This is a genomic window from Flavobacterium sp. FG68, assembly GCF_057808895.1.
The window spans coordinates 115343-161712 of sequence record NZ_JBMDIY010000009.1 but is presented as its reverse complement, the minus strand read 5'-3'; the positions used below and the strand labels follow the sequence as shown (position 1 = coordinate 161712).

Here is a 46370-nt window from a genome sequence, read left to right as displayed (position 1 = left end):
AACTAATTATAAAAATGTAGCTTAACTTTTTCTCCAGTTTTTGTTTGCATATCCAAGCTCATTAATGATAAATGTAAAGAAGGAAAAACTACAATCATACATTGCTCGATCTAAGTATTACCATTGGTTAATTACTTCTTCAATACGAACCACTTTTTCCCCTTTGCAATAAGGATACTTACAAAGTGGACTATAATTGCAATTACCATTAAACTTATAATCAATTCCCCCAGACACCAAAATGCCAATTACTTTATTAGTAAAAAAATTAAACACAGGTGACCCTGAATTTCCTTGAAAACTGTCTAAACTTGTATAAAAATAAAAGGGAAGATTATTTTCAAATATTGAAGCATTTAAAGCTAATTTTAAAGGCAAACCACTAGGATAACCCAACATATAAATTTCGCTCTCCTCTTTTTTTATTTTTTTTGAATGTTCCCATTCCAATACAGGTCTATTAAAGTTTCGATCAACAGTAAATTCTACAACATCTAATTCAGTATTTTTTTTTAAAATTCTCTGGGGATAATAAATATCATCCTGATCAATAAAAACATGTACAATTCCATTGGGATTTATAATCTTATAGCCAAATACAACAGCGTATTTTTGTAGTGGCCTTTCTAAAACATGTAAGGCTGTTAACATACTTTTTTTATCATATATAAATGCAGTCCCAACCCCCAGAGTTGGCTGATTAAAAAATGCTTCATCTGGGCATAACTTGTAAACTTCTCCTAATTTTTGACTAATATCCAGTTGATAACTGGTTTTAGAAATTGAATTAAGCTTTTCTATCTCCACAATGATTCCAACGGATTCAGTAACGTTATGTATACGTTTTTGCCAATCTATATCTTCATTCAATTGCAAAGGTTCAATTCGACTGTCATATTGCGACGGTCCTAATAATCTATCTACTACTTCTATTTCTTTTGGATCCACATTTTCGACCATCAGTTTTAGTGATAATTTTGATTGTCCATCTTCTTTGTTAAGATCTCCTATTATTGCTTTTGCAGTTTCCATTTGTAGTTGCTCTGTACTTTTCTGAATTTCCTGTATTAGCATTTGTTCATAAAAAATTTTGTTGTGTCCCTCTTGGTTTATGGGGGTTGCTTTTTTGAAAAGCGCTTTTTCTACACTTCGCATATTTTTTAAAGAATCACTCTTTATTGCTATACTATCCCGAACCTGTGAAAATAGAATAAAGCCATTAAAAAACAAGAATAGTATAAAATATCTAAACATATTATTCATTTTTATATTTAGAGGCAATGGTTAATAAAGGTATGTCCAAAGTAACTCCTAGTCCTACACGATAGGATTCAATAGAGGTAAATGTGTCTGTATTCTCAACAGGAATATCTCGTAATTTTGGTCCATATTGAACTCCTAAATTAAACGTCAACGGAGATCTTTTTAAACCAAAAACAGCATAAATACCTGGAGAAAAAATGTCAGCAACCTCAAAATCGGGTAATGTTTTTGTATTGTTAGCATCATCAAGACGTAAACGCACCGGTGCAGCTATATCTATTATAGGTAAAAACAATCCCAAGTTATACCCACTTCCAATAGCACCCCAAGGTTGTAAATAGATCCCTACTGGTGCTGTAAAACCAATAAATTCTGCTTTTTTGATTTCTGGATCGTCACTTTTAGTAAATTCCCATCCGCCTAATAGTCCTGGAAAAGCATTAATTGAATAATAGTAACTTGCTTTTTCTTTTAGGGAAGAACTTCCAACAGGTAATACAAAAGCCTCTATCGCTTTTTCATAAGCTTCAGGATTATCCGCTACGGCTATATCATTAACAAAATGGATAAACTTAACTAATTTATTATTTTGACTATCTTGTTTTATGCTTACCTGATTTAATAACTCTGGCACAAAAGCTTGATACAATTGAGTAAGTTCTTCTTGTGTAGTTACGCTTATATTTTCGCCCAAAAAGATTTTCTTATATCCCTGTACTTGATATTCTGTAAATTTATCTAATATAAAAATCTTAGTTTTATCAGTGACATTTTTTTCTTTCAGCACCGCTTCTATTTTGGCTTTCGTCTTTGTCTCATCGTAGCCTAAATATTTAAAAACAATCATTCTTTCCTCCAGTAAATGATTTTTTAAAATCTGAACATTTTTATTATAGACTTCTTGATTCCAATTTAAGTCTTTTTGTGATTCTAAAAAAGTATCAATACTTGTTGCAAGTGATTTTCCATTTTCAATTTCATTAAACTTTAATTGAATAATTTTAATTTCAAATTTGTTTTTTTTCCATAATTCTACCTTCTTAGTATCACTCAGTTTAGTATCAATACTTAGCAAAGTTTTAAGGGCTTGTAATTCGGTAAAAGTCTGTGTAGTTAATTTAGTTTCTTCAAAGATATTGATGTACTCTGATTTTACTATTTTTAAAATTAATGGTATCTCAATAGCTTTGGTAATGGCATTAGTATACCTTTTTTCATGTAAATCCAATGTGATGTCATTAGCCAATCGTGCAACCGTAAAATAAGGTTTAACTTTTTGAGTAATATCTTTTAATGTATTGTCAGGCTTAAGGGCTAATATACCATCAACTACAGTAGTGGTTTCTTCTGCAAAATTTACAATATCACCAATCAATTGGTGCATTTCTTTATATTCAACTTTTTCCTCGTTTTTATTCTTCTTCTTGATGACTAAAAACTGGGTATGTATTCGTTCTGCGTTTTGAACAATTTCTATTACATCAGATTTTATAAAATGTTCTATTGTATTAATTTTGTCTGTTTCTTTAACTGTATCTGCTAAGGGTAATAAGGAATTATAATATTTTACGTTTTGCTGATGTAGAAAGCCAAAATAGAGAAATAAAAAATCTTTTTGGCTCCCATAATTTGCAAAAAAGTCAGTCGTGACAAACTTAACTTCACCATTTTCAACAATTGTTAAGCTATAGGCGAGCATAGTAGCTAATTGTAATCCTTGTGCTATTTCTTTTTTTGTAGCATCAGAATCATTTTGCCATCTGTTTAGATTTCTGCTATTTGCTAAGATGGTAAAAAAATCTACAGGACTTTTAATTTTAGAAACCTGTTGTAAAATCTCCAAACCTTCAAAAGCAAAATCCAAATCAGGATTCTTTTGTATCGCTAATGCAATTCGTGGTGTGGCTTTCAAATTAGCTGCATTAGGCAATAGATTATTCAAGTCCTGTTCGATATATTGCTTTAAATCATCGCTAAAACTTAATAACTGATCAGCATTAAAATTTTTTAAATAATTTACTGTAGTAGGCAGCACTACTTCCAATTCATAGAGATAAGGATATTTATCTTTTTTTTCTAAATAGTCTTTTAAATTATCTATGGCATTTAAGGTCAATTCTTCTTTAATGCGCTTTGCTAAAAAACGTGCCAACCCATCAATCCCTTCAACTAAAATATCGCCTCCAACAAAAGGCAATCCTTTTTGAATCGATAAATTGCTGTTATTTAATGCTAATTCATCCGCCTTACCTTTGTTTAAATTCTCATATTTATTTTTGACACTATTAAGTACAGTCGCTAGAAATTTATTGTTATTATCTTGAAAATGCTTTTCAAGGTCATCAAACTGTTGTTTATCTACATAAAATAAAGCTATATAATAGTTTTTTTTATTTGTATTTAAGGTTATTTTCAAGCTAACTAACTTTCCTTCATCAGATTTTGCTTTCTTAAATTCTTCGTTATAATTATCTATAGATTGTAAATAATTACTTCTCTTTTCTTGGATGTTTAATTCTTTATCATTACCAGAAGCTATATCTTTTATAGTATTTCCCTTTTCATCTTTTTCTTTTACTATACTTAATGTTAAATTATTACTGTAAGCCTTGAAAATAGAAATTGCTTTACTTCGGTCGCGTGCTATATCTTCGTCGATGCTTTCTGGGTTACCACTAGCATAATCCTTATGTAATAAATCAATTAAAATTGCTGCATCACCTGCTACGGGTGCAGATTTTTGGCCTAGTAAGCAGATAGGAACTAATAATAAACAAATAATTAACGCTTTTTTTTGCATAATTTTATAGTTTTCTTAAACAAACACTTTACAAGTATAATTAATTTATAAAATGTTAAAAATAATACTTAGTGTATTATAAAGAATACGTATAAATACGTGTTTATTAAAATAATATACCGGGGTACTATAAAGGAAACGATTTCGAGTACGAATTTGATGGCATCCAATTTATCTTCAAAAGTGGTGAATTTCTAGAGATGCAGGGAAATAACAGCTATGTATTCATAAAAATCAATGAGAGGATAAGCAATATTATCAATTACATGAATGTATTTCTGCAGCATATCGATTTCATTCAATATCCAGATGTAATTTCTGAAATTAAATTTTTCAATTAATAAAAAACATCTAGAGATTAAATCATAAAAATGAATAAATTAGACCACTTATATATCCATTATGCCTAGAGATGAATTTTTATCATCTACAAAGAGAGAGCTGGCCCAAAGAGCCGGCTATCTGTGCTCCATTTGTAGCCATATTACTGTTGGTCCTTCCCATGAAAACGAAACTGCAATAAGTTTAACCGGTCAAGCTGCGCACATTTCTGCCGCATCGGGAGGTGCCGGCAGTAGAAGATATGACCTCACCCTAACGCCAGAACAGCGCAGATCAATAGATAATGGCATATGGTTGTGTAACAACCACGCAACTTTAATTGACCGTGATGAAGAAACCTATACAGTTCAATATCTCAAGAATATAAAACATGAGCATGAAGAAAAGATAAGGCTTAAGCAATTAGGCGTAAATGTTGAAAAAGGCCTCGTGTCCAAAATTGAGATTTCTAATTTTGGGCAAATTTCCTCATCTATCACTTTAAATTTTACTGATCGCAACATAATTTACGGCGATAACGGTGTTGGAAAGACGCTCATATTTGAATTAATCGGATCTCTTTCCGATAAGTCATTTCTGGATCGATGGACTAATGAAAGAAGAATCAAAGTAAATTCCTTCTGTAATATTCATTATATTAAGAAACAGACTGATAAATTCGGTATTTCAATCGACCGTCAAAACCGGCTATCTTATTCATTCAATAATGCTTCAATGCCGTTTCTTCTGCCAACGATGTCAATTCTTTATATAAGTGAAAGCTATTGGGATTTCCTCACTGGAATACCAACGGAAGAAAGAGAAAAAAAATCGACAATTTCTCTGATTTCATTATATTTTAAACTTACAAAAAGCGAACTGATAAATATTATCGGCTCTATTAGCAGGGATAAGAAGCTTTTTTTTAATGATATTGATTATGATAAAAACGACCATGAAATTCTTATAAGATTTAATGGTCCAAGAAATGAATTTTACCGCTCTTTTAGATCATTATCTAATGGTGAGAAGCTACGGGTTATTCTAGAGATAACTCTAAAAATTGCACATTACTACTCAAAATTCAATTCTACAATTTTATTGATTGAAAAAACAAGTTTCAGCAGTATTGATCATGCAGGAATAAACAATTTATTCAGAACAATTCAGGACGAAAAGCCTGATTTCCAATTTTTCTTTACTGCAATTAACATAGACGACTACAACACTGAAGGTTTTAAAGTTTATGAGCTTGCTACCACAGCTTCTGGATATGTAGAGGCTTTTGAAAAATAGAACAATCTAAATAGGTTCTGTCGCATCTGTCAGAATCTAATATAAGGATTTAAATATTTTAAAAGTTAATAAGTCAATTTACAAAATGATTTAAACATAGTTATCCCTGGTCTAACCATCTGATTCTTCCTCAGCATATGCACAACCTCAATTCCACTCAAGGTTCTTTTGGCCGATTCAAAACTTTTAAAGCCTAATCCGTTTTGTATGCGCCACTTGATAAAACGATGATCTTGCTCTACAATATTGTTGAGATATTTACACTGTCGGATTTTAATCTTCGAAAACGAACGCTTGTTATAGACTTTGATAGCGGCATTATTAGAACCACTTTTATCAATGTTTATTACTCTTGGCCTGTAGTTATTACTAACTGCTTTAATTAGAAATGACTGGGCACTCATTCTTTGTCTTTTTCTGGTCAAAAGAAAGTCAACCGTATTACCTAATTTATCTACTGCTCTATATAAATAACACCAAATGCCTTTTACTTTGATATAGGTTTCATCCAATCTCCAGCTTGTCCCCACTCTACCCTTTCTCTGCTTCATCTGCGACTCAAGCAAAGGTGAAAACTTATAAACCCAGCGCTGAATAGTAGCATGATCAACAGAAACTCCTCGCATTTTCATAATCTCTTCAACATCCCGATAGCTTAATGTAAACCTAAGCTTAAAATATACGGCCTGCAGTATAATAGACTTCGGATAGCAATGACCTTTAGTATTCATGAGTTTAAGAATTTAAAAAGGCAAAGATAAAACTTAGCTTTAGATGCGACAGAACCCGCGCAAGAGATTATAACTACAAAAAACGATTAACAAAAGAAGTATTCCAAAACATCTGGCCATTAATCGAAAATGGAAAATTCAAGCCCGTTATTTACAAAACATTTTCGTACCAGAATGTTATAAACGCTCATCAATGCATGGAAGAAGGAAGCCATATTGGTAAAATTATACTGGATTGGGATTCCTAAAAATTATTGCAAGCCCTGAAGCAATTTAGTTAAAAGTGCTTCTTTCTAAAATTAAAATTCTAGAGATTATTTTTTTAAAATTGAATTACGCCCTACAGAATAAATGAATTTGAGGGCGTGATTTTTACTTTTTACAAAAGCTTTAAATGAAACACTTTTATTATTGTGGCAGAATGATGGCGTATAGTGTTTTCGGAAATAGAAAGTAAACAAATTCAAGTGTTAACGAGGTTAGGTTCGAAACTGTATTAAATTATCCTCACCGAACCCCTAAATTATTTTTTTTAGTATTCCATTAAATATAAAACCGTTAAACGGCAAGACAGAATACCAGTATATTTTACCTATAAGTCCCAGTGGTTTAAAAGTAGCATCCTGATATATTGTTGATTATTTTAAATTCCAGCCACGCTTCGCCCGAAAGTTTCATTTATGCATACAAAATCAGTTTACCTTCCTTCTTCTCGGCGTATATTACCTTCCAAAATCCAGTGCATATCCTGCATGTATTTGCTTCCAAATTTTATAATATTACGATAAAAGCCTAATATCTAAAAAGATATCAGGCTTTACTTCAAAAAACGAATATTTAAGTAAGTAATTAAAACTTAAACAAAATTCCATGCATTTAATAAAAATCGGATTTTAAAAAATAGATAAGACCACTAATAAGCGATATTAAACTTATTGCTGTTAACAAGGCCAATTGCAAGAATTTTGTTTTAGATAACTCATATTTTATTTAAATTTCATACAAAGTTAAATTTTCATTTTTAACATCATTTTTTCAATTCTGGAAAGTGAAATTTCGGGATTCGCTCCAGGAGATTCAGCTACTAATGCACCTACTGCACAGGCAAAATCAATTGAATACTGAGGTTCTTTTCCACTTAACAATGAAGCTATCAAAGCCGCGAGAAATGAATCTCCGGCACCTACGGTGTCAGCAACTTCAACAGGATATCCCTCATTTTCATAAATTCGGCCTTCCCACATTAGCAAAGCTCCGTGTTTACCTCTTGTTACACACATTCCCGTTACTTTGCTACTTTCAGCTATCAAATTCATATTGTCCTCCAGACTTGTAAACGGCGAATCCATAGCTGCAGTAATTTCTAATAATTCCTCATCATTAAACTTTATAAAATCCGCTGAATGCATTAGTCTTTCGAGCATTTCATATGAATAATGTGGTTTTCTTAAATTCACGTCAAAAACCTTATAGACTTTTTTTTGAAGCATTTCTTCAAGTGCCAGTCTTGAAACGTTATCTCGGCAAACTAAACTGCCATAAATTAAAACATCCGCATTAGCAACTGAATTCCTCGCCAAATCATTCAATTCAATTTTATCCCATGCAGACGGATAACTGATTTCATAACTTGCAGATCCCCGCTCATTTAAGGTTACGTTGACCAAACCAGTTGGGAAATCTTTAGAAACTACAATTGTATCCGTTTCAAGTCCCAGTTGTTTCACTTGCTCTTTTATTGCTTTCCCGTCTTCGTCATTGCCTACACAGCTTATCATAGCCACTTCGCAACCCAGCGTTTTCATACGCAAGGCTACATTCAATGGTGCTCCTCCAATCTTTTTTTCATTGGCAAAAACATCCCAAAGTACCTCTCCGTATGCCACCGCCTTAAGGTTTTTTCCATTGTTCATTCTAAAATATTTTATTATTGTTCTTATTCAGGCTGGGTTATCTGAAGATTTGAGATTGTGCTCGTTTGTCCTTCAGCAATTAAACCCCATTTGTTTTTGTCTCTTCCGTAAATGCGATTTGTGAGCGCTGCTTTTCCGTTTATGTAAACTACGACAACACTTCCTTCAGCAATTATTTCAACATCATATTTTACATTCGTCTGAAATGCAAATGGCAAACGCGTTACTTCCTGTAAAGCCGAATTATAACCGCTTATCTTTCCGTTAGCAATATCCAAAATCACTTTATAGTAACTTCCTGTATCATTGGTATGAAAAACAAATCCTGTTGTTCCTGAAGCTTTCGCTAAAGTAATTTCTGCTTTTATTTTGACTTTTTTTCCAAAACTTTTAAAAGTAACCATTGCTTTTTCTGTTTCTCCGGATAAAGAATAGGTTCCGTTATTGGCTGTTGCGTTGGCTGAAATCGCATCTACTTCTGCAGTAGCACTCTTTTTCGAAAATAAATCCTTAACCGATTTCGGTGATTGAGTTCCTAAAGTTCCATCTGAATTCTGAGTTAATTCATGAATGACCATATTCCCCGCCCAATCTTTATTTCCTAAATCATTCTCAGGCGTTTTTCTGGCATTCCATCCAAAAACATATCTTTTATTTCCGTCAGAAGCCGTTTTTCCTGCGTAAAAGTATTCTCCATCAATTCTATCATTTTCCGGTTTTGTCCATGGACCAGTTATTGATGATGAAATTCTGTAATGCGTTCCTTTATTGCCACTCCAATTCTCAGAAAAAATTAAATACCAATTGCTTCCCATTTTGAAAATATCCGCACATTCCATCATCAGATAATTATCTTCAGGCGTTGTGGTATAAATTGGAGCTTGAACATCCCATTTTCCTGATGCAGGATCAGCGCTTGTAAAATGTAACAAAACGGCTTTTCTTCCAGGTTCTGTCTGTGTACTTACTAACATGGAATATTTTTTCAATTCATCATTATAAAACACATGCGGATCTCTGAAATCATAATTGTAGTAGCCCGCTGGAGCTGTAATTTTAAAAGAAGGAACTTTTGTCCAGTTTTTCAAATCTCCACTTGTTGCACACAACACACTTTCTCTGGCATTGGACTGAACAAAAACGGGATTTTCATTGTGCCCTGTATAATAGAAATAATAAAGATTGCCCACTTTGACAACTGATCCTGTACCAATAGCAAAATCAGGTTCAAGCGTTGTACCATATGGAATGGTTTGACCTTCATAAGTAAAATGCGCCAAATCTGTACTTTGATATTCATGAATATCATGAAACCCTTTTCCTGCAGGTTTATTCTGTGCATCATGTAGAAAGTAAATATGGAATTTTCCGTTATCGAAAAAAGGCATAATATCTCCGGTATAACCCGCACTGTAATATGGGTCGTTTGCGCCCATCCATTGCGCGGGCGGAACAGGAAAAACACTAGTTATTTCAGAATTTCCTCCTGAAATCGAACCTCCAATATACGTTTCATCCTGACTGCACGAAACCAGCGAAAAGAAAATCGAAGCGATTGTGATTATATTTCTATATTTCATTTTAGTTAAATTCAAGGTGGATTATTTTGCCGCTAGATAATTGATACTGTTTTGTGTCAGCAGTTTAATGTTTGTAATAAACTCGTTTGCCTGACTTGGCACTCCGCTGCTATTGGTTTCATTGTACCAATCGTAAGCTCCCATAGAAATAACAATTACATTTTTATTTGTACTCGTGTTCGGGAATTCTGCAATTGTTACTCTTCCGTTCAGTTCATTATCCCAGGCTTCACTTGCCAGATTGGTTCCTCCTGTTTGGTTTCTCCAACCTTCTCCATTATTGTAGCCTCCCCATTCCGGTAAAAACCACCACGCTGTATGATTTAATCTGAAAGTTCCGCTTTGTAATAAATTGGCTTTTCCGGATTCAAAAGTGGTTAGGCCCTGGAAAATTGGATGACCTTCATGACCAACGAATGACATTCCCCATGAATTACCGTCTACAAATCCATTTGGAGGAAAATCACCAAAAACATTATTCGGTCCTTTTCCTGACGGAACAATTCCTAAAGCATCGACATATTGCGAAGCAAAAGAAGTCAACAGCAAGTTTCCGCCATTTGTTCTAAAGTTTTTCAATGCGTTTGTAACGGTAGGATTATAAGCCACAGAAGGTAAATTTGCAGCCGAATCAAAGTGCCACCAAATGACGTCGATATCACTTAAATCTGCACCGTTTTGTACACTTTCAAAAGAAATATATTTAGCTCCCGGGAAATTATCAAACAGCCAGTTTGAAGCTGTAACTTCATCCATATTTGTAATTCCTGATCTTGTAGCGGCAGTTCCTAAAAATGCAACTGTCAATCCTGCAACTGGAACTCCTACATTTGCCGTATAATTAACGCTTTTTCCGTTTGATCTTATTACAAAAGTCACAGCATTGGTAAAATCAATTGTTGCTCCCGAAGGTGGTGAAATGGTAACACCCGTTGTAACTTCAATTACGGGTTTAAGCGCTGTCAAATCAGTGTTTTCAGGAAGCGTCATATTAATGGTTTTGCTAATGTCGTTTACAGTCGCTGCAACACCATTAATTGTAAAACTCTTAATTGGACTTAAAACGGTTGTTGTTACCGTATAATCTTTATATAAATTCCCATTAACCACTCTGAATTTTACCGGATTTGTAAAATTCATAGCCGAATTTAATTCCGGATTTGATGTTGCGCCATCGACAAAAACAACTTCCGGTTTTATAGCTGTTATATCAGATCCGTAAGGCATTACAACAGTAATTTTCCCTGTTGTCTGATCAATGTTTCCTGAAACTCCGTTTAATTTGAAGGAAAGTACATCTGAAGGCGAACTCACGTCAAATCCGCCAGTTTCAAAACTATTTTCGCAGGCAGTAATCATAAAAATCATTGCCAATACTATAGACACTTTGGTCCAATATTTATTTAAAGCTTTTTTCATATTGCTGATTTTTAAAGATTAATAACCTGGATTTTGTTTGTACAATCCCTGGCTGAAATTAATTTGCTTCAACGGAATTGGGCAATATTCTTCTTTATGTGCATCAAAAAAAGCATCCTGATAATACGTACGTTTTGTTTTTTCTTTAGCATAAAAATCATTCATCACCTGATCTGTAATTCCCCAACGGACAAGGTCGAAGAATCGGCTTCCTTCCATTGCCAATTCTAAACGACGTTCCCAACGCAACGCTTTACGGGCAAAATCTTGTGTCCAGTTACAATTGCTTCCATCCACATACGTATTGATTTTGAAGTTACTCACATACGGCAGTCTTCCCGTACTTTGCGCTGCTCTTTCTCTGATTTCATTAATTAATGGTAAAGCTTCAGATTGTCTTCCTAATTCAATCAAAGCTTCTGCACGCATCAAAATCACATCAGCATAACGAATCTGAATTCTATTTTTAGAATTTCCGTAAAACGGATCAATATTTACGACACAAGTGCAATTTGGAGCAACGTTTTCTTTTAAAGAAGCATAATAACCATAAGTTCCCGGAGATCTTACCCAAGCTTCAACATATAGAAATTCAGGATCATATTTATAAGGCAGACCAGGCATTGCAACAGTATGATACAATCTTGGATCAACTGTATTGGCATCTATATTTTTATAATCAAAATCTTCGTTGTTGTAAGTGTCAAACTCAGGCAAACCATTTGCTCCTGTTTTAAAAGCATTCACCAAGTTTTGACTTGGTTTATGAAAATCGCAACAACCTAAACCTTGTGGCGTAGAAAGAACATCAGAAAAATTCAATCTTCCGTAAAGCGTTCCATCGTTATCAGAAAACTGAATCGAGAAAATAGCTTCCGGTCCGTTTTCGTATGTTCCCGGTAAGAAGTTGTTGGCGAAATCCGGTTCCAAAGAAGCTTTTCCAATTACTTTATCCGTTGCTGCAATTACTTCCTGCAAATGCTGCTGACTGATTCCTGTAACTTTAAATGTTTCATCTTGCGTATAAGCCTGATACAATCTAGTTTTTGCCAAATACGCATAAGCTGCTTTTTTATTGGCGCGTCCAACTTCTGGTTGTGTGTCAGGCAAATTATCAGCCGCTGCTTGAAAATCTTCTGCAATTTTTTCCCAAAGTTCTTCGTTTGAAAGTGATTTGTTTGAAATCGTTTTATAATCTTCTACGGGAACATCTTCGGTAATATAAGGCACATTTCTGAACATGATTTTCAGCATAAAATAGAAATGTCCTCTTAAAAAATGCATTTCTGCCATTCTTGTTTTCTTCAATGGATAATCGGCTTCTGAGATTTGTTCCAAAGCTTTCAACGCTTTATTGGCTCTTGAAACACCCACATAACTGATGTACCAGAAACTGTCCAACTCTCCAAAATCTGGACGGATATTATTTGAAACTTCAAAAAAGTGAAAATCTTGGATATCATTTGTACCGCTTCCGCCTTTATAAGCATCATCTGAACGAACATTACCAAACGGCCATAAACTGTAAGGAGAATCGTAATGATCATTGCCTAACTGTGCATAAGCCGCATTCATAAATCCTTCAACCGACTGCGGTGTTACAATATCTTCTTCAGACAACACACCACGCGGATCATTTTCTAAAAAATCGGAACAGGAAGCGAAGAAACCTATCGCTAAAAATCCTGCCATATATATTATTTTTTTCATTTTTTTAATCTTTTATTATAAAGTAAAATTAAGACCTGCCGTAAAAGTTGTTGGCTGTGGATATCCAAAACCTGCATTTTCAGGATCAACACCCGTGAAGCTTTTAGCATCAATAATCAATAAATTTTGACCGCTGATATAAAATCTGAAACTTTCCATACTTAGTTTTTTAAGTAAGTCCTTTGGCAAACTATAACCAAACTGTAAAACTCTAAGTTTAAGATAACTTCCGTTTTCTACATAATATGTTGAAAATCTAGATTCCGCATTTCTGTCAACTGTTGTCAGTGCCGGAATAGTTGAATTTGGATTATCCAAAGACCAGGCATTCAGCAAACGTGTTCCTTTATTTGATCCAACATCATCAACACTCCAAAAATCAGTCTGATATTTTGTATTGTTAATTACATCAACATCTGTTGCGCCTTCCCAGAAAGTGGTAAAATCAAAGTTTTTATAAGACAAGTTTAAATTGATTCCGTACAACAATCCCGGATTTGGATTTCCGATCCACGTGCGGTCTTTATCTGTAATTGTTCCGTCGCCATTTAAGTCTTTGTAACGAATTCTTCCAAGGCCTTTTCCTTCCTGAATTGCCGAGTTTTCCACTTGATCCTGACTTGTAAACAATCCGTCAGTCACATAACCGTACATTGAGTTAATTGGGCGTCCTAAAATATTATCATCCAGTCCGTCGCCGCCGTAGTTGTTTTTTACTTCATCCGGCAATTGTGTAATCTTATTTTTGTTTGCCGAAATGTTTCCGGAAATATCATATTTCAATCCAAATGAAGTTTCATCATGATAGCCTAAAGAAAACTCCCAACCTTTGTTTTCCATAGAAGCACCGTTTACCCAACGGTTTCCTCCTTCGCCAATAACTCCTAAATAAGGCGGCAATACCAAAATATCATCTGTTTTTTTGATATAATAATCTATAGAGCCGCTCAATTTTTGTTTGAATAAACCAAAGTCCAAACCAATATTGGTTTGTGTAGTAGTTTCCCATTTCAAATCATCATTTCCGGATTGCGTTGCAATAAAACCAGACGGAAGCAATCCGTTTCCGTTTCCTGCAATATCGTAAGCTGTTCCAAAAGAAGTTGCCCAAGTTGGACTTCCGCCCGCGTAACTTGCCAAATAAAGCGAGTAAACTGCTGTATTACTTATTTCCTGATTCCCGGTTTGTCCCCAGCCTGCTCTTAATTTCAAGTCTGAAAAAACAGGAGCACTATTTTTAATGAAATTTTCATTGCTGATTCTCCATCCCGCTGAAACTGCCGGAAATGTCCCGAATTGATTGTTTTTTCCAAAACGAGAAGAACCATCACGACGAATTGTAGCCGAAACCAAATAACGATTATCAAACTCGTAATCTGCTTTTCCAAAATAAGAAAGCAAAGAATATACAGTCGAAGTTCCGCTTGTAAAAGATTCTCCTGTTCCTGCATCTGGATACATGTAATCTGGCGTTTCAATCAAAAAGTCATTTTTACGTAATGTATTTGTATCGTAAGTGTCCTTGTACATCTCCGTTCCCGCCATCAAATTCAGATTGCTTTTTCCAAAGTTTAAGCTATAAATTGCTGTATTCGTCCAAGTCCATTTGTCGCTGATCGATTGGTCGATTGTAACAGACGTTTGATCATTTTGCAGATAACCTGATTTATAGCTTCTTTGTAACGTGCGTTTTTTGTAAAAACCATAATCCATTCCGAAACTGGTTTTGATATGCAGATTTTTAATGATTTCCAAATCCGCGTAAGCGTTACCAAAAAGGCGCAAATAATCGTATTTGTTGTCTTTATTATATTCTAAAAGACGAACCGGATTTTGTCTGTCGTTCATACCTCCAACCGGTCCTCCCCAACCAATTCCGTCAACTGTGTGCACCGGAATAATTGGTAAAGCTCTAAGAGCAGGATCTAAAACGCCCGGATCTGTTACTTCGTTCGTACGGTTTAAACTGAAGTTTTCTCCGATAACTAATTTGCCATCAAAATATTTATAAGAACTGTTCATTCTCGCAGAAATTCTTTCAAAATCTGTTGTTTTTACAACGCCTTCATTTCCATAATATCCTAGAGAGAAAACATAATTTCCTTTGTCAGAAGCATTCGAAACAGACAAATCATAAGAATTAGCAATTCCGGTTTGAGAAATTGCGTCATACCAATCTGTATTTGAAGCCTTAAGGGTTTGCTGTGTATCTAAATATTCCGGAACCAAAACTTTATTCAACTGTGGTTTATTGTTATTTACCGACCAGTCAAACTGATAGCGTAAATTATTATTATTCGGATTTAAACCGTCGTTGATATTGGCCTGCCAAAGTGCCTGCCCAAACTGGTTTGCATTTAGTACATCTAACTTTCTTGAATAATCAGAAAAGGAAGCATAGGTACTGAAATTGATTCTCATTTTACCTTCTTTTCCTTTTTTGGTTGTAATGATAATCACACCGTTTGAAGCTCGGGAACCGTAAATACTTGCCGAAGAAGCATCTTTCAAAACCTGAATGGTTTCAATATCATTAGGGTTTAATTCATGCATTCCGGATTTTGTCGGCATTCCATCAATTACATAAAGCGGATCTGTATTGTTCAGCGTCCCCACGCCACGAATCACCACTTTTGTATTTCCACCGCTTGGCGAACCATCAGACGATACTTTTACTCCGGCAATTCTTCCTTGTAAAGCTTTGATCGGGTTTGGCTCTGGCTGTTTCATGACTTCCTTCATGTTTACAACGGCAACCGCTCCCGTAATATCCGTTTTCTTTTGTTTTGAATATCCTGTTACAACAACTTCATTCAATTGATTGTTGTCGACTTTTAGTGTTATATTGATTGTTTTTTGCCCTTTAACAGAAATCGATTGCGAGGCATATCCTATAAAGGAAACTACAAGTACAGCATCTGGAGCAACATTTGGGAAGGAAAAATTCCCATCAAAATCGGTGACCGAACTGGTATTTGTTCCTGAAATAATTACTGTCGCTCCAGGAAGCGGCATTCCGTCATCAGACGAAATTACCGTTCCTTTTATTCCGTTTTCCTGTGCCATCATGAGCATTGGAAAAAAGAAAAATAGAAAATATAAAATCTTATTTCTCATAAATTTTGGTTTGATTAAGGTTATTTTAATAGTTAGTTATGTTTTACTGTCATTCCCTAGCAGTTTTTTATTTTTGCAAATAGATGTAACTAGCCTGAAAGAGATTATCCTTCTTACGGTTGTACGATTTGTTTTTGGATTGAATTAGAAAAATTCTATTCGATTTTCTTATTGCTTTTTATTGATGTCCAATACTTGAATAATCCCATTTTTTATTTCTATTTTCTGCTTTGAAGAAATAGTAAGGGCTGAAAATGGTTTGTTTAGGAAAAAGATTTCCGTCATTACTTTTTCGCCATTATTGTAGAATATTTCGATTGACGTTTTATCCAGAATAATTTTAAAAGCGGCACTTTTTTGGCTTCCTTCCAAAAATGCTTTGCTTACTGGTAAAGCAAACTTATCTGAGAAATCAGTTATACCAGCTTTAGAACGATCAATAAATAAGTAATTTTCTTTATTGTTTAAACCAAAACTTAAAGATTCTCCATTTGCATTAGAAAGTGTAAAAGTGTAATCTTCCTGTTTTAAGTTTTTTAAATCTAAACTAACAACTGTCTGAGTTAAATCTACTTTTCCGCTTTCAATTAAATTTAAAGTTCCTTTTCCGGTTTTACTTTTTGTTTTAATGGTTTTAGAAACATAATTATTGATTTCTTTTACCGGCGTGCTAACCAAATTATAATGGTTTTCTTTTTTAGCCAATTTCAATTCGCGCGGAATTGTGGTACTGCTTCTCCATGTCGTTGTCGGAACCTGTTGTGCATATTCCCAGTTTGACATCCATCCGATAAATAAGCGTCTTCCGTCTAAAGTTGGAACATTATTCCACGTCACTCCGGCATAATTATCTTTTCCATAATCTGCCCATACTGCTTTTTCATTATTTACTCTTTCAGCAAAAGTAGTGTCCATTGTAAATGTTTTTCCGTCAAAATCTCCAACAAAATATTGAACTCCGGAACCTCCGTTTGGCCCGCCCGGATTAAGGTTTACAATTAAAATCCATTTTGTTTCTTTTGTTCCTTCTACTTTTATTTCGAAGAAATCAGGACATTCCCAAACACCACCATGAGCACCAATATTTTTTCCAAATTCAGATGCAAATTCCCAGTCTTTCAGATTCGATGATTTGTAAAAATGAATTCGATCCTGAGCTGCCAAAGCCATAATCCATTGTTTGTGCGTTTCATCCCAAGATACTTTTGGATCTCTAAAATCTCTAATTCCAGGGTTTTTCACGACAGGATTTCCTTCCTCAAATTTCTGCCATGTAAAACCGTTATCATTAGAAAAAGCAATATCCTGCTGTTCCACATCAATTTTCCCTGCTTTTTCCTTTGTCATATCATGCAACGTGTAAATTGCAACAATCGGAGCTGCTTTTCCGGTTCCTAAACCAGATGTATTCTGAGTGTCGACAACAGCACTTCCTGAAAATATATATTTGTCCTTATCTGGGTAAAGCGCGATTGGCTGTTCTTCCCATTTAATTAAATCTTTAGAAATGGCATGTCCCCAATGCATTGGTCCCCATTTATTTCCATCAGGATAATGCTGGTAAAACAAATGATAATACCCATTGGCGAAGAACATTCCGTTAGGATCGTTCATCCAGCCTTTTTTTGGCGTAAAATGAAAATGTGGTCGATACATTTGTTCTTCCGCTGTGTTCGATACAGTTACGGCAGCAGTTTGTGCAGTTGCAGAAGATGGTTTTAATCCTACTATCGACAGTAAGGCAGCACTATAAAGAGCTAACGGCAGATGTTTCTTTGATTTCATTTTTGTGGTTATTTTTTTTAGTTAGTGTTTCGCTTAAAGCTTCTAAAGAGATTCCTTTTGTTTCCGGCATCAGAAAAATTACGAACAACAGTTGCAACACCATCATCAATGTAAAAATAAGGAATACAACTTCGGGTCCGATTTCTGAAAATAACATTGGAATTAAAGACGGAATAATTGCCGCTAGAACCCAATGTACTGAACTTCCAAATGCCTGTCCGGATGCACGAATATGATTTGGAAAAATTTCTGAAATAAAAACCCAAATGACCGCACCCTGACCAATTGCATGTGAAGCAATAAAAAGGAAAAGGAAAATAGGAACCGATAAACCTCCCCAATTGTAATAGAAAGAAGCCGATACTAATCCGAGTGAAATAATATACCCAACAGAACCAATGTACATTAACAACTTTCTTCCTAATTTGTCGATTAATGCCACACCAATTAAGGTGAAAATAAGATTTGTAACTCCAATTCCGATACTGCTTAACAACGCTGTATTTTGTCCTAAGCCGGCTTCTTCAAAAATTCTTGGCGCATAATATAGAAATGCATTAATTCCTGAAAACTGATTGAAAAAAGCAATTAAAAAAGCCAGAATCAATGGGAAACGATATTTCTTCATGAAAATATTTTCGTGTTTGGTAACACCGTTTTCACGGGAATCATCCATCAAGTCTGAAATATTTGCTGACGGATCAATGGTATATAAAACTTTACGAGCTTCTTCATCACGATTTTTAGATAAAAGCCATCTTGGACTTTCCGGAATTGTCAAAATAAAAAGAATATAGACAATAGAAGGAATTGCCTGAACACCAATCATCCATCTCCAGGCATTTTCGCCAATGTCTTTTAAAAAGTAATTAGAGATAAAAGCAATTAAAATTCCTAGTACGATATTGAACTGATACAAAGCTACCAATCTTCCTCTTTTGTCTGCCGGAGCAATTTCTGATACATAGGCCGGAGCAGCAATAGTAGAAGCGCCAACCCCTAAACCACCAATAAATCTGAAAGCAGCAAAAACAAACGGATCATTAGCAAAAGCGGCACCAATTGCTGAAGCGAAATATAAAATCCCAATCCAGAACAAGGTTTTTTTACGTCCTATTTTATTTGTTGGGATTCCTCCAAAGATTGCACCAACTACAGTTCCCCATAATGCCATTGCCATAACAATTGAACCATGAAAGGCATCTGACGAGTGCCACAGAAGCTGTAATTGTTTATCAGCTCCAGAAATAACTACGGTATCAAAACCGAAAAGAAAACCTGCCAGTGCAGCAGTAACAGACCAAATCAATATCTTATTCATTGTACATGTATTAAAAACTTGTTGCTAAGATATCTGCAAAAAAAACAACTTATTTTTAATGATGTTACAATTTATTTCTATAAATATTGATAGTTTAGCATTTTAAACTCAAAGCCTTTATTTACAAGGTTTTACGCAAATTAAAAAACTTTTACGAAAACCTTGTAGTTTCGATTTTGTTACATAACCTTCAAAATTGATACTTTAAAAGAAACAATTTCAAAGACAAATTAGCTTGACGTTTTGTATTCTTTAGGAGAAATTCCAAATTTATTCTTAAAAGCTGTAGAAAAATAGTTTGGAGAAGAGAAACCTAACGAGTAGGCAATTTCAGAAATATTCATTTCATTTGACTTCAAAAGCTCTGCTGCTTTCTCTAATTTGACATTATTAATATGATCGCTAATATTAATTCCGATAATTGCTTTCACTTTTCTATACAGCTGAACTCTCGAAACCCCAAGTTTATCCGCCAAATCCTCAACAGAAAACTTTGGATTCTCAACGTTCTTTTTAATAATATCATTCATTTTGGTAATAAATGACTGTTCCTGATTTCCAAACTTAGATTCAGGTTCAACTCGGTAAATATTATTGGTGTAATAATAACGTAGTTTTTCTCTGTTGAAAAGCAAACTCGATAGAGATTGTTTTAGAATTGAAAGGCTAAAAGGTTTTGTCAAATACTGGTCTACTCCACTCTGCAAGCCTTTTAAAACTGATTCTTTATTACTTTGCGCCGTTAGAATTATAATTGGAATATGTGACGAACGAAGATCTTTCTTTAGTTCTTTGCTGATTTCGTAACCATCTTTGTCTATCAAATTAATATCGCAGATAATAATGTCCGGAATAATTTCCAACGCTTTTTCAATTGCATCGCTTCCGTCAGAATTGTAAACTACATATTCATTCGAAAGTTTAGCTTTTAAAAAATTAACTAAATCTACATTGTCTTCAATAATTAGCAACGAATGTTTTTCAGCATCTGAACTCGTATTTGATTCTTTTAAATCAGGTTCTATGTTTAAATTATCGGTAATTAAATTCGGAATACTGATTAGGCCCTCGACTTTCTGAATAATTTCACCAGGTTGCAAATGACTGTTTCCTTTTAATAACGTAATCACAAATTCGCTGCCTTGCTTTGATTTTAGCTCGATAGTTCCATGATGCAAAAGCACAAACTCTTTAGACAAATGCAAACCAATTCCGGAGCTGTTTTTATTATTATTTGAAGCCCTGAAAAAAGGATTAAAAACGTTAGACAATTCATTTTCCGGTATCCCAATTCCAGAATCTTTAAAACTAATTTTAACTGTGTTGTCGTGATTTTCGATAATCGAAATACTAATTTTTCCATTGTCTGGAGTAAATTTAAAAGCGTTTGAAAGCAAATTAAAATACACCTTATCCATGAGCTCCCTATCAATAAATAACTCTAGATTTTTGTTTTTACATATAAGTTGAAAATCGATATTTCTACGGGCAGCTTCACCTTTAAAATTAATCATCACTTCGTTGGTAAAATCAGAGATTTTAGTATTTGAAGCTCTTAAAGTAAATTTTTGTTCTTCAATTTTTCTAAAATCCAGCAATTGATTTATTAATCTGAGCAGTCGATTTGAGTTTTTATGGATTAGTTTTACTTCATCGATAAGAGCAGTGCCTTTAATTTTTTCGTTTTCAATCAAAGACTCTACATAACTCATAATTAAGGTTATTGGAGTTTTGAATTCATGTGAAAGTCCTGTAAAGAAATTCAATTTTGCTTCGTTGCTTCTCTGCGCTATTTTAGCCATTTCCTGAATTTCATTATTCTGATCAATTACAGTTTGATTAATTCTTTCAAGCTGTTTTTTCTTTCTTGAAATAGAAATCGTTGAATAAATGCTGTAAATCGTCAAACTCAAAATAATCACTAAGAAAAAACTTAGCAATCGAACCAGATTGTTCTGTGAAGCATATTCTCTTTCCTGAACTTTTATCGCTCCCTGCTGCGACTCAATAACTGTTTGCTGCTGATCGACTTTGTCCATTTGATTTTCGATAATTTCAGCATTATTCTTGTCTATTACAATTGTATTGAGAATATTATTTTTGGCAATTGCTTCTTTATTGTACATTTTTAAGGCCAATTTCAACGCTTCATTTCCTCCTGTCGGATATAGAATTGTACCGTCTAAAACTCCGCTCTTCACCAATTCTATCCCCCCATTTACTGAATTTAGTCCATCAACACCAATAAATTTGATTTTCTTTTCTAATCCAACAGTTTTAGCAGTTTCCCAGGCGCTTAAAGCCATACGATCATTATGGGCAAAAATATATTCGATGTCAGGGTTTTGCAAAAGGATAGTTTTTAAAGGCTCTTTAACAGATTCTCCTTCCCAATTGCCATGAATAATATTATCGACTCTGAAATGTTTATTGTCATTGATAATCTGTTCAAAACCAAGACTTCGCTCGTATGCTGGTGAAGAACCGTTTGCTCCTGTAATTTCTATAATTTTACCTGACCCTTTACTATGCGAAATAATATATCGGGCAGCAATTCTTCCAATTTCAATATTATCAGCTCCAAGGTAGGCAGTATAGCTTTCTCCCTCGATTTTTCGATCTACAACAAGAACAGGAATTCCTGCCTTTATTGATTTTTCTACAACTGCAGTCAAAGGTTTAGATTGAATTGGAGAGACAATAATAACATCAACTTTCTTAGATATAAACCCTTCAATATCTTCTATTTGTTTCTCAATATTGTTATTAGCGTCTTTTATAGTTAAATCTACTTCTGGTCGTAAGGAAGCTTCAATCTTCATTGAGCTGTTCATTTGTTTACGCCAATCATCTGTAGTCATAGCCTGAGAAAATCCAACTTTTATTTTATCGTCCAGTTTTTGTTTGCAGGAAATTAAAGTTGATGATGCCAAAAAAAGCAGCAAAATATATTTTACAGTGTGAAACATGAAATTATAAGTTTATGTAAATGAAAGTGAGTTTCGAAAATACCTTCTTAAACTAGTAACTTGCCAAAATAATTAGGAAGGATTATTTTGTTATGACAAGTAAGAAGTGAGTATATGATTGTAAAGATAAAATTAAACTTTTAAGTTTTAACAATGACACCTCATAATTTTCTCATTATTATAATCAACAAATTTTCTTTGCCAACATTTCAGTAAAGTTCAATGTAAAATCGTGGTAAAAGAGGTTAAAAAAACAACAAACGCAGGTAATACGCGGGTTCCGTGCGTAAGGTTCGAATCCTGCTCTCCTCATTGCAATAAAATGCATAAATAATTATCTTCTAATTAGATTAAAGCGGTTTAAAAAGTCTAATATCCCGACCAAATTTTGATTTGAATAATCTCAAAATTATTATACAATTTTACAAAAAACTAACCCGTTCTCTTTACATAGTACGAAATTTTATTTTCAAGAATTTTGTAAAAAGCTATTACATCTTAATAAATTTAAATATACATATGTTTTAACAGTCTTATTTCTAGAATTTAACCCACTTTAACTTATAAAGTATGATCGGCTTGTAAATCCACTAAAGTCAACTTGACTGGATTCAAACCATTCATAAAATACTAAAAAATAAGGATCATGTACAAAAGTTGGGGATTAGATAAATACAATTCACTGCCCGAAGATTTAAAAACCTATACAAGCTGTTACATCATTTCATCTACAATTAATCAAAAGAGAATTAAACATGCTAATAGATAAAATGTTGTTGCTTTTAGAAAAAAACCGGTTGACCATAGTTTTCTTTAGAATATTTTCAGAAACTATAATATTTACATTAACTCGCGGCCAACACAGCCAAATGGCCAGTTGATCACAATTAGCACTATTTTTTTCACCACCTACAAATTTTTGTTAAAGAGACAATAGTCCTATAAATGAAGTATTTTATCCTATAACTATCTCACTAACTGTATCTTATTTTGCAAAAGAAATAGAACTCCAAAAAAAGCATCAGCTTTATTTTAAACATTTCTATTTCATAAAAAATAAAACAGAGTAATTAAACTAGAACGGAGATTAAATAATGTCAGAAAAATAAAGGGTCCGTCTTTTCAGTCATATCATTAGTAACGCAAAATTGGCAACACAAAAACATCTCAATTATCATCTTCAATTTATTAGAAGAGCCAGGGATCCTCGCTATTGAAGGATTGAGAATCACAATAGTTCCATTAGATTTTGGCGTTTTTGTTAACTGTATTATAGTTTAAAAATAGCAACGATCCACAAATAACCGCCAATTTAACACACTTATACTCTTATTGGTTCATTTATTACTTTTCGATAAATCTAACAACTAAATTATAAAAGTATTACTAAATGTTCCTGTAATTTATCTTTCAAAATATGATATTCTATATATCAATAAACAATTAATAATCAACGCATTAATATCTGATTTTCAGAACTAAATTTTTGAATTGATAAATAAAAGTAAAAAAAACTATGACTCCTATTAATGCCGTAATCATATCTGAAAAAAAAGAGACTTTTCAAATCTTAAAAAAATTTGAAGAAGAAAATGCTATGATTATGGAAATAATTGGTAACGCTGATGGTATAAAAGACGGAATGATTTTAATAAAAGAAAGAAAACCAGACCTTATCCTCTTAGATATTTATCTTAAGGATGACCTGTTTTTTGAAATGCTCGAACAATTGGAATTTAGCATTCCAAAAATTGTATTTATATCAGCAAACAAGGATTACGCTGTTAAGGCCTTTAAACACGATGCTGTTGATTTTTTACTGAAACCAATTGATTTTAATTCCATAATAATGGCTATTTATAAAGTAATTAAAAGAAGGGAAATGGAACGCTCTTATCAGCATCAAAAAATTAACAATTTAAATATTTCAAACACTGTTAATCAAAAAAATGACTACGTTGCTGTTGCATCATTAGAAAAAATAGAACTCATACCAATGTCAGAAATTATTTTTTGTAAGGCAGATGGAAAGTATACCGTTTTTATTCTACCCAACGGAACCAGTATAATGTCAAGCAGAAATCTGGGTGAATACAGTGCAATTTTAGATGACAATTATTTTTTTAGAATACATCATTCCTATATTATCAATCTACGTCATATTGTTAAAATTTCAAAAAAAGATGGGTATTTCTGCGAACTTTCGAATGGATCAGTTTTACCAGTTGCCAAAAGACGACAAGATGATTTTAATAAATTTATAAAACTTAAAGATTAAAATAATATAAGCTAAATATAATTACTAGCAAATGAATACCCATAATATTCCAGAAAACGATGCGGCAAAAAAGAAAAATAATAATACTCCTTATTATTTTGAAGAACCGTTACATGAACTTGCTAAAATTTTAGATTTTTCCATGGATCTAATTTGCTCTTGTGATGAAGAGGGAAGATTTGTATGGGTAAATAAAGCTTCAGAACGTATTTTAGGCTATACGCCTGAAGAATTAATTGGTAAAAAATGCCGTGATTTTATATTTCATGAGGATGCTAATATTCCTATAAATGAAAATATTGATTTTAGAAGCGAGACACACTTACCTATGTTTGAAAAAAAGTTCATACACAAAAATACAAGCATTATTTATTTGCAATGGTCTGCTGTACGGGATGATGTTAAAAAATTATCCTATTGCATAGGCAGAGATATTACGGAGAAAAAAAATATAGAAAAAGCAATTGAAATAGAAAGACTGCAATTCTTTAATATATATTCGCAGGCACCTTCCTATATGGGAATTTTAACTGGTCGCGACCATGTTTATGAATTGGCAAATGAACTTTATCTGCAATTAATTGATAAGAAGGATATTATTGGGAAGGCCGTCAAAGATGTTTTACCCGAACTTGAAACGCAGGGAATTTTTGAAATTCTAGATAATGTATATCAAACAGGTGAAAGCTTTTCAGCTAATGAAATGCTCATAACATTTGATCGTTATAGCAACGGAAAACTAAAAGATGTTTACTTAAATTTTATTTTTCAGGCTCGAAGGGATGCTAATAATACTATTGACGGAATATTTATTTTTGGCAATGATGTAACAGAGCAGGTTCTATCGCGAAAAAAAATTGAAGAAAGCGAAAAAATGTATAAAGATCTAATCCATAAATTGCCAGTTGCCACCTACTCTTGCGATGCTGAAGGACGAATAGTGCTTTATAATAAAGCTGCAGCTGCGTTATGGGGCAAAGAGCCTGAACTAGGAAAAGATGTATGGTATAATTCATGGAATTGTACCGACAATAAGGAAATAATTATAGAACGCCCTAATGGAGATAAACGCAATGTATTGCCTTATCCAGTTCCGTTTCACAATACTGATGGTGATATAACAGGAGCCGTTATTGTACTTTCTGATATTACAGAAATGAAATTGGCACAAAAAGAACTGAGAAAAAGTGAAAAAAAATACCGGTATCTTTTTGACAACAATCCCATGCCAATGTGGATTATAGATTTAGTGTCTTTTAAATTTCTGGATGTAAATAAAATGGCAATTCTGCAATACGGATACAGCCGTGAAGAATTCCTTTCTATGACTGCTTTGGACATACGTCCAAATGATGATAAAATCCATTTCATAAAATCGAGTGATACTTCAAATATTAATCAATCAAATTATAACAGGGGAATATGGAATCATATAAAAAAAGATGGAACTATTGTTCCAGTTGAAATTATTGCCCATAATATTATATATGAAGGAACTGCAGCAAGATTGATTCTCTCTAATGACATCTCTGATCGTAAAAAAGCAGAAACAAATCTGGAAAAAAGAAACCGGGAACTCATCAAAACCAATTCGGAACTGGATCGATTTGTATACAGTGTATCACACGATCTGCGTTCCCCCCTAACTTCAATTCTTGGTCTGATCTCTTTTATTGAAACAGAAAGCAAGGAAATTGATACGCTTAAACATGCCGAACTGATACGGATCAGTATCAATCGTCTGGATGACTTTATAAAAAACATTTTAAGTTATTCACGAAATAACCGTACAGGGCTTGAAGTGGAACAAATTTCGCTGAAAGAAATGATACTTGACATAGTAGATTCGCTTCAAAGAATGAAAGAAGCAAAAGGAATTCGTTTTGAAATTGAAATACAAGAACAAAAACCTTTTTATACAGACAGGCTGCGATTTACAACCATTCTAAAAAATCTAATTTCCAATGCCATAAAATACCATAAAAAAGAGAATGCTGACAGATTTGTAAAAATATTGGGATATTCAGATCATGAAAATCTCCATTTTTCAATAGAAGATAACGGGATAGGAATTGATTCTGAGTATCATAAAAAAATATTTGAAATGTTTTTTCGTCTTTCGGGCAAAGATGGCTCTGGTATTGGTTTATATATCGTAAAAGATGCCGTAGAAATAGTGCAGGGCTCTATAGAGGTACAGTCAGAAAAAGGGACTGGAACCAAATTTAATATCACACTAAAAAATTTGAAACCATGTCAAAACAACTAGACTCAAAATTTGAAACAGTAATGATTATTGATGATAATCTCGTAGATTTATATATTATCTCGCGTATGATCACTAAGAATAATTTTGGAAAAAATGTGCTGCATTATACGGAGGCACAAGAAGCAATGAAATATTTGCAGGAGAATCAGGATAATATTTCGAAATTACCTCAAATCATTTTTGTAGACATCTACATGCCTTTAATGTCTGGATTTGAATTTATGGAAACGTATGAGACATTATCAACTACTTTAAAAAATTATTGCAAAACCTATATTGTATCCTCAACAATAGATAATGAAGATATCGCACGATCAAGCAATAATAAGAATGTGGTTTCTTTTCATGTTAAACCGCTTACCAAAGAATTTCTTGACCGAATTATTTAGGAATAGTTACTTTAAATATTACTTCCAATAATTCAATCAAACCAAATCAGTATTTTTATACTTCACCACTAAGCTGGCACTATCGCAGTGATTTTAAGAATTACTACAACTGTTGTTTTTAAGTGTGCCCCACTTCCATAACAGATTGATATATTAATTCTTAAAATTTAAATCAGAAATTCAGCATAACAAATTAGCAGAATTTTAAAAATCAGGTATGCTGGTTTTTGTTGCTCCTTTTATAATTTTCAGCATTATAGTTTTCCTTCATTAAACGGTTATACCGTATAGCTGTCAGTTATTACTTCTCCCTTTTACATTAAAAGGCATTCTAGTTAATTTGTATATAAGCTTTTAAAATCAATGCTTTGTAAAATGTCAATTTTTTTTTGCGTAATAAACTGTTATCAAAATAATGAAAAAAACTAACTTTCTATTTCATTTTTCTTATTCGAATAATACCTCATTCAACAAATCTACCTTCCCCAGGTTTACCCGATGAATCAGTTAAAGCTCCTATTGACTCGATGCTTTTTTTACTATTTACAGGAGGTATCGGATTTGATAGTTATCATTTTAAAAAGAAATAGACTTTAAATTTAAAACGCGCCATAGTATTATAATTTAAACCAAAAGAATATGAAAAAAACTTTACTATTAATCTCTGTTTTGCTTTCTTTTCAATGTTTTTCACAAATACATATTAGTGCCAATACACCTATCTATAATGGTAATGGTGACAATTATGATGGACCGCCTCCCCCGCCTCCCCTAATTCCTTATTTTAAGCTCAATACTATAATAAACGATGAGTTTACAAGAGAGCTTAAATTAGTTTTTGCTTATGAAGCAACAGACGGCGTCGATAGTAATTTCGATGTAAAAAATATGGATGGAGATTATTCTCAGGACATTTCTTTCTGGATTGAAGACGGAGATTACGTAATTCAGGGACTCAGTTTCAATTTATTCAAAAAAATTCCACTCTCTGTAAAAGCAGCTGTAAGTACAAAATTTAAATTTTACATTTCTGAAAATGACGGTTTTGATGATAGACAGCCAATTTATATATACGATGCACTTGATGGGTCTTATCATGATATTAGAAACACCCCATATCAAGTTGTAGTTGCACCCGGAAAAGATACAGAACGATTTAAAATAAGCTTTACTAATGATACAACGTTGGCAACAAATAATGCAGTCAGAGGCATTTTTTTTATTAGTCAGGACAATAAAAACCAGGTTTTAAATGCCACAAATCCAAATAATGAAATTATGAAATCATTTGAGCTTTATGATATTCTTGGAAGGACTGTTATTTCAGAAGATAATTTAGGCACCCAACAAAACTTTAGCTTTTCAACTTCAGGGTTAAGTGCCGGGATATACATCGCAATATTCAAAGCGGCCGATGGTGCAAATATCACTCAGAAAATCATTATTTCTAATTAGGGTAATTAAAAATTCAGTATAACAATAATCAGTTAGGAGCCTGTTTTTTTGAAAGCTAAATATCAGTTAACTGAAATTTTACGATTTATTGAAATTGCCCTCACATACTTATACTTTTTAGAAATATTTCTGTGCTGTTATAAAACTGCAATACATTAAAAAAATAAAATATTATTTTTTAATTTAACTAAATGAGTTAAAAATTGTCAAATCACAGGGCAATAAAATCTATGCAAAAAAACTTTTATACCTACATTTTTACACCTAATAATTGGATTTATTTTAGATTATTGTATACTCTCTGGAGAAGGGATTTATTCCTCTCCAAGTAAGTTTTTAGCGATTCAGGCTCAATTCCTAAACCTGCTGCTTCTTGAGGGTCAACTTTATACCCTTCCACATTCTGCCAGATAAAAGTTTCGGTTCCCCATTTAAACAATCCGCTTTCGACGGCTTGCTTATCTGTTATACTAATGGCCTCAAATTGCTTACTGGTAACGCTTGAAAGCACATCTGCAACCTCTCCCATTGTAAGTGAATCTCCCACTATAGCGAATTCTTTCTTGTTGAATTTGTCAGGCTCTGCAAATGCCTCAGCTGCAAAACGACCAATATCTTCAGGAGACACCCAGTCTATTTTTGTATCTGGCGCAGTTGGACTCATTATTTTACCCTCAGAAATAGTAGGAAACATCCATTCATTTTTAGGAGGAAGCAGATTCACCATGATAAACGGTGGTTTTATGATCGTCCAGAAATTAAATCCGGCATCTTTAACAGCGTTTATAGCTGCAGCTTTCTCTTCCCAGTAAAGCGGCTCCCATCTGCCTTTATCCCAGTCCGCAAAGTTTTGATGATCTCCCGCGCGGGCAACAGAGGTGTGAACTATCTGCTGAATCCCAGCGGCTTTTGCTGCAGCAACCAGATTTTTTGCATGTCTAGTTTCTTCTCCCTTATTTCCAGGATGGGACCCCATCTGCATCGAGAATACGCCTGTTGCACCTTTAGCGGCTTCAGTCAGACTTTCTAAATCATCGAACGTCGCTTCAGCTAATTCAACATTCCTTGCAGCGAGTGCTTTTGCAGCTTCACTGTTTTTATTTCGTACAATAGCCCTCACCGCTATATTTTTAGCTAATAATGCTTCAATCACTGCTCCTCCCTGAGTACCTGCCGCGCCAGCTACCAGTATTAATGATTTATCTTTCATATTTTTATAATTTAATTTTTTTGTAAATTTACGCCGTAATTGGTTTACAAAAGATACCAGTTACCTAAAGCATGCCAGATATACAAAAAGATAATTCAGAAAATGCACAGCAGATCAAGCATTTGCAGGATGCCCTATACGTGATAAGCGGGAAATGGAAACTCCCCATATTGACAGCTGTGCACCAGGGTAACAGCCGATTCCGTGACATACAGAGGAGTGTGAACGGCATCACAAGCAAAGTACTGTCAAAGGAACTTAAAGAACTGGAACTAAACAAGCTCATTTTGCGCAGGGTCTATGATGACTCACCTCCGACCGTTGAGTATACAGCTTCTGTGTATTGCGATACGCTGCACAATATGATCTCCGAAATGATTGAGTGGGGTAAAAACCACCGTGACAAGATCAGGGAAGTTTAATAAATAATAGGACTGCTTTGTTGTTAGAGATAATGCTGCCATATGCTCTTTTAGAAATTATAAGTATAAGGTCTTACATCAGCATATTATTTACAGTCAAAGTTTTGTATTAAAATCATTTCCGAAAAAATAGATACGCCCTTTCCCTATTAGCCCCGATAGCAGTGAAAATCCTTTTGTGCTGGTGTTCGGTGCAAAAGATTGCTTCGCCAGTTCGCTGCGCTCGGGTGGAACGTATAGCGGAAAGAGCTCCAAAAAATAATATCATATAAAATTGACCCTGGATACTATAGACCGGGTTTTCGACAGCCCGAAGTTTTATAAAGTTCCCTGCGCAGCCTGAAACTAAATTAGCCAAATCAATTATATGAGCGCGCAAGGTCAAACACGCAGACTAAAAAGCAATCCTTTACCCCTTTCCGACATTCTTTTCCGAAACAAAAAATAAATTTCTCACCGGACCCAATAAGGCTTTTGCCCAGTGCAGAAGAAAGACTTTTTTCAGCAGCAGCACAAAAGCGTTAAAAGAATTTGGTTTCTGCACATAAAGGTCTGCCCCTTTAGCAAAGGCATCTTCAATATCGGCAGGATGATCCCAGGTGGAGAGCATAACGGTGGGAATGCCACGAAGATCATCGTCTTTCTTTATTTCTTCCAGCGCCTTTTTGCCCCCTTTAACGGGCATATTGACATCTATAAAAATAATATCGGGATCGCTCTGAGATTCATCCCTGAGCGTATCGAGGAGCTCCTGCCCATTTTCAACGGTCGTTACCTCAGAAGCAATCTGCGCTTCATCCAGGGCATCGATGAATAATTCCTGGTCTTCGGTATCATCCTCGGCCAGCAGAATTTTTATCGGCTCTTTTTCTTTTGGGCTTTTAGCATCCGGATTCTCAGCACTTATCATATTGAAGCGGTTTTATAATTTCCAAATGTACTAAAAATGCCCAAATGAAATTATGCCGTACAAAATTAATGGTCAAAGGATCTCATTTTACAAACCCTTTTAAACTGCGGAATATTGAAAACAGCATTATGCCGGTACAATATACCCCCTGCTGTAAAATAGTCCACAGGCTAAGCCCATGTTATCCGACAATCCCTTAAATTAGTTTTTTAAGCATGCCGTTAAATATAAATCCATGAAACGGCAGCACGGCATACCAGTATAGTCTTCCCATAAGCCCGCGGGGCTTAAAAGTGGCCGCCTGATATAAGGTATTGTTGATTATTTTAAATTCCAGCCAGGCTTCGCCGGGAAGTTTCATCTCGGCATATAAAACCAGTTTGCCCTGCTTCTTATCCGCGTATACAACCCTCCAGAAATCCAGCGCATCCCCTGCATGTATTTCCTTTTTATGTGTCCTTCCCCTCCTTGTGCCTACACCGCCAAAAATCTTATCGATGAACCCGCGCAGATCCCAAAGCCAATCGGCATAATACCATCCTGTGTCCCCACCTATGGACCAGATCCGTGCGATGGTATATTCCCTGTTTATAATTGTTCTTTTTCTTCTGTCAATATAACAGCCTCTTTTTGGAACCTTTAAATATTGAGAAACATTTCCTCTAAATTGCCCGCTTACTTGTGAATCTTTCCAGCTCGAAATAATATCATCATCACTGATCTTTTTCAAAGCCCTTTCTAAAGCCTGCCGGTAAGAGATCGGTGTAACTCCCAGTAAATTATTAATTCTGTTATCTCCGCAGATGACTTCCACTTTCATGCTGCTAACCAGCGCCGAGGCCAGCTTAAAAGAAGTTGACGTCACAAAATACAGCCAGTAAGACGATAATTTCGGGGTCATCACCGGTACGGTGTAAATGTATCTTTGGAGTTTTTTTACTCTGGCAAACTCCAGCAGCATTTCCTTGTAGGTCAAAATATCAGGTCCCCCGATATCAAAACTTTCATTATAAACTGCCGGGTTTAACAGCGAGCGGATTAAAAATTCCAAAACATCGCTGATGGCAATCGGCTGGCATTTTGTATTGAGCCATTTAGGGGTAACCATAACGGGCAGTTTATCCACCAGATCACGTATTATTTCAAAAGAGGCGCTTCCTGATCCTACTATTATTCCCGCCCGAAGTACAGTTAAAGGCACTGCTGCGGTCTTTAAAATATCTTCCACCGCCTTTCTTGATGATAAATGTTTGGATAGTGATTTATCATTTACAATTCCGCTGAGGTAAATAATCTGTTTTGCATTTGTCTGGTTTATTTTTTCAATGAAATAATGTGCCGAAATGCTTTCCAATTCATCATAATTGGAAGCGCCGGACATGGAATGGATCAGGTAATAAGCTGCATCTATATCATCAGGGATATTTTTAAGACTTTCCGCATCCAGAAAATCAGCTTCAATGACCTGTATTTTATTTTTAAACTGTTCAGGAAAATAAAACCTGTTTTTATCCCGGACGCAGCAGACCACCTCATTTCCGTGGTCCAGCAGCAAGGGCAGCAGCCTCTTGCCGATATAACCTGTAGCACCTGTTAATAGAATTTTCATCTCCGAGCTGTTTTACAATTTAAAGCTTACCAAACCATAATCCATCGCGAAAATCTGGCCTGAAATTGATGCTGCATCTTCAGAAATAAGATACCCTGCCATACGGGCCACCTCTGCGGGCTTGAGGTAATTTTTCAAGGGGTGGCGCTCGATCATATTTTCTTTCATACGGTCGTTTCTTAAAATAGATCCCGACAAAGAAGTCTCTGTAATAGTCGGGGCAATACCATTGATACGAATTAACGGGGCAAGTTCGGCACCGAGCGATTTAACCAGACCCTCTACTGCTGCCTTAGAGACCGCAATACTGGAGTGAAAAGGCATTCCGAGCTTTGCCGCAACGGTACTGAATAAAACAATAGAAGGGTTTTCCCCTTTCTTTAACGCAGGCAGATAATGCTGAATCACTTTGACGGCACCCATCACGTTAATTTCAAAATCTTTTCTGAAATCATCCAGGCTTAAGCCCAGAATGGGTTTGAGGTTTATGGACCCCGGACAATACACCAGGGCATCTATACTTTCAAATTCAGGCAAAGCATCACGGAGCACATCAACTGAAAAATGAATTAAATTTGGATGGGTAATATCGGGAGCTGTCCTGCTGATATTGATTACCTTATAATTTTCCAGCTGCTGCACTAAAACACCATTACCGATTCCTTTACTGCCGCCAACAATTACAATAGTTTTCATTTTTTTAAAGATTAGAATTAAAGAACCGTTCTGATTGTTTCTGTTATGATTTTCAAGAAAATAAGATATTATTTATTAAATATCAAAAAGACCAAAGGGGTATTTCATATAAGATGATATCTTAATGTTAAAGATAATAATTGTTTAACTATTTTTAATAAATATTAAACAAATTAAAAACTATTTTATTTAACTTCGCTATGCTCTCCTTAATTCCCTATTGGGAATCCCTCAAAAAAATACAATTATGAAAAAAGTAAAACGGCAATTTCCCGATCGTGACCTGGATCGAATCATTGAAATGGCATGGGAAGACAGAACCCCTTTTGAGGCCATTGCATATCAGTTTGAGCTTCAGGAATCTGATGTAAAAATTTTAATGAAGAAGGAACTCAAACCCGGCAGCTATAAACTTTGGCGCAAAAGGGTAGAAAACTGTCAAACAAAGCATATGCGGAAACGCAGTGACGCAATTAAACGCTTTAGATGCAGCGAGCAGCGGGCCATTTCCAATAACAAAAATCGAAGCAGAAACAATAGAAACAATCAGCTGTATTATTGAAATTATGATACAAAATGCAGAATTCATGTAACCATAAACATTTAAAAGCCAATAGCTTCGCCATTAAAACTATACCAATCAAATCTAACGCTATGTACCGTAATCCAGGGCTTCTACAAAATATAATTGATGCCATCCCTCTTCCCGTCGGAGTGTATGTGGGAGATAATTTAGAAATTGCACTGGCCAATGATGCCATGATCAAAACATGGGGCAAAGGAAATGATGTACTTGGAAAAACCTATCTCAGTGTTGTTCCTGAAATTGAAAACCAGCAGATTCTCGATGAGGCCCTTGGCGTTCTCAAAACCGGAACAGCCTTTCATGCTGTGGGCAGAAAAGTAGATCTGGTCATGCAGGGAATTATGACCGAACATTATTTTAATTATAGTTTTATTCCGCTCTTTGACGAGCATGGAAAAGTCTATGGCGTGCTTAACACCGGCGCTGACATCACGGATCTGCACAAAGCAAAAGAAGAAACCCTGAAAGCGAATGAAAAATTAACCATAGCCATAGAAAGCTCCGGGATAGGAAGTTATGAAATAGACCTTGAGACCAAAAAAATCAAGACTTCAGCAAATTTCAATACGATCTGTTCCATTGGAAGCGAAACAACAAATGACGATTTAATTTCAAAACTTCATCAAGAGGACCTCCCGGCGCGCGAAAAAGCACACCAGCAGGCTGAGGCAACGGGAAAAATATGTTATGAGGCAAGAATTTTAAATGATAACGGCTCCTACCGCTGGGCTAAAATCAATGGAAAGATTATCAAGGACAAGGACGGGTCTGCAAAGACCATCATTGGGATTGTTCAGGATATACATGAGCATAAGGAATTTCAGGAAGAACTAAAAAAGCAGGTCGCAAGCCGCACAAATGAGCTCACGCGTTCTAATAGCGATCTGATGCATTTTGCCAGCGTAGTAAGCCACGATCTTCGAGAGCCGCTGCGAAAAATTAAATTTTTCAATACCCTTTTACGAAATGACATAGAAGACAATGTTAATGAAAAATCTAAAAAATACCTTCATAAAGTAAGCCAGTCTGCCCAGAGAATGGAAAATATTATAGAAGGAATTTTGACCTATTCCACCCTTGACAAAACTTCACAGGTTATAGAAACAATTACTCTTAATGAGGTTATTGAAGACATAAAAATAGACCTCGAGCTCATAATAAGAGAAAAAGGTGCTATTTTAGTTACTTCTGATCTTCCGCAGATTCAGGGAGCGCCGATTTTAATTAACCAGCTTTTCTATAACCTGATCCAAAATGCCCTGAAATTTTCCAAAGCGGGCGAGCCTCCCAGAGTTATCATAACAAGCAGCATCATCAATAGTGACGGCCAGGATTTTGTACAGATAAAAATAAAGGATAATGGTATTGGAATTGATCCTAAATTTGCAGAAAAGATTTTTACGGCATTTGAAAGACTGCATTCTAAAGATCAGTACGAGGGAAATGGCTTGGGCCTTGCCCTGTGCAGAAAGATTGCCGAAAGGCATAATGGCAAAATAACTGCAGCCGGAGAAAAGGACAACGGCGCCGAATTTACGGTGACACTTCCTTTAAAACAAAAAACCGATACGCTGTAGCAATTGAAATTTACAACTTCACCCGTTAGAGGAATTTTACAATAACAGCAATCTGTCTGATAAAATAATATTAGACAGCTTCATAAATACATCTTTTTTATTTTGCATTCCTGTAAATTTCAATCTTGCCAATCACATCAAAATCCAATGTGTAATTGAGAGCAGGCTGATAATTTTCATCGGTGAGGACAATTTTCATAACCTGATGAATTGTAGGATGAGTGTCTGTATCTGCATTTTTGAAATAACAGGATAAAATGACAATATTCCCTTCGGAACATTATTGTTTATAAAAAAATCAAATTCTTCTATTTTAGTGGGCTCCACAAATGACTGACCTGAAAAGTTAAGTGGATTTTGCCCTATAAAGGCCTGAAACTGCTCAAGCTCAAGAATATTAAAGGAAAGTGCCTTCAAACTGGAACTATCGGCCTTGTCAAGTCTGAACCATTTGAGATTTAGAATTAACCTTTTAGAATTAAAACTATAGTTAAAATATGCCAGCTGTGTATTGATGGGTATACATGAAGACGTTCCTTTGTTAAATTTAATTCTCCTATTCAATTTTTAAAAAGAAACAGTCCTGAAGCGGAGTAAAAATTAATTGAATCTTAAGCAATTAAAAAAAATAAGAATCGCAGCAATGCGTTATTTCGTATATACCTAAAAACAGACTGCAAAATGAAACTAATTACATTATTGCTTTTAATGACCCTGCTTCCCATTAACTGGGAACCTGATTTTAATAATGCAAAAAAAACGGCAAAAGAAAAACATGAATTAATCCTATTGAACTTCTCCGGTTCAGACTGGTGCGGACCTTGTATTGTGACGCGCAAAGACTATTTTGAAAGCCAGGTATTCACAGACATGGCCAACCAGAATTTAGTATTGGTGAATGCTGATTTTCCAAGGAAAAAGAAAAATATCGGAACACCCCAGCAGGTCAAACGAAACGAAGATTTAGCCGAAATATACAACAAGGAAGGAAGTTTTCCTCTAACGCTTCTTTTGGATGCCGATGGAAAAGTACTTAAAACCTGGCATGGAAAACCAGAAATTACTCCTGAACAGTGGACTGCCGAAATAAAAGCGATCTGTGAGAGCCGAAAATAACATAATTAAGACCCAAAAATATTCGCAATCCCTAAAACTTATGGGGAACAACTTTACTATAACAGTTGTTGCTGAAAATGAAAAGCTAGGTAATGAAAATATCGATCTTGCCATTGAAGAAATCAGACGGATTGAGAAACTTTTGACGACCTACAAGGCAGATAGTCAGACCAATTTTATCAATGATAATGCAGGTATTAAGCCTGTTAAGGTAGATCTGGAAGTTTTTAACCTTATCGAAAGATCTATCGGAATTTCGAAAATTACACAAGGCGCTTTTGATATTTCTTATGGAAGTATCGATAAAAGTCTATGGAATTTTGATAAAACAATGACAAGTCTTCCTGATCCTGAGACGGCACTCAAAATGGTACATCTTATTGACTACCGAAACATAATCCTTGACAGAGAAAATATAACAGTGTTCTTAAAAGAAAAAGGAATGCGAATTGGTTTTGGAGGTATCGGAAAAGGATATGCTGCTGAAATGGCAAAACAAATTCTTATAAAACATAATGTGCAGAGCGGCATTATTAATGCCAGCGGAGATCTTTCGGCCTGGGGATTACAGCCTAATGGTAAAAAATGGACCATTGGCGTGGCGGATCCCGATGCTCCAAATGCGGCATTTTCGTACATGGAAATCTCTAATAAAGCCGTGGCAACTTCTGGAAACTACGAAAAGTTCGTGACCATTAACGGGAAAAAATATTCGCATACCATTGACCCAAAAACAGGACTGCCAATAACCGGAATAAAAAGCGTGACCATTATCGCATCAAATGCAGAATTTGCAGATGCAATGGCTACCCCAATAGCAGTTATGGGTATTAAAGCCGGCTTGTTTTTAATAGATCAGATACCGGATCTGTATTGTATTATAATCGACGACAACAATAAAATTTACACTTCTAAAAACATTAACCTGAAATGAAAAAGCCAAAGCAAAAAAATCTCGTGCTCCTCTACAGTATTGCTTTTACAGGTATACTGCTCACCTCCTGCACTTCAGTAAAGGAATACCAGAAAGGGAAAATCAACGATTCTGAAATGGTACTTTCTAATAGAAAAATCGAAAAGACAGAACTTAGTTTTCAATCCTACCGTGAGGGAGCTTCCGGAGCAAATTCAGGAAAAAGCGGCGGCGGCTGCGGCTGTAACTAATTTGATTTGATCAAAAAATGAAAAGAATATTCATAACAGGATTTGCTTTATTGGCACTATTTCAGCTAAGAGCACAAAATGTTCCTACTGATTCTACCAGTTATAAAAGCAAAAAATTAAAATTGGAAGAGGTAAATCTGGTTTCCAGTTATTATAAACAGGATGGAAACAATTCTGCCGTTACAGGAGGAATTGGTTCTGAGCATCTTACTGATATCGCTAACACTATTGATGTTAAACTGGTAAAATATGGTGAAAACGGGATCAAACATACCTTTGATATTGAAGCCGGCATTGACCATTATACTTCTGCTTCATCAGATATGATTGATTTGAGTGCGAATTCATCTGCTTCATCTTCAGACAACCGCTTCTACCCTTCATTAACTTATCTGAGAGAAAATGAGGAAAAAGGAAGAACACTTGGGATTGGCGTTTCATCATCAACTGAGTTTGATTATCAATCTTTTGGAGGAAACATCAGCTTCTCACAAAAAACAAAGGACAGAAACGGAGAATTTACCGCTAAATTTCAAACCTTTATAGATCAGCTGAAATTAATTGAACCCGTGGAACTTCGTGTACCTGGAAGTGAAGGTTATGACAGCGCTAACAGAAATACTTTTGCAGGAACTTTAAGTTATTCTCAGGTTGTAAACAAAAACCTGCAGGTAATGCTTGTAGGTGATGTTATCAGACAAAATGGGTATTTAAGTCTTCCTTTTCACAGGGTTTATTTTGCAGACGGATCTGTTCATCAGGAAAAAATGCCGGATACAAGACTTAAAATTCCACTTGGAATCAGGGCCAGTTATTTTTTTGGGGATAATATAATTATTCGTGCATATTACAGATATTATACTGATGACTGGAGTTTAAAAGCTCATACCGCTGATCTTGAAATTCCGGTGAAGTTAACACAGGCATTTTCAGTGAGTCCGTTCTACAGATATTATACCCAGTCAGGAACGAAATATTTTAAACCTTACGGCGAACATACTGCAGCTGATGAATATTATACCAGCAACTATGATTTGTCTAAGTTTGACAGCAGTTTCTTTGGGATGGGAACGAAATTCACGCCTCTTAATGGCATTTTCGGGCTCAAGCATTGGAATACGTTAGAGATTCGTTATGGTCATTATACCAGAACTACTAATATGACTTCTGATATTATCAGCATTAACATAAAATATAAATAACACATAATCAAATACTTAAAAACATATAAATTTTTCGGCACGTTTATTGTTTTTACCGAAATATAATTAATGACTTAAAAAGTAAAATCATGAAAACTTTAAAATATTTTTTGATCGGAATTTTATTCCTTTCATTTAGTTACACTCAGGCTCAGGTATCAGTAAATGTGAATATAGGAACACCTCCTGCATGGGGACCTGCCGGTTATTCAGATGTTCGTTATTATTATCTGCCGGATCTTGAAACTTATTATGACGTAAGCACGTCAAATTATGTTTATTTAAATAACGGACAATGGGTTAGAACCAGATCACTGCCTTCAGCCTATAGAAACTATGATCTTTATAATGAATACAAAGTAGTACTGACTGATTACAGAGGAGACAGACCTTACGACAACTTTAAATCTCACAAAGTAAAATACGGAAAAGGGTATAAAGGAAAACCTCAAAAAACAATAGGACAAAAGCCAGGAAAAGGAAACAATAAAGATAAAAGCCACCATGATAATGGAAACCATAATGGAAATGGCAAGGGAAAAGGAAATGGTAAACATTAATTTAAAAGAGGCTTTTGGGAGCCTCTTTTTTATCTTCAAAGAGCAGCCAATACGTCATATTTTAAAATATAATCCATAAAAGCTTATTCACAGAAGCAAAAAAAATGGTTTACTTCTTTTTTATAAGATGGATTAATGATCTCAGATTATTTATAGTAAACAAGGTAATTATAAAATTAATTAATAATCGTGTAAATTGTCATTAAATTAATTAATCTAACTTTAACCAATAAGGTATTCATTACTCCTATGCAAAATTAAGTAAACATTTTTTGGAAGATTATGTTTATGGACAGACCCGTCGAAGCATGCAGCGCCGCTGGCGGGTTCTATTTTTTTATAGCTTGTTTCAGAGACATCGTATAGGTTCGAAACTGTAGTTAATTAAGTATTTATGAGAGATTGATTTTGTATTTTTCTTCTACTGGTGATGCTGGCTTTTTAGTTGCGAGATGTCCTATTTGAAATACTTTTTCAATAAATTCGATACTTTGATCTACTGACGTATTTTCATTTTTTAAATGACTTGCAAAATGGTTTGTTAATTTTTGAATAATTCTGGAACTGATTAAATCAATCTGAACATCATCAAAATTGGTTGTTTTCTTTTTTTGAAAAGCAAATTCAGCCGATACAATGTCATTTAGTTTGGATTTTAATGCATGAATAGTTGGTGCACATTTACGACCATTTATCCACGTATTAAATTCTAATTTCATATCGTCAATAATAGCTTCTGCAGCAGGAATATGTTGTTTTCTTCTTTCCAGCGTATCATCAGTAATTTGAGATAAATAATCCAGATGTATTAAAGTTACTCCTGATATTTCTTCTACATTAGTATCTACATTTCTTGGAATGGATAAGTCTAAGATTAATAAAGGTTTCTGTAAATTTAGAGATGTTTTGTCAATAGTTGGATTTTGCGCTCCAGTCGCCACAACCAGCACATCTGCCTGCTGTAATTCTTCTTGTAAATTGGCATAATCTTTTACAATAACATTCAGTTTTCCAGCCAATAATTCGGCCTTATTTTTTGTTCTGTTTATAAGAGCAATATGACTGTTTTTAGTATGTTTTACTAAGTTTTCACAAGTATTTCTTCCTATTTTTCCTGTTCCAAATAACAAAATATTTTTATTTCCAATATCTGCTACATTTCGGATTATATATTGTACTGATGCAAAAGAAACGGATGTTGCACCAGAAGAAATTTTAGTTTCCGTTTTAACTTTTTTACTCGCTTGAATAACAGTATTTACTAAACGATCCAAAAAAGTATTTACCAAACCTTCCTGTTTACTATTATTAAAAGCGATTTTAATTTGGCTGATAATTTCAAAATCTCCCAAAATCTGACTGTCTAAACCTGTTCCTACCCGAAACATGTGGTTAACAGCTTCTTCATTTTTATATATATAAGCAACTTCCTGAAATTCTTCTACAGAACCATTGCTGTTTTCGCAAAGCAATTTGATTAACTCATAAGGATGATGGGCAAAACCATAAATTTCAGTTCTATTACAAGTAGAAGTAACAATCAAAGATTCTATACCTTCTGCTTTAGCTTGTAATAATAAATCAGATTGTGCTTTAGTGTCTAGACTAAATTTTCCTCTTATAACTGCATCTGCTTTCTTGTAACTTAACCCTAATGCGTAAAAAGTGGTGGATCTGGACATATTAAAATTTTCCATATTTATGGGGTTCCTTAAAAAGTTCAAAAATTATTACTTGCTAATTTATACAACAGCGCTAAAAGTGCTTTTTATATCGCTGTGGAACAAATTGATTCAAACCGGCGATTTTATATAATTTCCTGATATTATAACAATAACAGTTTTTCAAAAATATTTATATATTTTAAAATGATATTGAAATATAAAACGCTGCCCTTTTCAGACAGCGTTTTGATAAGAAAATTATTTTTGAACTATAGGAGTTCTCAATGATTCTAAAACAGCAACAATATCTGTGTAAAGTTCTGTATTTGAAGCAACACCATTTGCATTTGCTGCAGCTCCAACATATCCTTCAAATTTTGTATAATCTGCACTACTGGATTTTGTTCCCATACGAGGATTTTTTGCAGGATCATGAGCAGCAACCATGTTCAAACCGGAATATGTATTTACCGCATTTGTACCACCAGTATTATAAGAAAAGAAATCAGTCAGATTATCGGACAGTTTAGCAATATTAGTAGACTGAGTAGTTCCAGTTTCTGCTAATAAAGGAGCAAAATGTGCTTGTAAATTCCCCGAAGCATTAGATTGAATATCAGCAACAATTAATCCAATAGTTGAATTTACCACTTTACGGAAACTCAAACGTCCCTGTTCAATCATTTGACCGGAGTTATCTGGATCAGAAACCATTTTAGTTCCACCTAAGCGTTCATAGATTGATGCCTTTACAGGAGGTTCTGGGGTTTCGTCATCATTACTGCTGCAGGAAATCATAGCTGCAGATGCAGCAAGTAATACACTAAGTGTAAGTTTTGAATAAATTTTCATAAATTAAGGTATTAAAGGGTTAATTAAAAAAACGGTTTATTTTTTGAGATAATTTATAGCTCAAACTGTTTTGATTCATTGGGCAGACTTCTTTGTTTGCTAAATTTGCCGGTAAAATATAACGCTTAGCATCATAGTTTCTTTTAGACATCAACTCATTGAAAACTTTCTCAGAGTTTGTAATTTTATTATTGTGGAAATACACCACAACATTTCTTTTAACGATAATAGAGTCAGATGTCAGACCTTTTATACTTCTTAAGTCGGCACAGATTTGTCTGGCTTGCAGAGAATCGATATCTGATTTAAAATCGATTCTGCTTACTTGCAGATTTGGAGTATCATAAACGGGTGGTTTTGCTGTTATAATGTGAAAAAGTAAAATGGCGATAAATAACCCAAATATTCCGATCAGTATAAAAAGTCCTTTTTTGATTATTTTATTAGTTTTCATAATTTTTATGGTTTTAAAATTATCTACGTTTACTTTATCGTTGCGGTTTTATAAATAATTGCAAATCGATTAATTTAGAATCGTTTTAAATACAGAAATTACCTAATAATTTAATTATAAAGGAGATACTAGAAAACTCTGGCAAGATTAAATCCAAAAAATATATCTCCTTTTGTCCAGTCGCCAGTAGTTCTTCCAAGATATCCGGCTTCATCAATTGCTTGTGAACTGGTAAAATGCATCTGAAAAACGTGTCCGCCAGTCTCTAAATCAAAACCTATAGATAGCGGATTTTTATAAAGAGAATTTGGTGCTCTGTTTAAATGCGCCGCATAATCCATATTTAAAGACCAGCGTTTAGCGAATTTATATCTACCTCCAAATCCTATGGCATATTGAGTATTGCTTTGATCTACATCTTCAACAAAATTTTGATGAAAGAATGACGGCACAATCTCTAAAGACAGTTTTTCAGAAAATTTTCTGGAAATCAGCAGCTGCGCTACATAAGTAAGTCTGTCTTTAAATTGAAGTTTCGGATACAGACTTTCTTTTAACGTGTTATTAATAGACAAACTATTAAACCCGGCAATAGTAACTGGGAAACCATCTTTTATTTGAGGAAACAACATATATTTTGTTGCAAAATCGTAAGCAAATTCACTTCTGGCAGCACTTACGTTGAGTCCATTTGTTAAACCGTAAATAAATTTTATTTGTGTATTGGCATTATCCAGTCCGTAGAAACCTTCAAAACCATCTTTAATAGAACCAAATCGGTGTGCAACAACAAAATACAAATCTCCTTTTGCGGCCAATTTTGTAGACTCAAGATTAACGATTTTTAAGGCTTTGAATGCAGAAGTCACTTTTTCTTTTGCAGAAGGAGTTTCTACTCCAGACAACAAATCGGTTTGGGAGAAGGTTAAGAGCGGAAATAAAAAAAATAATAGAATAAAGTTTTTCATGAGGTTAGTTTTAAATTGTTATTTGTATTAGTGTACAACTGAAGAGTGGTCTATTTTAAATTCCTGGAGCAGTTCGTCATATCCTAAAAAACGCCCTTTAATCTTGATATTTTTCCCAGATATAATATTTTGCGGCAAAGGTTTTTTGAATGTGACAAATATTTTTTCGCTCATAACAATTCCATTACTGGCTTTATCAATACTTGTTACTCGTGCAGATAATTCAATTGTTTTATCCTGATATTTGATGTAAGCCAGACTATCGTTTGAAGTAAACTCTCTTTCTAGTTCGTTAACGGTTACAACATAATCGGCAGTTTCTGATTCTATATCTCTATGCCCTTTGTAGATGTAGAGGTACGCCGAAATTCCGATTATTATAAAAATGGAAATTGTAATTAGTATTTTTTTTTTCATAACTGGTTTTTAGTATTTCAAATTATCTACGTTAAAAAATACCTATTGGATTTAAAACATTAAATATGCCTCTTGCCAAATCTGTATTATTCTTTTCAACGTATATGATTTTGAAATGCCTGATGATTCTTAAAAAAATCATGCATTTATTTATAACTAAAAACCAGTCTTATGAATTTAAAAACCCTTTTCGCCATCTCATCATTAGCATCAATTTTTGTAAGTTGTGCCAACGATGATCCAAGTACTTTAATTGACTCTACACCAATTAATGGTTTGGCAACATACAACCAAAATGTAAAATCTATTATTGATAATAACTGTGTTGTATGCCATGCGGCAGTTCCTAAAAATGGCGCGCCAATGTCTTTAGTTACTTATGAACAGGTGAAAAATGCAGTTTTAAACCGAGGATTGCTTACACGAATTTCTTTAGAAAATGGAGATAGTTCCTTAATGCCGCAAGGCGGACCAAGATTGCCTCAAGCTACTATCGACATTATAAATAAATGGAATCAAGATGGATTATTAGAAAAATAATCTATAACAGCAACATGAAGAAAATCATAATAATGCCAATGATATTGGCTTCTTTTATTGTTTTTTCGCAAGAAAAAATAGTAACTAAATCTGCAACAATAACTCTGGAAGCTTCAGTTCCTTCTTTTCAGCCGGTTGCGGGAACTAACAGCAATGTAACTTTTGTTTTAAATCCCGTAACAGGAGAAGTAGCAAGTTTGGCTTTAATGAAAGGATTCGAGTTTGAAATGGCATTAATGGAAGAACATTTTAATGAAAATTACATGGAAACCGATAAGTATCCGAAAGCTATTTTTAGAGGACAAATTGAAGATTTTGACATTAAAAATCTAACTGAAGATTATAGAGATTACACTATAAAAGGAAAATTAGAAGTACATGGAAAATCTAAGGATATAAATGCCGATGCAAAAATTACAAGATCGGGTTCCCGAATTACTTTTATTTCTGATTTTGAAGTAAATGCAAGTGATTTTAGTATTCCAATTCCGTCACTTATTAAATATAAACTGGATAATAAAGTCAAGATTCAAATAATTGCGGTTTTAAAATAAAAGCCGAACAAAACAGAAGGATTTTATAAAAAATAAAAGACAGAATAATGAAAAAAATCATACTCATTTCAATGTTATCTGTTTGTGCTATTAGTTTTTCACAAGAAAAAATGATTAGCAAATCAGGGAAAGTTACTTTTGAAGCTTCTGTTCCTTCTTTTGAAGAAGTTAAGGCAGTAAATAAGAACGTTACTTTTGTTTTAAATCCTGCAACAGGAGAGATTGCAAGTTTAGCCCTCATGAAAGGTTTTCAGTTTAAGGTCGCTTTAATGGAAGAACATTTTAATGAAAATTATATAGAAAGTGACCAATATCCAAAAGCAGTATTTAAAGGAAAAATAGAAGGATTTGATCTTAACGGTTTAACCACAGATTTTAAAGTTTTTATCATAAAAGGGAAATTGGAACTTCACGGAAAATCAAAGGATATAAAAACTACAGCAAGAATACGCAAGTCAGGAACTGGAATTAATATTTTATCTAATTTTACTGTAAATGCGAGTGATTTTAGTATTGAGATACCCAGTATTGTTAAAGACAAGGTTTCAAACAAAATAAATATTCAAACTGATGCGGTTGTAAATTGATAGGCCAAAAGATAGAAATAGGAATTTATTTAATTTTGCTAAAACTGATCTAAATTCTTCACTTAAATACCGAGTTATATATTCAGAACTAATCCTTATTTATAAATTAAAATCACCATTGTTTAACATATTTACGTTAAACCCTTACGATACATGCAAACCGCCAACTAATCGAAAATCAAAATAATTATCTTACAAATTCACTTGAAAATAAGCCAATTTCTTTAAATCTTGAATAAAATGGTTTGAAATTTGTATCGTGGGGGTCACTTAAGGAGACAACTAGCAAATAGTTGTCTCTTTTTTTATACCCTAATGTGTAGATATTTCAAGCCTTCACAGCCTAATATTTGCGGTTCGATTTTTTTATTGTATCAAGCAAAAGAAAAGCTGGATTCTTTTATGTTTATGGTAACTCACTTTTAATATCAATCAAATATGATGAAATAATGCTGGATGGCTCTTCAAAAGACAGGGTGGCTTTTATTTTGAAGAATCAAAATAAGTAGGGTCTCTTTTTCTATGACGCTCCAAATCATAAAATAATAGAGCCGGTTTTTAATAAAATCCCACTATTATTCGATTATAACTATTTTGGAAAAGGTCAACCTTTAATCAAACTTTTTGACGAAAACGGAAAATTCTTTTGTTATTCAAATCAAGAGG

The 46370-nt window shown here is 34.2% G+C and carries 38 protein-coding genes and 1 pseudogene; 18 read left to right on the top strand and 21 right to left on the bottom strand.

The window, feature by feature from the left end:
• Positions 1 to 117 precede the first annotated feature (117 nt).
• The gene (locus ACODSB_RS08245; RefSeq protein ID WP_488936689.1) at positions 118 to 1254 is read right to left on the bottom strand and encodes a S1 family peptidase; all 1137 of its coding nucleotides are present in this window, start codon (positions 1252 to 1254) and stop codon (positions 118 to 120) included.
• Position 1255: 1 nt separating this feature from the next.
• Positions 1256 to 4063: a hypothetical protein gene (locus tag ACODSB_RS08240; RefSeq protein WP_488936688.1), complete on the bottom strand. Its 2808-nt coding sequence runs from the start codon at positions 4061 to 4063 to the stop codon at positions 1256 to 1258.
• Positions 4064 to 4465: 402 nt separating this feature from the next.
• Here ACODSB_RS08240 and ACODSB_RS08235 point away from each other — a divergent pair, with 402 nt between their 5' ends.
• A complete protein-coding gene (locus ACODSB_RS08235) occupies positions 4466 to 5680 on the top strand; it encodes a hypothetical protein (RefSeq protein ID WP_488936687.1) in 1215 nt (404 codons plus the stop codon).
• Between the two features lie 65 nt (positions 5681 to 5745).
• Here ACODSB_RS08235 and ACODSB_RS08230 read toward each other — a convergent pair whose 3' ends face one another.
• Positions 5746 to 6411: an IS6 family transposase gene (locus tag ACODSB_RS08230; RefSeq protein WP_488936686.1), complete on the bottom strand. Its 666-nt coding sequence runs from the start codon at positions 6409 to 6411 to the stop codon at positions 5746 to 5748.
• Between the two features lie 26 nt (positions 6412 to 6437).
• On the opposite strand from ACODSB_RS08230, the gene ACODSB_RS08225 reads away from it, so the two are divergent.
• Positions 6438 to 6659, top strand: a complete 222-nt coding sequence (locus ACODSB_RS08225) for a zinc-binding dehydrogenase (protein WP_488936691.1) — start codon at positions 6438 to 6440, stop codon at positions 6657 to 6659.
• A 270-nt stretch (positions 6660 to 6929) separates the two neighbouring features.
• On the opposite strand, the pseudogene ACODSB_RS08220 reads toward ACODSB_RS08225, so the two are convergent.
• From ACODSB_RS08220 to ACODSB_RS08180, 9 genes and pseudogenes are all read right to left on the bottom strand, one after another.
• Positions 6930 to 7146: pseudogene (locus ACODSB_RS08220) on the bottom strand (DUF2867 domain-containing protein); the annotation flags it as partial.
• A gap of 272 nt (positions 7147 to 7418) precedes the next feature.
• Positions 7419 to 8324: a carbohydrate kinase family protein gene (locus tag ACODSB_RS08215; RefSeq protein WP_488936685.1), complete on the bottom strand. Its 906-nt coding sequence runs from the start codon at positions 8322 to 8324 to the stop codon at positions 7419 to 7421.
• A 23-nt stretch (positions 8325 to 8347) separates the two neighbouring features.
• Positions 8348 to 9904, bottom strand: a complete 1557-nt coding sequence (locus ACODSB_RS08210; RefSeq protein WP_488936684.1) for a glycoside hydrolase domain-containing protein — start codon at positions 9902 to 9904, stop codon at positions 8348 to 8350.
• Between the two features lie 21 nt (positions 9905 to 9925).
• A complete protein-coding gene (locus ACODSB_RS08205; RefSeq protein WP_488936683.1) occupies positions 9926 to 11323 on the bottom strand; it encodes a DUF4960 domain-containing protein in 1398 nt (465 codons plus the stop codon).
• A gap of 18 nt (positions 11324 to 11341) precedes the next feature.
• Positions 11342 to 13033 (bottom strand): RagB/SusD family nutrient uptake outer membrane protein, encoded by a 1692-nt coding sequence (locus ACODSB_RS08200; RefSeq protein WP_488936682.1) that lies wholly within the window; start codon positions 13031 to 13033, stop codon positions 11342 to 11344.
• A gap of 15 nt (positions 13034 to 13048) precedes the next feature.
• A complete protein-coding gene (locus ACODSB_RS08195; RefSeq protein WP_488936681.1) occupies positions 13049 to 16150 on the bottom strand; it encodes a SusC/RagA family TonB-linked outer membrane protein in 3102 nt (1033 codons plus the stop codon).
• A 168-nt stretch (positions 16151 to 16318) separates the two neighbouring features.
• Positions 16319 to 17935, bottom strand: coding sequence for a glycoside hydrolase family 32 protein (locus ACODSB_RS08190; RefSeq protein WP_488936680.1), 1617 nt, complete (start codon positions 17933 to 17935; stop codon positions 16319 to 16321).
• Positions 17898 to 19256: a sugar porter family MFS transporter gene (locus ACODSB_RS08185; RefSeq protein ID WP_488936679.1), complete on the bottom strand. Its 1359-nt coding sequence runs from the start codon at positions 19254 to 19256 to the stop codon at positions 17898 to 17900. Before ACODSB_RS08185 ends, ACODSB_RS08190 begins: the two co-directional genes overlap by 38 nt.
• A gap of 230 nt (positions 19257 to 19486) precedes the next feature.
• The gene (locus ACODSB_RS08180; protein ID WP_488936678.1) at positions 19487 to 22225 is read right to left on the bottom strand and encodes a substrate-binding domain-containing protein; all 2739 of its coding nucleotides are present in this window, start codon (positions 22223 to 22225) and stop codon (positions 19487 to 19489) included.
• A gap of 646 nt (positions 22226 to 22871) precedes the next feature.
• On the opposite strand from ACODSB_RS08180, the gene ACODSB_RS08175 reads away from it, so the two are divergent.
• The 5 genes from ACODSB_RS08175 to ACODSB_RS08155 all read left to right on the top strand — a co-directional run bounded on the left by ACODSB_RS08175 (position 22872) and on the right by ACODSB_RS08155 (position 28616).
• Positions 22872 to 22994: a hypothetical protein gene (locus tag ACODSB_RS08175; protein WP_256634774.1), complete on the top strand. Its 123-nt coding sequence runs from the start codon at positions 22872 to 22874 to the stop codon at positions 22992 to 22994.
• Positions 22995 to 23741: 747 nt separating this feature from the next.
• On the top strand, positions 23742 to 24503 hold the full coding sequence (locus ACODSB_RS08170) for a LytR/AlgR family response regulator transcription factor (RefSeq protein ID WP_488936677.1): 762 nt from the start codon (positions 23742 to 23744) through the stop codon (positions 24501 to 24503).
• Positions 24504 to 24534: 31 nt separating this feature from the next.
• A complete protein-coding gene (locus tag ACODSB_RS08165; protein ID WP_488936676.1) occupies positions 24535 to 26772 on the top strand; it encodes a PAS domain-containing sensor histidine kinase in 2238 nt (745 codons plus the stop codon).
• Entirely contained in the window at positions 26757 to 27161 is a 405-nt protein-coding gene (locus ACODSB_RS08160) for a response regulator (protein WP_488936675.1), read from the top strand. Before ACODSB_RS08165 ends, ACODSB_RS08160 begins: the two co-directional genes overlap by 16 nt.
• A gap of 639 nt (positions 27162 to 27800) precedes the next feature.
• Positions 27801 to 28616: a DUF8693 domain-containing protein gene (locus tag ACODSB_RS08155; RefSeq protein ID WP_488936674.1), complete on the top strand. Its 816-nt coding sequence runs from the start codon at positions 27801 to 27803 to the stop codon at positions 28614 to 28616.
• Positions 28617 to 28893: 277 nt separating this feature from the next.
• On the opposite strand, the gene ACODSB_RS08150 is transcribed toward ACODSB_RS08155, so the two are convergent.
• Positions 28894 to 29826: an NmrA family NAD(P)-binding protein gene (locus ACODSB_RS08150; protein ID WP_488936673.1), complete on the bottom strand. Its 933-nt coding sequence runs from the start codon at positions 29824 to 29826 to the stop codon at positions 28894 to 28896.
• A gap of 71 nt (positions 29827 to 29897) precedes the next feature.
• Here ACODSB_RS08150 and ACODSB_RS08145 point away from each other — a divergent pair, with 71 nt between their 5' ends.
• Positions 29898 to 30248 carry a winged helix-turn-helix transcriptional regulator gene (locus ACODSB_RS08145; RefSeq protein WP_035644047.1) on the top strand — a complete coding sequence of 117 codons (351 nt, stop codon included), beginning with the start codon at positions 29898 to 29900 and terminating at the stop codon, positions 30246 to 30248.
• Between the two features lie 409 nt (positions 30249 to 30657).
• Here ACODSB_RS08145 and ACODSB_RS08140 read toward each other — a convergent pair whose 3' ends face one another.
• From ACODSB_RS08140 to ACODSB_RS08130, 3 genes are all read right to left on the bottom strand, one after another.
• Positions 30658 to 31158, bottom strand: coding sequence for a response regulator (locus tag ACODSB_RS08140; RefSeq protein WP_488936672.1), 501 nt, complete (start codon positions 31156 to 31158; stop codon positions 30658 to 30660).
• Positions 31159 to 31354: 196 nt separating this feature from the next.
• The gene (locus ACODSB_RS08135) at positions 31355 to 32767 is read right to left on the bottom strand and encodes an SDR family oxidoreductase (protein WP_488936671.1); all 1413 of its coding nucleotides are present in this window, start codon (positions 32765 to 32767) and stop codon (positions 31355 to 31357) included.
• Positions 32768 to 32779: 12 nt separating this feature from the next.
• Entirely contained in the window at positions 32780 to 33463 is a 684-nt protein-coding gene (locus ACODSB_RS08130) for an SDR family NAD(P)-dependent oxidoreductase (protein ID WP_488936670.1), read from the bottom strand.
• A gap of 247 nt (positions 33464 to 33710) precedes the next feature.
• On the opposite strand from ACODSB_RS08130, the gene ACODSB_RS08125 reads away from it, so the two are divergent.
• The 7 genes from ACODSB_RS08125 to ACODSB_RS08095 all read left to right on the top strand — a co-directional run bounded on the left by ACODSB_RS08125 (position 33711) and on the right by ACODSB_RS08095 (position 39668).
• Positions 33711 to 34025 carry a TIGR03643 family protein gene (locus ACODSB_RS08125; RefSeq protein ID WP_488936669.1) on the top strand — a complete coding sequence of 105 codons (315 nt, stop codon included), beginning with the start codon at positions 33711 to 33713 and terminating at the stop codon, positions 34023 to 34025.
• 92 nt (positions 34026 to 34117) lie between these two features.
• Positions 34118 to 35626 (top strand): sensor histidine kinase, encoded by a 1509-nt coding sequence (locus ACODSB_RS08120; protein ID WP_488936668.1) that lies wholly within the window; start codon positions 34118 to 34120, stop codon positions 35624 to 35626.
• A gap of 681 nt (positions 35627 to 36307) precedes the next feature.
• A complete protein-coding gene (locus ACODSB_RS08115; protein WP_488936667.1) occupies positions 36308 to 36742 on the top strand; it encodes a thioredoxin family protein in 435 nt (144 codons plus the stop codon).
• A gap of 40 nt (positions 36743 to 36782) precedes the next feature.
• Positions 36783 to 37676 carry an FAD:protein FMN transferase gene (locus tag ACODSB_RS08110; protein ID WP_180860285.1) on the top strand — a complete coding sequence of 298 codons (894 nt, stop codon included), beginning with the start codon at positions 36783 to 36785 and terminating at the stop codon, positions 37674 to 37676.
• On the top strand, positions 37673 to 37906 hold the full coding sequence (locus tag ACODSB_RS08105; RefSeq protein ID WP_053471246.1) for a DUF4266 domain-containing protein: 234 nt from the start codon (positions 37673 to 37675) through the stop codon (positions 37904 to 37906). The genes ACODSB_RS08110 and ACODSB_RS08105 overlap by 4 nt, the downstream gene beginning before the upstream one ends.
• 17 nt (positions 37907 to 37923) lie before the next feature.
• A complete protein-coding gene (locus ACODSB_RS08100) occupies positions 37924 to 39108 on the top strand; it encodes a DUF3570 domain-containing protein (RefSeq protein WP_488936666.1) in 1185 nt (394 codons plus the stop codon).
• Positions 39109 to 39197: 89 nt separating this feature from the next.
• Positions 39198 to 39668: a hypothetical protein gene (locus ACODSB_RS08095; RefSeq protein WP_053471244.1), complete on the top strand. Its 471-nt coding sequence runs from the start codon at positions 39198 to 39200 to the stop codon at positions 39666 to 39668.
• A gap of 392 nt (positions 39669 to 40060) precedes the next feature.
• Here ACODSB_RS08095 and hemA read toward each other — a convergent pair whose 3' ends face one another.
• The 5 genes from hemA to ACODSB_RS08070 form a co-directional block, all read right to left on the bottom strand.
• Complete coding sequence (gene hemA, locus ACODSB_RS08090) at positions 40061 to 41365, bottom strand: glutamyl-tRNA reductase (protein ID WP_053471243.1); 1305 nt, start codon at positions 41363 to 41365, stop codon at positions 40061 to 40063.
• Between the two features lie 225 nt (positions 41366 to 41590).
• Positions 41591 to 42184, bottom strand: coding sequence for a globin family protein (locus ACODSB_RS08085; protein WP_053471242.1), 594 nt, complete (start codon positions 42182 to 42184; stop codon positions 41591 to 41593).
• A gap of 19 nt (positions 42185 to 42203) precedes the next feature.
• Entirely contained in the window at positions 42204 to 42638 is a 435-nt protein-coding gene (locus ACODSB_RS08080; RefSeq protein WP_488936665.1) for a hypothetical protein, read from the bottom strand.
• Between the two features lie 128 nt (positions 42639 to 42766).
• On the bottom strand, positions 42767 to 43606 hold the full coding sequence (locus tag ACODSB_RS08075; protein ID WP_053471240.1) for a DUF5777 family beta-barrel protein: 840 nt from the start codon (positions 43604 to 43606) through the stop codon (positions 42767 to 42769).
• Positions 43607 to 43633: 27 nt separating this feature from the next.
• Positions 43634 to 44023: an OB-fold protein gene (locus ACODSB_RS08070; RefSeq protein WP_488936664.1), complete on the bottom strand. Its 390-nt coding sequence runs from the start codon at positions 44021 to 44023 to the stop codon at positions 43634 to 43636.
• A 171-nt stretch (positions 44024 to 44194) separates the two neighbouring features.
• Here ACODSB_RS08070 and ACODSB_RS08065 point away from each other — a divergent pair, with 171 nt between their 5' ends.
• Genes ACODSB_RS08065 through ACODSB_RS08055 form a run of 3 tightly spaced genes read left to right on the top strand, consistent with a single transcriptional unit; the run spans position 44195 to position 45704 of the window.
• Positions 44195 to 44563 (top strand): hypothetical protein, encoded by a 369-nt coding sequence (locus tag ACODSB_RS08065; protein ID WP_053471238.1) that lies wholly within the window; start codon positions 44195 to 44197, stop codon positions 44561 to 44563.
• A 14-nt stretch (positions 44564 to 44577) separates the two neighbouring features.
• Entirely contained in the window at positions 44578 to 45117 is a 540-nt protein-coding gene (locus ACODSB_RS08060) for a YceI family protein (protein ID WP_309845678.1), read from the top strand.
• Between the two features lie 47 nt (positions 45118 to 45164).
• The gene (locus tag ACODSB_RS08055; protein ID WP_488936663.1) at positions 45165 to 45704 is read left to right on the top strand and encodes a YceI family protein; all 540 of its coding nucleotides are present in this window, start codon (positions 45165 to 45167) and stop codon (positions 45702 to 45704) included.
• Positions 45705 to 46370: the final 666 nt, after the last annotated feature.

Excerpts from the sequence above, each read along its gene's own strand:
- ACODSB_RS08245 (WP_488936689.1), bottom strand. The coding sequence starts at position 1,254 with ATGTTTAGATATTTTATACTATTCTTGTTTTTTAATGGCTTTATTCTA.
- ACODSB_RS08240 (WP_488936688.1), bottom strand. The coding sequence starts at position 4,063 with ATGCAAAAAAAAGCGTTAATTATTTGTTTATTATTAGTTCCTATCTGC.
- ACODSB_RS08235 (WP_488936687.1), top strand. The coding sequence starts at position 4,466 with ATGCCTAGAGATGAATTTTTATCATCTACAAAGAGAGAGCTGGCCCAA.
- ACODSB_RS08230 (WP_488936686.1), bottom strand. The coding sequence starts at position 6,411 with ATGAATACTAAAGGTCATTGCTATCCGAAGTCTATTATACTGCAGGCC.
- ACODSB_RS08215 (WP_488936685.1), bottom strand. The coding sequence starts at position 8,324 with ATGAACAATGGAAAAAACCTTAAGGCGGTGGCATACGGAGAGGTACTT.
- ACODSB_RS08210 (WP_488936684.1), bottom strand. The coding sequence starts at position 9,904 with ATGAAATATAGAAATATAATCACAATCGCTTCGATTTTCTTTTCGCTG.
- ACODSB_RS08205 (WP_488936683.1), bottom strand. The coding sequence starts at position 11,323 with ATGAAAAAAGCTTTAAATAAATATTGGACCAAAGTGTCTATAGTATTG.
- ACODSB_RS08200 (WP_488936682.1), bottom strand. The coding sequence starts at position 13,033 with ATGAAAAAAATAATATATATGGCAGGATTTTTAGCGATAGGTTTCTTC.
- ACODSB_RS08195 (WP_488936681.1), bottom strand. The coding sequence starts at position 16,150 with ATGAGAAATAAGATTTTATATTTTCTATTTTTCTTTTTTCCAATGCTC.
- ACODSB_RS08190 (WP_488936680.1), bottom strand. The coding sequence starts at position 17,935 with ATGAAATCAAAGAAACATCTGCCGTTAGCTCTTTATAGTGCTGCCTTA.
- ACODSB_RS08185 (WP_488936679.1), bottom strand. The coding sequence starts at position 19,256 with ATGAATAAGATATTGATTTGGTCTGTTACTGCTGCACTGGCAGGTTTT.
- ACODSB_RS08180 (WP_488936678.1), bottom strand. The coding sequence starts at position 22,225 with ATGTTTCACACTGTAAAATATATTTTGCTGCTTTTTTTGGCATCATCA.
- ACODSB_RS08175 (WP_256634774.1), top strand. The coding sequence starts at position 22,872 with ATGTACAAAAGTTGGGGATTAGATAAATACAATTCACTGCCCGAAGAT.
- ACODSB_RS08170 (WP_488936677.1), top strand. The coding sequence starts at position 23,742 with ATGACTCCTATTAATGCCGTAATCATATCTGAAAAAAAAGAGACTTTT.
- ACODSB_RS08165 (WP_488936676.1), top strand. The coding sequence starts at position 24,535 with ATGAATACCCATAATATTCCAGAAAACGATGCGGCAAAAAAGAAAAAT.
- ACODSB_RS08160 (WP_488936675.1), top strand. The coding sequence starts at position 26,757 with ATGTCAAAACAACTAGACTCAAAATTTGAAACAGTAATGATTATTGAT.
- ACODSB_RS08155 (WP_488936674.1), top strand. The coding sequence starts at position 27,801 with ATGAAAAAAACTTTACTATTAATCTCTGTTTTGCTTTCTTTTCAATGT.
- ACODSB_RS08150 (WP_488936673.1), bottom strand. The coding sequence starts at position 29,826 with ATGAAAGATAAATCATTAATACTGGTAGCTGGCGCGGCAGGTACTCAG.
- ACODSB_RS08145 (WP_035644047.1), top strand. The coding sequence starts at position 29,898 with ATGCCAGATATACAAAAAGATAATTCAGAAAATGCACAGCAGATCAAG.
- ACODSB_RS08140 (WP_488936672.1), bottom strand. The coding sequence starts at position 31,158 with ATGATAAGTGCTGAGAATCCGGATGCTAAAAGCCCAAAAGAAAAAGAG.
- ACODSB_RS08135 (WP_488936671.1), bottom strand. The coding sequence starts at position 32,767 with ATGAAAATTCTATTAACAGGTGCTACAGGTTATATCGGCAAGAGGCTG.
- ACODSB_RS08130 (WP_488936670.1), bottom strand. The coding sequence starts at position 33,463 with ATGAAAACTATTGTAATTGTTGGCGGCAGTAAAGGAATCGGTAATGGT.
- ACODSB_RS08125 (WP_488936669.1), top strand. The coding sequence starts at position 33,711 with ATGAAAAAAGTAAAACGGCAATTTCCCGATCGTGACCTGGATCGAATC.
- ACODSB_RS08120 (WP_488936668.1), top strand. The coding sequence starts at position 34,118 with ATGTACCGTAATCCAGGGCTTCTACAAAATATAATTGATGCCATCCCT.
- ACODSB_RS08115 (WP_488936667.1), top strand. The coding sequence starts at position 36,308 with ATGAAACTAATTACATTATTGCTTTTAATGACCCTGCTTCCCATTAAC.
- ACODSB_RS08110 (WP_180860285.1), top strand. The coding sequence starts at position 36,783 with ATGGGGAACAACTTTACTATAACAGTTGTTGCTGAAAATGAAAAGCTA.
- ACODSB_RS08105 (WP_053471246.1), top strand. The coding sequence starts at position 37,673 with ATGAAAAAGCCAAAGCAAAAAAATCTCGTGCTCCTCTACAGTATTGCT.
- ACODSB_RS08100 (WP_488936666.1), top strand. The coding sequence starts at position 37,924 with ATGAAAAGAATATTCATAACAGGATTTGCTTTATTGGCACTATTTCAG.
- ACODSB_RS08095 (WP_053471244.1), top strand. The coding sequence starts at position 39,198 with ATGAAAACTTTAAAATATTTTTTGATCGGAATTTTATTCCTTTCATTT.
- hemA (WP_053471243.1), bottom strand. The coding sequence starts at position 41,365 with ATGGAAAATTTTAATATGTCCAGATCCACCACTTTTTACGCATTAGGG.
- ACODSB_RS08085 (WP_053471242.1), bottom strand. The coding sequence starts at position 42,184 with ATGAAAATTTATTCAAAACTTACACTTAGTGTATTACTTGCTGCATCT.
- ACODSB_RS08080 (WP_488936665.1), bottom strand. The coding sequence starts at position 42,638 with ATGAAAACTAATAAAATAATCAAAAAAGGACTTTTTATACTGATCGGA.
- ACODSB_RS08075 (WP_053471240.1), bottom strand. The coding sequence starts at position 43,606 with ATGAAAAACTTTATTCTATTATTTTTTTTATTTCCGCTCTTAACCTTC.
- ACODSB_RS08070 (WP_488936664.1), bottom strand. The coding sequence starts at position 44,023 with ATGAAAAAAAAAATACTAATTACAATTTCCATTTTTATAATAATCGGA.
- ACODSB_RS08065 (WP_053471238.1), top strand. The coding sequence starts at position 44,195 with ATGAATTTAAAAACCCTTTTCGCCATCTCATCATTAGCATCAATTTTT.
- ACODSB_RS08060 (WP_309845678.1), top strand. The coding sequence starts at position 44,578 with ATGAAGAAAATCATAATAATGCCAATGATATTGGCTTCTTTTATTGTT.
- ACODSB_RS08055 (WP_488936663.1), top strand. The coding sequence starts at position 45,165 with ATGAAAAAAATCATACTCATTTCAATGTTATCTGTTTGTGCTATTAGT.